Here is a 57671-nt window from a genome sequence, read left to right on the forward strand (position 1 = left end):
CAGAAGTGAAACGCCGTAGCGCCGATGGTAGTGTGGGGTCTCCCCATGTGAGAGTAGGGAACTGCCAGGCATCAATTAAAGAAACCCCGTACCGTAAGGTGCGGGGTTTTTTGCTTTTGCTTTTCTCCCTCTCCCTGTGGGAGAGGGCCGGGGTGAGGGCATCAAACCGCACCATCCCCTCCTTGAAACTTTCTCACCTTCTGCTTGCAGACTCGACATTAAGCCCGTTTCTGGGTATCGTTAGCTGTCTGGATGTCTAAACGTTTATACGTATGCTGTGAGGATTTTAGGTTATGCCGATTCGGGTGCAGGACGAGCTACCAGCCGTCAATTTCTTGCGTGAAGAGAACGTCTTTGTCATGACAACTTCACGTGCTTCTGGTCAGGAAATTCGCCCGCTGAAGGTGTTGATCCTCAATTTGATGCCAAAGAAGATTGAAACGGAGAACCAGTTCCTGCGTTTGCTTTCGAACTCTCCGCTTCAGGTTGATATCCAGCTGCTGCGCATTGATGCACGTGAGTCACGCAACACGCCCGCCGAGCATCTGAATAATTTTTACTGTAATTTTGCGGACATCCGCGATGAGAACTTCGACGGACTGATCGTCACCGGCGCACCGCTGGGTCTGGTGGAATTTAATGACGTTGCCTATTGGCCGCAGATCAGGCAGGTGCTGGAGTGGGCAAAAGATCACGTTACATCAACCTTGTTTGTCTGCTGGGCGGTACAAGCCGCGCTCAATATTCTCTATGGCATCCCTAAGCAAACCCGTAGCGAAAAGCTTTCTGGTGTGTATGAACATCACATCCTTCATCCTCACGCGCTGCTGACGCGCGGCTTTGATGACACTTTCCTTGCGCCTCACTCCCGCTATGCCGATTTCCCGGCACAGCTGATCCGCGATTACACCGATCTGGAAATTCTGGCCGAAACGGAAGATGGCGATGCCTACTTGTTTGCCAGTAAAGACAAACGCATCGCGTTCGTTACCGGCCATCCTGAGTATGATCCCGACACCCTCGCGTCAGAGTATTTCCGGGATGTCGAGGCGGGTCTTAATCCGGATGTCCCGTACAACTATTTCCCGAAAAACGATCCGCAAAACAAACCAGGAGCCACCTGGCGCAGCCACGGAAATCTGCTGTTCACTAACTGGCTCAACTATTACGTCTACCAGATTACGCCGTACGATCTTCGCCACATGAATCCGACGCTGGAGTAATCGTCTGCATTAAACGATCCTAAAGCGTTTCAGCTATTCAGATCAGGCACCTTCGGGTGCCTTTTTTATTTCTGAAATCCTGTTCAACATACCAGGAAACTTTAACTCTATATTAATCATCATGTTGCGTTGTAATTAAAATTAAAATGGAAATTGTTTTTGATTTTGGAAAATTTATAGATAGTCTTAATTCTGCTGAGCGAAAACTACACAACGATCTTTCGTTCGCATTGGGGGCGTGATTTTGGATCTTTGATGAGGAGCAGAACGATGACTCAACAGGCAACCACGGTCGATGAATTGACCTTTACCCAGCCGAATGGTGAGCAAGAACAGCAGGTTTTGACGGCCGAAGCGGTAGAGTTTCTGACTGAACTGGTGACTCGCTTTACGCCGCAGCGCAATAAACTGCTCGCGGCACGCATTCATCAGCAACAGGAAATCGATAACGGCAAGTTGCCAGGCTTTATTTCGGAAACCGCTTCCATTCGTCATAGTGAGTGGAAAATTCGCGGAATTCCTGAAGATTTACAGGATCGTCGCGTGGAGATCACCGGCCCGGTAGAGCGCAAAATGGTGATCAACGCCATGAACGCCAACGTCAAAGTCTTTATGGCCGATTTTGAAGACTCGCTGGCACCGGACTGGCGGAAAGTGATCGACGGGCAGATCAATCTGCGCGACGCCGTCAACGGCACCATCAGCTACACCAACGAAGCCGGGAAAATCTACCAGCTCAAACCGAATCCGGCGGTGCTGATCTGTCGCGTACGCGGTCTGCACCTGCCTGAAAAACACGTCACCTGGCGCGGAGAAGCGATTCCGGGGAGCCTGTTCGACTTTGCGCTCTACTTCTTCCACAACCACAAAAGCCTGCTGGCGAAAGGCAGCGGCCCCTATTTCTATCTGCCGAAAACCCAGTCCTGGCAGGAAGCGGCGTGGTGGAGTGAAGTATTCAGCTACGCAGAAGACCGCTTCAGCCTGCCGCGCGGCACCATTAAAGCAACGCTGCTGATTGAAACCCTGCCTGCCGTATTCCAGATGCATGAGATCCTCCATGCGCTGCGCGACCACATTGTGGGCCTGAACTGCGGCCGCTGGGATTACATCTTCAGCTACATCAAGACGCTGAAAAACCATGCCGACCGGGTATTGCCGGATCGTCAGGTTGTCACCATGGATAAACCGTTCCTCAGCGCCTATTCGCGCCTGCTGATCAAGACCTGCCACAAACGCGGGGCGTTTGCGATGGGCGGCATGGCGGCGTTTATCCCGAGCAAAGACGCAGAGCGAAACAATCAGGTGCTCAACAAGGTGAAAGCCGACAAAGAGCTGGAAGCGCGTAACGGCCACGACGGAACGTGGATCGCGCACCCCGGCCTGGCCGATACGGCGATGGAAGTCTTTAACCGCGTGCTGGGCGACAACAAAAACCAGCTGTTTGTCATGCGCGAGGATGATGCCCCAACGGCTGAAGAACACCTGCTGGCACCGTGTGCGGGTGAACGCACGGAAGAGGGGATGCGCGCTAACATCCGCGTCGCCGTGCAGTACATCGAGGCATGGATCTCAGGCAACGGCTGCGTGCCAATATACGGCCTGATGGAAGATGCTGCCACGGCGGAAATTTCCCGTACCTCTATCTGGCAGTGGATCCACCATCAAAAAACGCTCAGCAACGGCAAACCGGTCACCAAAGCCCTGTTCCGTCAGATGCTGGCCGAAGAGATGCGGGTCATCCAGGACGAACTGGGCGAGCACCGCTTCAGCAGCGGGCGCTTTGACGACGCTGCGCGCCTGATGGAGCAAATCACCACCTCAGATGACTTAATCGACTTCCTGACCCTGCCGGGCTACCGCTTCCTGGCGTAATTCACCACATAACAATATGGAGCATCTGCACATGAAAACCCGTACCCAACAAATCGAAGAATTACAGAAAGAGTGGACTCAACCGCGCTGGGAAGGCATCCGTCGCCCGTACAGCGCAGAGGAAGTGGTGAAGTTACGCGGCTCGGTAAACCCGGAATGTACGCTGGCGCAGAATGGCGCGGCGAAAATGTGGGATCTGCTGCACGGGGGATCTAAAAAAGGCTATATCAACAGCCTCGGTGCACTGACCGGCGGTCAGGCATTGCAGCAGGCGAAGGCCGGCATAGAAGCCATCTACCTTTCCGGCTGGCAGGTCGCGGCGGACGCCAACCTGGCCTCCAGCATGTATCCGGATCAATCTCTTTATCCGGCCAACTCGGTACCGTCGGTGGTGGATCGGATCAACAATACCTTCCGCCGCGCGGATCAGATCCAGTGGGCCGCAGGCATCGAGCCCAACGATCCGCGTTTTATTGATTACTTCCTGCCGATCGTGGCGGATGCGGAAGCGGGTTTCGGCGGCGTGCTTAACGCCTTTGAACTGATGAAATCGATGATTGAGGCCGGTGCAGCGGCCGTTCACTTCGAAGATCAGCTGGCGTCGGTGAAGAAGTGCGGGCATATGGGCGGAAAAGTTCTCGTCCCGACCCAGGAAGCGATTCAGAAGCTGGTTGCCGCGCGTCTGGCTGCTGACGTGCTCGGCGTGCCGACGCTGGTGATTGCCCGTACCGATGCGGATGCGGCGGACCTGATCACCTCTGACTGCGATCCGTACGACAGCGAATTTATTACCGGCGAGCGCACCAGCGAGGGGTTCTATCGCACGCATGCCGGTATCGAACAGGCCATCAGCCGCGGTCTGGCCTATGCCCCTTACGCCGACCTGGTCTGGTGTGAAACCTCCATGCCGGATCTGGCGCTGGCGAAGCGTTTTGCCGATGCGATTCATGCGAAATATCCGGGCAAGCTGCTGGCCTATAACTGTTCGCCGTCCTTCAACTGGCAAAAAAATCTGGACGACACGACCATTGCCAGCTTCCAGCAACAGCTGTCGGATATGGGCTACAAGTACCAGTTCATCACCCTGGCGGGTATCCACAGCATGTGGTTCAACATGTTCGACCTGGCGCACGCCTACGCGCAGGGCGAAGGCATGAAGCACTACGTTGAAAAGGTACAGCAGCCAGAATTTGCGGCAGGAAAAGAGGGCTATACCTTCGTTTCTCACCAGCAGGAAGTGGGAACCGGCTACTTCGACAATGTGACCACGATTATTCAGGGCGGCACTTCCTCCGTCACGGCATTAACGGGTTCAACCGAAGAAGCACAGTTCTAATTTTTTCCCCCTCTCCCCTTTGGGGAGAGGGCCGGGGTGAGGGGGAATCTATGTCGCGTGGTCTGGAATTATTGATTGCCCAAACCATTCTTCAGGGCTTTGACGCCCAGTATGGCCGTTTTCTGGAAGTGACCTCCGGGGCGCAACAGCGTTTTGAGCACGCCGACTGGCATGCGGTTCAGCAGGCCATGAAGCAGCGTATCCATCTTTATGACCACCACGTAGGCCTGGTGGTGGAGCAGCTGCGCTGTATTACCGACGGTAAAAGTCCGGATGCGGCATTTTTACTGCGCGTGAAAGAGTGTTACACCCATCTGTTACCCGACTACCCTCGCTTCGAGATTGCGGAGAGCTTTTTCAACTCCGTCTATTGCCGGTTATTTGACCACCGCTCATTATCTCCTGAGCGGTTATTTATCTTCAGCTCCCAGCCTGAGCGCCGCTTCCGTACCATTCCGCGTCCGCTGGCGAAAGATTTCTTTCCCGATCGCGGGTGGGAAAAGCTCCTGCATCGCATCTTAACGGATTTGCCGCTGCGCCTGCCGTGGGAGAACAAACTCCGGGATATTGACTATATCCATACCCATCTTCGTGAAACCTACGGCGAGGAGGTGCTCAGCCGCAGCCATGTGCAGGTGGCTAACGAGCTGTTCTACCGGAATAAGGCCGCCTGGCTGGTGGGCAAACTGATTACGCCGACGGCCATTGTGCCGTTTCTGCTGCCCATTCACCGTACCGACGACGGCGAACTGTTTGTCGATACCTGCCTGACCACCAGCGCCGAAGCCAGCATCGTTTTTGGTTTCGCCCGCTCCTATTTCATGGTTTATGCTCCGCTGCCGGCCGCCCTGGTGGAGTGGCTGCGCGAGATCCTGCCGGGCAAAACCACCGCCGAGCTGTATATGGCGATTGGCTGTCAGAAGCATGCCAAAACGGAAAGTTATCGGGAGTATCTGCGCTATGTCACCGCGGCGGATGAGCAGTTTATCGAAGCGCCAGGCATCCGCGGCATGGTGATGCTGGTCTTCACGCTGCCGGGCTTCGATCGGGTGTTTAAGGTGATTAAGGATAATTTCGCCCCGCAGAAAGAGATGACCGCCGCCCACGTCCGCGCCTGCTATCAGCTGGTAAAAGAGCACGATCGCGTCGGGCGAATGGCCGATACCCAGGAGTTTGAAAACTTTGTGCTGGATAAGCAGCAGATTGATCCGGCGCTCATGTCGCTGTTAATGCAGGAAGCGCCAACGAAAATCACCGATCTGGGCGATAAAATAGCAATTAGCCATCTCTACATTGAGCGCCGTATGGTGCCGCTCAATATCTGGCTGGAACAGTCAGGGGGCCAGGCTTTGCGTGATGCCATCGAAGAGTACGGCAACGCCATCCGCCAGCTCGCCGCCGCCAATATTTTTCCCGGCGATATGCTGTTTAAAAACTTCGGCGTCACCCGTCACGGGCGGGTGGTGTTCTACGATTACGATGAAATTTGCTACATGACCGAGGTAAACTTCCGCGACATACCGCCGCCGCGCTACCCGGAAGACGAGCTGTCCAGCGAGCCGTGGTACAGCGTTTCGCCGGGCGATGTGTTTCCGGAGGAGTTTCGCCACTGGCTGTGTGCGGACCCACGCATCGGGCCGTTATTTGAAGAGATGCATGAAGATCTGTTCCACGCCAGCTACTGGCGCGGGCTACAAACGCGGATCAAAAACGGACATGTGGAAGATGTGTACGCTTACCGCCGCAAGCAGCGGTTTTGTGTGCGGTTTAACGAATCCCACCATACGCCAGCGTCACCTCTTTCGCGGCCTTAATCACCAGCGCGCCCAGCTCGGTGACGCGATCGTCGGTCATGCGCGAAATCGGCCCGGAAATCGAGATCGCGGCGAACGGCTCGCGGTGCTCGTCGAAAATACAGGACGCGAGGCAGCGCAGCCCAAGGGCGTGTTCTTCGTCATCAAACGAATAGCCGCGCTTGCGGGTCAACGCCAGATCTTCTTTCAGATGCACCGGCGACACCAGCGTGGCGTGGGTGTAGGCGTGCAGCCCTTTACGGTGCAGCAGCCCGGTCACCTGCTCTTCGCTCAGCTGCGACAGAAACGCTTTACCCGCCCCGGAGGCATGCATCGGCAGCTTGCCGCCAATCGGCGCGGACATGCGCATCAGCTGCGTGCACTGCACCTGGTCGATAATAATGGCCTGATGGTCGCTCTGGTCCAGCACCGCCAGGTTGACCGTCTCGCCGGACTCTTCCATCAGCTTGCGCAGGATCGGGTGAACAATTGCCAGCAGGTTGCGGCTTTGCAGAAAACTGCTGCCGACAATAAACGCATGCGCGCCCACCGCCCAGTGTCCCAGCTCGCCCACCTGACGCACAAAACCCAGCTGCTGCATGGTGGTCAGCAGACGGTGCGTTGTGGAGTTCGGCAGGCCAGCCTGCTGGGCCAGCTCTGTCAGGGCCACGCTACCATGCGATTCGGCTATCCATTCCAGCAGCTTCAGGCCGCGCGTCAGAGACTGAACCTGTCCGCCGGGCTGTGCGGCAGGGTTGGCAGCAGGTTTTCTGCCGCGTTTGGCGGGAACGGTCGTAACCATGACGAACTCCTTTTTCTGTATCGTGGAAATCATTTTCGTTTTATTTGGTGAATTTGCAACCGCTTTCCTGACTGATCGGAGGAGTGATGGTGAACATGTCTCATGTTCCCGCCGTGTGGCTTTTCGGCCCTGCGAGATTATGCCAGTATGGAACGCAGCCTTTTGGCCATGTTGAGCGTTGTCGGGAGCAAGTGTGAGCAGCAAAGTAGAGCAACTGCGTGCGCAGTTAAATGAACGAATTCTGGTGCTGGACGGCGGCATGGGCACCATGATCCAGGGCTATCGTCTGAGCGAAGACGATTTCCGTGGCGAGCGCTTTGCCGACTGGCCTTGTGACCTGAAAGGAAACAATGACCTGCTGGTGTTGAGCAAACCGTCCGTCATCCGGGATATCCACAACGCCTACTTTGAAGCGGGTGCGGATATTGTTGAAACCAACACCTTCAACTCGACAACCATCGCCATGGCGGATTACCAGATGGAATCCCTGTCGGCGGAGATCAACTTTGAGGCGGCCAGGCTCGCCCGCGCCTGCGCCGACGAATGGACCGCCCGTACCCCGGATAAACCGCGCTACGTTGCCGGGGTGCTTGGCCCGACGAACCGCACCGCGTCAATTTCACCGGACGTAAACGATCCGGCGTTTCGTAACATCACCTTCGACCAGCTGGTGGCCGCCTATCGTGAGTCTACTAAAGCGCTGGTGGAAGGCGGTTCCGACCTAATCCTGATTGAAACCGTATTCGACACCCTCAATGCCAAAGCCGCGATTTACGCGGTGAAAGAGGAGTTCGAGGCGCTGGGCGTTGACCTGCCGATCATGATTTCCGGCACCATCACCGACGCCTCGGGGCGCACGCTTTCCGGCCAGACCACCGAAGCCTTCTATAACTCGCTGCGCCACGCTGAAGCCCTCTCCTTCGGCCTGAACTGCGCGCTGGGGCCGGACGAGCTGCGCCAGTACGTGCAGGAGCTTTCGCGCATCGCAGAATGCTATGTCACCGCCCACCCGAACGCCGGTCTGCCGAACGCGTTTGGCGAATACGATCTGGATGCCGACACCATGGCGGCGCAAATCCGCGAGTGGGCCGAGTCTGGCTTCCTGAACATCGTTGGCGGCTGCTGCGGCACCACGCCGGAGCACATCGCGGCCATGAGCCGCGCCGTGGACCGGCTGCCGCCGCGCAAGCTGCCCGAGCTTCCGGTTGCCTGTCGCCTTTCCGGCCTTGAGCCGTTGACCATCGGCGACGACAGCCTGTTTGTGAACGTGGGTGAACGTACCAACGTTACCGGTTCCGCAAAATTCAAGCGCCTGATCAAAGAAGAGAAGTACAGCGAAGCGCTGGACGTCGCCCGCCAGCAGGTCGAGAGCGGCGCGCAGATTATTGATATCAACATGGACGAGGGGATGCTCGACGCCGAAGCGGCGATGGTGCGTTTTCTCAACCTGATTGCTGGTGAGCCGGACATTGCCCGCGTGCCAATCATGATTGACTCCTCCAAATGGGACGTCATCGAAAAAGGGCTGAAATGCATTCAGGGTAAAGGCATCGTCAACTCCATTTCGATGAAGGAAGGGGTCGATACTTTTATTCACCACGCGAAGCTGGTGCGCCGCTACGGGGCCGCCGTGGTGGTGATGGCCTTCGATGAAGTGGGCCAGGCCGATACCCGCGAGCGCAAAATTGAGATATGCCGCCGCGCGTACAAGATTTTGACCGAAGAGGTGGGCTTCCCGGCGGAAGACATCATTTTCGACCCGAACATCTTCGCCGTCGCGACCGGCATTGAAGAGCACAACAATTACGCCCAGGACTTTATCGGCGCGTGTGAAGACATTAAACGCGAGCTGCCGCATGCGCTGATCTCCGGCGGCGTGTCGAACGTCTCGTTCTCGTTCCGTGGTAACGACCCGGTGCGTGAGGCGATCCACGCCGTGTTCCTCTACTACGCCATCCGCAACGGGATGGACATGGGGATCGTTAACGCGGGCCAGCTGGCGATTTACGACGACCTGCCGGCGGAGCTGCGCGACGCCGTCGAGGACGTGATCCTCAACCGTCGCGACGATGCCACCGAGCGCATGCTCGACCTGGCGGAAAAATACCGCGGCAGCAAGTCGGATGAATCAGCCACCGTTCAGCAGGCCGAGTGGCGCGCCTGGGACGTGAAAAAGCGTCTGGAATACTCGCTGGTGAAAGGGATTACCGAGTTCATCGAGCAGGATACCGAGGAAGCGCGTCAGCAGGCAGCCCGCCCGATTGAGGTGATCGAAGGGCCGCTGATGGACGGCATGAACGTGGTCGGCGATCTGTTCGGCGAGGGCAAGATGTTCCTGCCGCAGGTGGTGAAATCCGCCCGCGTCATGAAGCAGGCTGTGGCTTATCTGGAACCCTTTATCGAAGCCAGCAAAGAGAAGGGCTCCAGCAACGGTAAAATGGTTATCGCCACCGTGAAGGGTGACGTGCACGACATCGGCAAAAACATTGTTGGCGTGGTGTTGCAGTGTAATAACTACGAGATTATTGACCTCGGCGTGATGGTTCCGGCGGATAAAATCCTCAAGACCGCACGCGAAGTCAATGCTGACCTGATTGGTCTTTCAGGGCTGATCACGCCGTCGCTGGACGAGATGGTCAACGTGGCGAAAGAGATGGAGCGTCAGGGCTTCACCATTCCGCTGCTGATTGGCGGGGCCACCACCTCGAAAGCCCACACGGCGGTGAAAATCGAGCAAAACTACAGTGGGCCGACGGTGTATGTCCAAAATGCCTCGCGCACCGTGGGAGTGGTCTCCGCGCTGCTTTCCGATACCCAGCGCGATGAGTTTGTCGCCCGCACCCGCAAAGAGTACGAAACCGTCCGCATTCAGCACGGCCGTAAGAAACCGCGTACGCCGCCGGTGACGCTCGCCGCCGCGCGCGATAACGACCTGGCCTTCGATTGGGCAAGCTATACGCCGCCGGTCGCGCACCGTCTGGGCGTGCAGGAGGTGGTCGCCAGCATCGAAACGCTGCGCAACTACATCGACTGGACGCCGTTCTTTATGACCTGGTCGCTGGCGGGCAAATATCCGCGCATCCTGGAAGACGAGGTGGTAGGCGAAGAGGCGAAACGCCTGTTTAAAGATGCCAACGACATGCTCGACAGGCTGAGCGCAGAGAAAGCCCTCAATCCGCGCGGCGTGCTGGGCCTGTTCCCGGCAAACCGCGTGGGCGACGACGTGGAAATCTATCGCGATGAAACCCGCACCCACGTGCTGGCCGTGAGCCATCACCTGCGCCAGCAAACGGAGAAAGTGGGCTTTGCCAACTACTGCCTGGCGGATTTTGTTGCGCCGAAGCTGAGTGGGAAAGCCGACTATATCGGCGCGTTTGCCGTCACCGGGGGTCTGGAAGAAGATGCGCTGGCGGATGCGTTCGACGCACAGCATGATGATTACAACAAAATCATGGTGAAAGCGATTGCCGACCGTCTGGCGGAAGCCTTTGCTGAATACCTGCACGAACGCGTACGTAAGGTGCACTGGGGCTACGCGGCGAATGAGAACCTTAGCAACGAGGAGCTGATCCGCGAAAACTACCAGGGCATTCGTCCGGCACCGGGGTATCCGGCCTGTCCGGAACATACCGAAAAGGGCACTATCTGGAAACTTTTGGACGTAGAAGCGCATACGGGCATGAAGCTCACCGAGTCATTTGCCATGTGGCCGGGCGCGTCCGTTTCCGGATGGTACTTCAGCCACCCGGATAGCAAGTACTTCGCCGTGGCGCAGCTTCAGCGCGATCAGATTGAAGATTACGCCCAGCGTAAAGGCATGAGCGTGTCAGAGGTAGAACGCTGGCTGGCGCCGAATTTAGGCTACGACGCAGACTAACGTCACTTTTCCTTACAACAAACAGGGCACCTCCAGGGTGCCCTGTCTCTTTCTTACGTTTAAACCCTTATACTGGAAGAAGGTTCTTACCACATTGCCCGGTGGCGCTGCGCTGACCGGGCCTACGCGTAGGCCGGATAAGGCGTAGCCGCCATCCGGCAAGACAACGCGCAACAAACCTCAGGAAAACAGATAACGATAAGGAGGAAAACCAACCGTGTTGACGTTGTTACACCTGCTCTCCGCAGTCGCACTGCTGGTATGGGGCACCCATATCGTTCGTACCGGCGTAATGCGCGTGTTTGGCGCACGTTTACGTACCGTTCTCAGCGGCAGCGTTGAGAAGAAGCCGCTCGCCTTCTGCGCGGGTATTGGCGTCACGGCGCTGGTGCAAAGCAGTAATGCTACCACCATGCTCGTCACTTCGTTTGTGGCGCAGGATCTGGTCGCCCTCGCTCCGGCGCTGGTGATCGTTCTCGGCGCTGATGTGGGGACCGCGCTGATGGCGCGTATCCTGACCTTCGATCTCTCCTGGCTGTCGCCGCTGCTGATTTTTATCGGCGTCATTTTCTTCCTCAGCCGTAAGCAAAGTCGTGCCGGGCAGCTCGGACGCGTCGGCATCGGCCTCGGGCTGATCCTGCTGGCGCTGGAGCTGATTGTGCAGGCGGTTACGCCGATCACCCAGGCCAACGGCGTGCAGGTCATCTTCGCCTCGTTAACCGGCGATATTATGCTGGATGCGCTGATCGGTGCGGTGTTTGCCATCGTCAGCTACTCCAGCCTGGCAGCCGTTCTGCTGACGGCGACGCTCACCGCTGCGGGGGCCATCTCTTTCCCGGTGGCGCTGTGCCTGGTGATCGGCGCCAACCTCGGTTCTGGCCTGCTGGCGATGCTCAACAACAGCGCCGCCAATGCTGCCGCCCGCCGCGTGGCGCTGGGAAGTTTACTGTTTAAGCTGGTGGGCAGCCTGATCATTCTGCCGTTTGTGCATCCGCTGGCCAACCTGATGGATAACATCTCTCTGCCGAAAGCGGAGCTGGTGATCTACTTCCACGTCTTCTATAACCTGGTGCGCTGCCTGGCGATGGTGCCGTTTGCCGCCCCAATGGCCCGCTTCTGCGAACGCCTGATTCGTGATGAACCGGAGCTGGACGCACGCCTCAAGCCGAAGCATCTGGATACCTCGGTGCTGGACACCCCCGCGCTGGCTATCGCCAACGCCGCCCGCGAAACGCTGCGCATGGGCGACGCGATGGAAACCATGCTCGAAGGGCTGAAAAAGGTGATGCACGGCGAGCCGCGCGAGGAGAAGGAGCTGCGCAGGCTGGCGGACGATATCAATGTGCTGTACACCGCCATCAAGCTCTATCTGGCGCGCATCCCCCAGGACGAGCTGGCGGAAGAGGAGTCCCGCCGCTGGGCGGAAATCATTGAGATGTCGCTTAACCTGGAGCAGGCCTCGGACATCGTCGAGCGTATGGGCAGCGAAATCGCGGACAAATCCCTGGCCGCGCGTCGGGCCTTCTCCGTGGAAGGGCTGAAGGAGCTGGAAGCGCTGCACGAAAAGCTGGTGAGCAACCTGAAGCTGGCGATGTCGGTGTTCTTCTCCAGCGACGTGCCGAGCGCGCGCCGCCTGCGCCGCAACAAGCATCGCTTCCGCATTCTCAACCGCCGATACTCGCACGCCCACGTTGAGCGTCTGCACCAGCAGAACGTTCAGAGCATCGAGACCAGCTCCCTGCACCTGGGGCTGCTGGGGGATATGAAGCGTCTTAACTCGCTGTTCTGCGCGGTGGCGTATAGCGTGATGGAACAACCGGATGAAGACGACGAGCGGGATGAGTATTAATCTCTGAAAGCGCCTCGCAAAACCCATTTGCGAGGCGTGACACTCTATAAAGAGCATTTTACTCTTCAGACCTTACATTTATAAGGGAATAGAAAATGCTCGTTTATTACGCTACACTTCGCCAATTCATGCGCATTCCAATGGGGGTTATCATGCGCACTACTAACGGCATAAAAAAATCCGTCAATGTTTCGTTAGCACCTGACATTCTTGAAGAAGCGCGACGTCTCAAACTTAATCTCTCTGCTGTACTCACTGCCGCCCTACAGGAACAGTTTCGTGCGCACCAGCGCGCAGAGTGGTTAGCAGAAAATAAAGCGTCTATAGAGGCCATCAACCAGTGGGTTGATGAAAACGGCTCTTTCAGCGACTTTCAGAGGTCATTCTGATGGTGCAATATTTTGCTTATGAGAATGCAGGGAATGGGAAAAATGCCTATCCATGGCTTATCAATATGCAGCACCCTGTTGCTAATGTGATGAAACATGTACTGGTTGCTCCCGCTGTAGAATTAAGCCAGCTGGGCGGCATTCGTCCGCCTGCGAAAGTGTGCCCTGTCGTTGAAATCGCGGGTAAGCCCTGCGTGGTCATGATGCATATGCTGTCAGGCATCTCTTCAAAAGAGTTAGGTGAACGCGTTTCCGATCTCACTGACAGCAGTGCTTCATTGCGTGATGCACTCGATTTTCTGATCAACGGTTACTAGGTCTTTTTTGTCAGCCGCAAGGTAAGGTATATTTCGCCCTTCACAGGAGAAACTATGCTGCCAACTCAATCAACCCGATTAAACAAATACATTAGCGAGAGCGGGATCTGCTCACGTCGCGAGGCTGACCGTTACATTGAACAGGGTAACGTGTTTCTCAACGGCAAACGCGCCACCATCGGCGATCAGGTGGTGCCTGGCGATGTGGTTAAAGTGAATGGTCAGGTCATCGAACCCCGTGATGCCGAAGACCTGGTGTTTATCGCGTTGAACAAACCGGTTGGGATTGTCAGCACCACGGAAGATGGCGAGCGGGACAACATCGTTGATTTCGTTAACCACAGCAGCCGTATCTTCCCGATTGGTCGCCTGGATAAAGACTCTCAGGGGCTGATTTTCCTTACCAACCACGGCGACCTGGTGAACAAAATTCTGCGTGCCGGTAACGACCACGAGAAAGAGTACATCGTGACGGTGAACAAGCCGGTGACGGACGAGTTCATTCGCGGGATGGGCGCAGGCGTGCCGATTCTGGGCACCGTCACGAAGAAGTGCAAGGTCAAAAAAGAAGCGCCGTTTGCCTTCCGCATTACCCTGGTGCAGGGCTTAAACCGCCAGATCCGCCGCATGTGCGAGTATTTTGGTTATGAAGTGACGAAGCTGGAACGCACGCGCATCATGAACGTCAGCCTGTCCGGGATCCCGCTGGGCGAGTGGCGCGACCTGACGGACGACGAGCTGATCGAGCTGTTCAAGCTTATCGAAAACTCCTCGTCCGAAGCGAAGCCGAAAGCCAAAGCCAAACCGAAAACGCAGGCGATTAAACGTCCGGTGGTTAAGGCACCGCAGGCGGAAGAGAAAGGGCGAGGCAAGCCGGGTAACGGAAAACGCTTTACCCAGCCGGGGCGTAAAAAGAAAGGGCGCTGATTAGCGCCTTCCACGGGTTGATGTGCTGGCGGACCAGGAAAAGGTTGCCTCTGCATCCGGTTTATAAGCCTGCTCTTTTTTCAGCTTGCGGGCTTTTTTCGCCGCAGCCTCACGTTGTGCCATCAGCTTGTCGATGTACTCTTTTTTAACCTGATTGGTTTCGGCATTCGTCAGCGTGCGGCCATGCGCGATGCGGGCGCGGTCGAGAAGCGTTTTCAGTTCGCGCTGCTCGGCTTCCGTCATGTCTTTCTGGGTCAATCGTGGTGTCGCCATTGCTGAAGCCTCCTGATGGGGAAGCTCCAGTGTAAAGCAAGCCGGGTTAATTAACCCTGTTTCAGCGCATCTTTTTTCGGTTGTTCATCAATCGGCTTACCGGACCAGTAGCCCGCCAGCAGCGAACCAGACAGGTTGTGCCAGACGGAGAACAGCGCGCCCGGCAGGGCTGCAAGCGGCGAGAAGTAAATTTTTCCGAGCGCCGCCGCCAGGCCGGAGTTCTGCATTCCCACTTCGATCGCCAGCGTGCGGCAGGTGGATTCGTCAAAGCCAAACAGCTTCCCGCCCCAGTATCCGCCCAGCAGGCCGATGGTGTTGTGCAGCACCACCGCGACGATCACCACAAAGCCCACCGAGGCAATGTGCGAGGCGGAACCGGCTACCACGGCGCTGATGATCGCCAGAATGCAGACCATCGAAAACGCGGGCAGGTACGGCTCAACCGCTTTCACCACGCGTGGGAACAGATGGTGGATAATCAGCCCCAGCGCAATCGGGATCACCACGATTTGCAAAATGCTGAGCAGCATGCCCATCACGTCCACCTGAATATGCGCGTCCACGTACAGGCGGGTTAATAGCGGTGTGGCAATCACGCCCACCAGCGTGGAAACGGACGAGATGGTGACGGACAGCGCCACGTCGCCTTTCGCCAGGAAGATCATCACGTTAGATGCCGTACCGCTGGCAACGCTGCCCACCAGCACCATCCCGGCGGAAAGGTCCGGTGGCATTTTGAAGGCCATCGCCAGCAGCCACGCCGCGAGCGGCATCACCAGGTAGTGCAGGAAAATACCCGCGGCAACCGGCGCCGGGCGAGACAGCACGCGTTTAAAATCGTCGATTTTCAGGTGTACGCCCATGCCGAGCATAATCAGCATCAGCAGCGTGGTGACCCACGGACCAATGCCCGTGAACGTGCTAGGGGTGTAATACGCGAGTATGGAGAGCAGCAGCGCCCATAGCGGGAACAGCCGGGTGATAGCGGATAACATAGTGAATTCCTTGCAGTATTGTCGTGTTGTTTTGTAATAAAAAAGCCGGGTCTGTGCCCGGCTTATTGGTATTGTTTATCGTGCTAACGAATTTTATTCAAACAAATTCTGATGAAGTTTCTGCACGACCTGCTCGGCCTGATCGGCAGGGACCAGGAAGCAGAGGTTATAGCTGGAGGCGCCGTAGCAAATCATGCGGATGCTGAACGGGTCGAGCACGCCGAAGACCTCTTTGCCCACGCCGCAGGCGCGCGACAGCTTGTTACCGATGATGGCAACCAGCGCCAGATCTTCTTCCACTTCCACGCGGCACAGTTCGGACAGCTCAATCAGCAGCGATTGCGTCAGCAGGGTATCGCCGGTAGAGGTGGAGCCGGTGGTGTCGAGCGTCAGTGCGATGCTCACTTCCGAGGTGGTGATCAGATCCACGGAGATATTATGGCGCGCCAGGATACCAAACACTTCTGCCAGGAAGCCGCGGGAGTGCAGCATATTATGGCTGTGCAGGGTAACCAGCGTCTGCTTGCGGCGCAGGGCCAGCGCGCGGAACAGCGGTGGGTTCTCGGTTTTCTTGCAGACCAGCGTCCCGCCCGCCTTTGGATCTTTACTGGAACCAACGAAAACCGGAATGTCGCTGCGCACGGCAGGCAGCAGCGTGGCCGGATGCAGCACTTTCGCGCCGAAGGTGGCCATTTCCGCCGCTTCTTCAAAGGCGATCACGTCAATACGTTTTGCCGCAGACACCACGCGCGGGTCGGTAGTGTAAATACCCGGCACGTCCGTCCAGATATCCACGCGGGTCGCGTGCAGGGCTTCGCCCAGCAGGGCGGCAGTGTAGTCGCTACCGCCGCGGCCCAGCGTGGTGGTGCGTCCTTTGGCTTCGCTACCGATAAAGCCCTGGGTGATCACAATGCCTTCATCAAGGCGCGGGGCAAGCTGCTGGCTGGTCAGCTCGGCCAGCGCTTCCACGTCCGGCTCGGCGCGGCCAAAGCGGTCGCTGGTGCGCATCACTTTGCGCACGTCAAACCACTGCGCCTGAATATTGCGCTCGCGCATGATCTCAACGAACAGCAGGGTGGACATCAGCTCGCCGTGGCTGACCAGCTCGTCGGTCAGCGCGGTTGAGGTGGCCAGCGACGCGGCTTCTGCCAGGGTGGTAATATTTTCCAGCAGGCGTTCCACTTCCTCACGAATGACGTTCGGGTTTTGCAGACGCTCAAGGATGTCGAACTGAATTTTGCGTAGCGCATCCAGCTTCACGAAACGCTCGGTCGCCTCCAGTCCTTCAGACAGCGAAACCAGCAGGTTCGTCACGCCGGCTGAGGCGGACAGCACCACCAGGCGGGTATTCGGATCGGCCAGCACCACATCGGCGCTGCGGTTCATGGCAGCGTAGTCTGCCACACTGGTGCCGCCAAACTTGGCGACCACAAAACTCGTCATAACAACCTCGTGTCAGGGAATGAATAGAGCGACCTTGGCACAAGAGTGAAGCGAGGACAGGTGCAGGCGCAAAATACGGCCCTATAAATAAAATGCGGGGGAGGTCCTGTCAATGCTGGGATTATGCGGATTTTTCATGGGGGGGTACCCCTCAGAAACAGGACTTATAACAGGCCCATATTTTATGCTCCTTTTTACCCCCTTTTGACCGACATTTCGCCACGCCGGAAGGGCGCGACAGCAGCTATACTTTTCGGGTCTTTTCACCTGCGTTTGATGCAGACCAGGGCAATGGCATAAAAACCATCACAATTTTTATTTGCAGGCGCTACAATCGACCGCAGTCACAATTCTCAAATCAGAAGAGTATTGCTATGAAAAACATCAACCCAACGCAGACCGCTGCATGGCAGGCACTACAGAAACATTTTGATGAAATGAAAGACGTCACCATCGCGGATCTGTTCGCGAAAGATGCCGATCGTTTCAGCAAGTTCTCCGCCACCTTCGATGACCTGATGCTGGTGGATTTCTCCAAGAACCGTATCACCGAAGAGACGCTGGCGAAGCTGCAAGATCTGGCGAAAGAGACCGAGCTGGCTGATGCCATCAAATCCATGTTCTCTGGTGAGAAGATCAACCGCACCGAAGATCGTGCCGTACTGCACGTGGCGCTGCGTAACCGTAGCAATACTCCAATCATCGTTGACGGCAAAGATGTGATGCCGGAAGTGAACGCGGTGCTGGAAAAGATGAAAACCTTCTCTGAAGCGATCATCTCCGGCAGCTGGAAAGGCTACACCGGCAAAGCAATCACCGACGTGGTGAACATCGGTATCGGCGGCTCTGACCTCGGCCCGTTCATGGTGACCGAGGCGCTGCGCCCTTACAAAAACCACCTCAACATGCACTTCGTCTCTAACGTCGATGGGACTCACATCGCTGAAGTGCTGAAAAAAGTGAACCCGGAAACCACCCTGTTCCTGGTGGCGTCCAAAACCTTCACCACCCAGGAAACCATGACCAACGCCCACAGCGCGCGCGACTGGTTCCTGAAAACCGCGGGTGACGAAAAGCACGTGGCGAAACACTTTGCGGCGCTCTCCACCAACGGTAAAGCGGTAGGCGAGTTCGGCATTGATACGGCGAACATGTTCGAGTTCTGGGACTGGGTTGGCGGCCGCTACTCTCTGTGGTCTGCAATCGGCCTGTCCATCATTCTGTCCGTCGGCTTCGACAACTTCGTTGAGCTGCTCTCCGGTGCGCACGCGATGGACAAACACTTCTCCACCACCGCGCCTGAGAAAAACCTGCCGGTGCTGCTGGCGCTGATCGGTATCTGGTACAACAACTTCTTCGGCGCTGAAACCGAAGCGATCCTGCCGTACGACCAGTACATGCACCGCTTTGCGGCCTACTTCCAGCAGGGCAACATGGAATCCAACGGTAAGTACGTTGACCGTAACGGCAACGCGGTGGATTACCAGACTGGCCCAATCATCTGGGGCGAGCCGGGCACCAACGGCCAGCATGCGTTCTACCAGCTGATCCACCAGGGTACCAAAATGGTACCGTGCGATTTCATCGCCCCGGCGATTACGCACAACCCGCTGTCCGACCACCATCAGAAGCTGCTGTCTAACTTCTTCGCCCAGACCGAAGCGCTGGCGTTCGGCAAATCCCGCGAGGTAGTTGAGCAGGAGTATCGTGACCAGGGTAAAGATCCGGCCACGCTGGACCACGTTGTGCCGTTCAAGGTGTTCGAAGGCAACCGTCCAACTAACTCCATCCTGCTGCGCGAAATCACCCCGTTCAGCCTGGGCGCGCTGATTGCGCTGTACGAGCACAAGATCTTCACCCAGGGCGCTATCCTCAATATCTTCACCTTTGACCAGTGGGGCGTTGAGCTGGGTAAACAGCTGGCAAACCGCATTCTGCCGGAGCTGGGCGACGATAAAGCAATCGACAGCCACGACAGCTCCACCAACGGTTTGATTAACCGCTATAAAGCATGGCGTGGGTAATAAATATGTCATGAAAAATGCCGGCGATATGCCGGCATTTTTTTATCGGATAATTCCTGATGTCTGTTAGTTAACTCAAATTTCGGGTCTGAGTTTAATCCGAAAAACGCGGCTAACCCGTTAATTACTGCGGTTTATTTTAAGAAAATACGCAGAAATACTTTAGCGTGTCTATATTATAACTAGCTGATTTATATTGGTTATATATTTTATCTATTCTTCTTTCGTTTCATTTTTATCCATTAGTCCGAAAACCCTTTCCCTATTTCCCCGTACGGTAAACCCTCAGTGTTAGTTGTGTATACTCGAATCCGCCTGAATTTCTTTCGGGCAAATCTCCATTCATTCATTGAAGGGAAATTGTTATGAAGAAAGTACTGTATGGCATTTTTGCCATATCTGCACTTGCGGCGACGTCTGTCTATGCAGCTCCGGTCCAGGTCGGGGAAGCAGCAGGGTCGGCAGCGACGTCTGCGTCTGCGGGAAGTTCTACCGCAGCCAGCACCAGCGCCGTAAGTTCAGCCGTGGGTGTCGCGCTGGCGGCAACCGGTGGCGGTGATGGCTCCAATACCGGAACCACGACCACTACGACGACCAGCACCCAGTAATACCGGGTGTTTTAATCATAACCACACTTCGGTGTGGTTATTTCGCCCCTTCGGAGAAGAGTCGTGAAGCGACCTGCAATCATCCTGATTTGCCTGCTGTTGCAGGCGTGCTCAGCTACCACTAAAGGGCTGGGCAACTCACTGTGGGACAGCATGTTCGGCACGCCGGGCGTGCATCTGACCGATGACGAACTTCAGAACATGCCGTATGCCAGCCAGTACATGCAGCTAAACGATGGTCCGCAACTGTTTGTGGTGCTCGCTTTCGATGAAAACGGGCAGCAGAAATGGGTGACGCAGGATCAGGCCACCATCGTCACGCAGCATGCCCGAATCGTGAAAACGTTGCTCGGCGGCGACAACCTGATCGAGGTGAACAACCTGGCTGAAGATCCGCTCATTAAGCCGAATCAGATTGTCGATGGCGCAAGCTGGACGCGCACGATGGGCTGGACCGAACACAAACAGGTGCGTTATGCCACGGCCCGCTCCACTTTCCGCTGGGACGGTACGGACAGCGTAAAGGTGGGCAGCGACGAAACGCAGGTTCGCGTGCTGGAGGAAGAGGTGACAACCGACCAGGCCACCTGGCATAACCGCTTCTGGGTGGACGAAGAGGGGCAAATCCGCCAGTCCTTGCAGTATCTCGGTGCCGGTTTCTTCCCGGTGAAGACCACCCTGATCAAGGCGGCGAAATCATGAAAACGTTCATCCACGTTGCGCTTCTCGCCAGCCTTGCCTCGCCGCTGGCGTGGTCTGCGGGAACGGTACAGGTCTACACCCCGGACAGCGAAAAACCCAAAACCTTAACCAATGCCGGGCATCTGCTCGATCTGGTGGGTCAGCCGAGACTGGCGAAAAGCTGGTGGACCGGGGGCGTTATCAGCGAGCGTCAGGCGACGATTGTCGCGGAACAAAGACATCAGGCGCTGCTCGCCAGATTATCCGGGCTGGCACAGCAGGAAGACGCCGACGATGCCGCGGCCATCAACAGCCTGCGCCAGCAGCTTCAGGCCCTGAAGGTGACGGGCCGGCAGAAGGTGAATCTCGACCCGGATGAGGTGCGCGTCGCGGAAAACGGCAATCCGTCGCTGGAGGGGGATTATACCCTGTGGCTTCCGGCTCAGCCTTCCACCGTCACCGTGATGGGGCTCATCAGCAGCCCTGGCATTAAGCCGTTTACGCCGGGCCGGGACGTCGCGAGCTATCTTGACGAACAAAGCCTGCTCAGCGGTGCCGATAACAGCTATGCCTGGGTGGTCTATCCGGACGGGCATACGCAGAAAGCGCCGGTGGCTTACTGGAATAAACGCCATATCGAACCCATGCCGGGCAGCATTATTTTTGTCGGTTTTGCCGACCATTTCTGGACGAAAGCGTATGACGGGCTTAATGCCGATATCCTTCGCTCCCTGATACAGCGGATACCGGAATAATGAAAAAAACCTATCTCTACAGCATGCTTGCACTGTGCGTGAGTGCCGCCTGTCATGCAGAAACGTATCCGGCACCGATTGGCCCGTCGCAGTCCGATTTTGGCGGCGTGGGCTTACTGCAAACCCCGACCGCGCGGATGGCACGCGAGGGGGAAATCAGCCTTAACTATCGCGATAACGATCAGTACCGCTACTATTCTGCGTCCGTGCAGCTGTTCCCCTGGCTGGAGACCACGCTGCGCTACACCGACGTGCGAACGAAACAGTACAGCAGCGTCGACGCCTTCTCCGGCGATCAGACCTATAAAGACAAAGCCTTCGACGTGAAGCTGCGCCTGTGGGAAGAGAGCTACTGGATGCCGCAGGTCTCCGTCGGTGCGAAGGATATCGGCGGTACCGGCCTGTTTGATGCGGAATACATCGTTGCCAGTAAAGCCTGGGGGCCGTTTGATTTCTCGCTGGGTCTCGGCTGGGGCTATCTTGGGACCAGCGGCAACGTAACCAATCCGTTCTGCTCCTACAGCGACAAATATTGCTACCGCGATAACAGCTACAAAAAAGCGGGCTCCATCAACGGCGACCAGATGTTCCACGGCCCGGCCTCGCTATTTGGCGGCGTAGAGTATCAAACGCCCTGGCAGCCGCTGCGCCTGAAGCTGGAGTATGAAGGCAATAACTACAGCGAAGATTTTGCCGGCAAGATTGAGCAGAAGAGCAAGTTTAACGTCGGCGCCATTTACCGCGTGACCGACTGGGCCGACGTTAACCTCAGCTACGAGCGCGGCAATACCCTGATGTTTGGCTTCACGCTGCGCACCAACTTTAACGATATGCGTCCGCGCTACAATGACAACCCGAGGCCTAAATACCAGCCGGAGCCGCAGGATGCGATCATTCAGCACTCCGTGGTGGCGAATCAGCTGACGCTGCTGAAATATAACGCGGGGCTGGCGGATCCGAAGATCCAGACCAAAGGCGATACGCTGTACGTCACCGGCGAGCAGGTGAAATACCGTGATTCCCGCGAAGGGATCGAGCGCGCCAACCGGATCGTTATGAACGATCTGCCGGAGGGGATCCGCACGATCCGCGTGACGGAGAACCGTCTCAACATGCCGCAGGTCACAACCGAAACCGACGTTGCCAGCCTTAAGCGTCATCTTGAAGGTGAGCCGCTGGGACATGAAACCGAGCTGGTGCAAAAACGCGTTGAGCCGGTGGTGCCAGAGAGTACCGAGCAGGGCTGGTATATCGATAAGCCCCGCTTCGATTTCCATATCGATCCGGTGCTGAACCAGTCCGTCGGCGGGCCGGAAAACTTCTACATGTATCAGCTGGGCGCGATGGCGACGGCCGATCTGTGGGTGACCGACCACCTGTTGACCACCGGTAGCCTGTTCGGCAACCTTGCCAACAACTACGACAAATTTAACTACACCAACCCGCCGAACGATTCAAAACTGCCGCGCGTGCGTACCCGCGTGCGTGAATACGTGCAGAACGATATCTACGTGAATAACCTCCAGGCCAACTACTTCCAGTACTTCGGCAACGGTTTCTACGGCCAGGTTTACGGTGGCTATCTGGAAACCATGTTTGGCGGCGCGGGGGCGGAAGTGTTGTATCGTCCTGTCGACAGCAACTGGGCCTTCGGGATTGACGCCAACTACGTGAAACAGCGTGACTGGCGTAGCGCGCAGGACATGATGAAGTTCACCGACTACAGCGTCAAAACCGGTCACCTGACCGCCTACTGGACGCCGTCGTTCGCGCAGGACGTGCTGGTGAAAGCCAGTGTCGGGCAGTATCTGGCGGGCGATAAGGGCGGCACGCTGGATATCTCCAAACACTTCGACAGCGGCGTCGTGGTGGGCGGCTATGCCACTATTACCAACGTTTCGCCGGACGAGTACGGGGAAGGGGACTTCACCAAAGGGGTGTACGTGTCGATTCCGCTGGATCTGTTCTCATCCGGTCCGACCCGCAGCCGTGCGGCAGTGGGCTGGACGCCGCTGACGCGTGACGGTGGTCAGCAGCTTGGACGTAAGTTCCAGCTGTATGACATGACCAGCGATAAGAACATTAACTTCCGCTGATGCTTGTTTGCCCGGCCTACGGTTTTTGTAGGCCCGGTAAGCGCAGCGCCACCGGGCGAATGCGCCAAACATAAACAAAAAATATAGATCCCCGTCACATTTTTGCGTTATACAGGAACCTCGCCCTGGAGAATGAGGTGCTGTATGACATCCCTGACTCGCCCGCGCGTTGAGTTCATCTCAACGATACTCCAGACCGTGCTGAACCTCGGTCTGCTGAGCCTTGGCCTGATCCTGGTCGTCTTTCTCGGCAAAGAGACGGTGCATCTGGCTGATGTGCTATTTGCCCCTGAGCAAACCAGCAAATATGCGCTGGTGGAAGGGCTGGTGGTCTACTTTCTCTACTTCGAGTTTATTGCCCTGATTGTGAAGTACTTCCAGTCCGGCTTTCACTTCCCGCTGCGCTATTTCATCTACATCGGCATCACCGCGATTGTGCGGCTGATCATCGTCGATCATAAATCCCCGCTCGACGTGCTGATCTACTCGGCGGCGATCCTGCTGCTGGTGATCACCCTCTGGCTGTGCAACTCGAAGCGGCTGAAACGCGAATAAAAAAAGGGCGCTCCGAAGAGCGCCTAACAACAGTCACAAGTTGGTTCAATACAATACGTCTAAAGTTGAGGGTTGCAGTGGCATAACAGATGAAACTTAACCTTTCACACCGCCCGCCGTCAGGCCGTTGACCAGCCAGCGCTGGGCCAGCAGGAACACTACGGTAATCGGGATGGCAGAGAGTACCGCCGCCGCGGCAAAGTCGCCCCACAGGTAGTTTTGCGGGTTGAGGTATTGCTGCATGCCAACGGCCAGGGTGTAGCTGTTCACATCGCGCAGCAACAGTGAGGCAACCGGTACTTCGGTGATCGCCGCGATAAACGACAGGATAAACACCACCGCCAGAATCGGCACCGACAGCGGCAGCAGCACCAGACGGAACGCCTGCCATGGGGTGGCGCCATCCAGCGCGGCGGCTTCTTCCAGCGAACCGTCGATGGTTTCGAAATACCCTTTAATGGTCCACACATGCAGGGCGATACCGCCAAGATAGGCGAAGATCACGCCGCCGTGGGTGTTCAGACCGATAAACGGCACATACTGACCCAGACGGTCAAACAGGGCGTACAGCGCCACCAGCGACAGCACCGCCGGGAACATCTGGAAAATCAGCATCCCTTTCAGCAGCGTCGCTTTGCCCGGGAATCGCATGCGGGCGAAAGCGTAAGCGCAGGTGGTGGAGAGCGTGACGATGCCGATCGCGGTGATGGTCGCCACTTTCACCGAGTTCCACAGCCACAGCAGCACCGGGAACGGTGGCGGCGTGACGCGGCCATCGGCGTGCTCAACGCTGAAGCCCAGCGCGAGCTTCCAGTGCTCCCAGGAGATTTCATCCGGGATCAGGCTCCCGGTCGCAAAGTTACCCGAGCGCAGTGAGATAGCGATAACCATCAGCAGCGGGAACATGATGGCCGCGATGAACATCAGCAGGCCTAAGTGCGTCGCGAGGAGGCGCAGCTTCTGAGATTTGGGTTGTACCATAGCCATGATCGATGCCCTCCTTAGTCAAATTTCATACGTGTGGCTTTCAGGTTCACAATCGCCAGAGCGCCAACCAGCAGGAAGATCAGGGTGGCAATGGCCGCTGCCAGACCGAAATCCTGGCCGCCGCCGCCTTCAAAGGCGATACGGTAGGTGTAGCTCACGAGCAGGTCGGTATAACCCGCCGGCGTGGTGGTGCCGAGACGGTCCGGGCCACCGTTGGTCAACAGCTGAATCAGCACGAAGTTGTTAAAGTTAAAGGCGAAGCTGGCGATCATCAGCGGCGTCAGCGGCTTAATGAGCAGCGGCAGCGTGATCTTGAAGAAGTTCTGGAACGGGCCCGCGCCGTCCATTGCCGAGGCTTCGTACAAGTCGTCCGGAATCGCCTTCAGCAGCCCCATGCACAGGATCATCATGTACGGATAACCCAGCCAGGTGTTCACGATGATAATCATCGAACGGGCGGTGGTCGGGTCGCTGAACCAGGCCGGTTTGATGCCGAACAGCGCGCTCAGCATCATGTTGATTTCACCGAAGCTCTGGTTAAACAGCCCTTTGAAAATCAGAATCGAGATAAACGACGGTACGGCGTACGGCAGAATCAGCAGCACGCGGTAAATCGCTTTCCCTTTCAGGGATTCCCACTGCACGAGGCAGGCCAGCACCATACCCACGGCAACGGTCAGGATCACGGTCAGGATGGAGAAGACTACCGTCCAGACGAAGATGGCGAAGAACGGCTTCTGGATGCCTTCGTCGGTAAACACGCGGGTAAAGTTATCCCAGCCGATGGTGACGGTATAGCCCGGGCTGAGCTTGTCGTCTCCCCAGCTGCCGTCGGCATTCACAGACTGATAAAAACCGATATCGTTGTTCGGACGATACTTCACGCCGCTCTGGTTGTTGGTCAGCGTGCCGTCATCCGCCAGGGTGTAAAGCGGCTGCGTACCGGAGAACTGGCGCAGCGAGCTCATGGTTACTTTGCTGTCATCGGGCAGCACGGCGGTGAGTTGCGTCAGCGCCTGGCGATTCTGGGTAATGATACGCAGGTTCGCGCGTTCGCCTTCCGGCAGGGCTTCGGCCTCTTTTAAGACCAGCTCTTGCTCGCCGCCAAATTTGAACGCGTCGGAAAGATAGTTTTTGCCGCTCTCACCGTCAGTGAGCGCTAACTTCCACTCATCTCCCTCAGGATACAGACCGAAGTTAAAGGTCTTACCGGCCTGATAAGAACGGTCCAGAAGCACCTGGGTGGCGCGCTCTTGCGCGAGCTGGTTGGTGCTGCTGTAGTTGGTAAAGGCAATGGCGATGGTGCAGATCAGCGGAAAGAGGACAAACAGCCCCATCCCGGCCACGCCAGGGTAAACATAGCGCCACGCGTACGCTTTACGGTTGGCGAAAATATACAGGCCAACCGAGCTTAAAATCAGCGTCATGATGGCAAAAAGGTATTCCCCTTGCACGTACATTAAAACAACAAGGTAACCCACCAGCAGACACAGCAGACCTATCGCTGACCACTTCAGTGCGTCGCTTTGCCACCAGCGTTTCTTTTTAATGACATCCATGGGGTTCTTCCTCTACAACGGTGGAAACTTTTCGTCAGGTGGCGCTGCGCTTACCTGACCTACGGATCGTGCCGTAGTTGTAGGGCGGGCAGCGTACGCGCCACCCGCCGTTCTTCTGCTTACTTGGTAATACGACCCTGAGCATCTTTCAGCGCGGCATCAACAGTCTGGCGACCGCTGGCAGCATTGATGACGGCGGTACGGGTGGCGTACCAGAACGCGGCCATCTGTGGGATGTTCGGCATGATTTCGCCTTTCTGGGCGTTATCCATGGTGGCCGCAATGCGCGGATCTTTCGCTAACTGATCCTGGAAGGATTTCAGCGCCACGGCGCCCAGCGGTTTGTCCTTGTTCACATCACCCAGACCTTCATCGGTCAGCAGATAGTTTTCCAGGAACTCTTTCGCCAGCTCTTTGTTCGGGCTGGCGGCGTTGATACCCGCGCTCAGCACGCCAACGAACGGTTTAGACGGCTTGCCGTTGAAGGTTGGCAGCAGGGTCACGCCGTAGTTGATTTTGCTCTTGTCGATGTTGGTCCAGGCCCACGGACCGTTGATGGTCATCGCGGTTTCGCCTTTGTTGAACGCCGCTTCCGCGATGGAGTAGTCGGTATCCGCGTTCATGTGTTTGTTCTTGATCAGGTCAACCAGGAAGGTCAGGCCTGCTTTCGCGCCCGCGTTGTCCACGCCCACGTCCTTCACGTCATATTTGCCGTTTTCAAACTTGAACGCGTAGCCGCCGTCGGCAGCAATCAGCGGCCAGGTGAAGTACGGCTCTTGCAGGTTGAACATCAGGGCGGATTTACCTTTCGCCTTCAGCTCTTTATCCAGGGCAGGGATCTCTTCCCAGGTTTTCGGTGGGTTTGGCACCAGGTCTTTGTTGTAAATCAGTGACAGGGCTTCAACCGCGATTGGGTAAGCGATCAGCTTGCCGTTATAGCGTACGGCGTCCCAGGTGAACGGGAACAGTTTGTCCTGGAAGGCTTTATCTGGCGTGACTTCAGCCAGCAGGCCAGACTGCGCGTAGCCCCCGAAACGGTCATGCGCCCAGAAGATAATGTCCGGACCGTCGCCCGTGGCCGCAACCTGCGGGAACTTCTCTTCCAGCTTGTCCGGGTGCTCTACGGTCACTTTGATACCGGTGTCTTTCTCGAATTTTTTGCCCACTTCGGCCAGGCCGTTATAGCCCTTGTCGCCGTTAATCCAGATAACCAGCTTACCCTCTTCAATTTTGGCGAGAGCCGGTGCGGAAATCATCATTGCTGCGAGGGCGGACAATGCGAAAACGCCTGCGCCAGTCTTGATCTTCATATCTGCCATCCTTTATTGGTGATGTGCTCGTGGATACATAAGGTGGTTCAACGTGACTCAGTCTCCTTATTTGACATCCTCTTTCCATCCTCCCAGTCCCTACGCCCCACCCCCCGTTTGTGTGATCCCTGTAACATAAATTTAAGTTATGAGTGCTGGCGCACATAAAAACCCACTGAATTTTGCAGGCCGCTTCACGATTTTCGCCTCAGCCCCTCCGCTGCGGTCGCAGAGCCTGCTCTCTCATCCTCCCGCCTCCTCCCCCACAAAAAAGCCGGGGGGTGGAGGATTCACGAAAGTAATGGAACACGCATAGTGAACTTATCTTGAATGTTTCTGTCGGTGACAGGTTGTAACGAAGGGAGAAGGGCATGGCGAGCGTACAGCTGCGTAATGTAACGAAAGCCTGGGGCGACGTAGTGGTGTCAAAAGACATCAATCTGGACATCCACGAAGGTGAGTTTGTGGTGTTCGTGGGTCCATCAGGCTGTGGTAAATCGACTCTGCTGCGTATGATTGCCGGTCTTGAAACCATCACCAGTGGCGATCTGTTTATTGGTGATACCCGAATGAACGACATCCCGCCTGCCGAACGTGGCGTAGGCATGGTGTTCCAGTCTTATGCGCTTTATCCGCATCTTTCCGTTGCCGAGAACATGTCCTTTGGCCTGAAGCTGGCCGGCGCGAAAAAAGAGATTATTAACCAGCGCGTCACTCAGGTGGCGGAAGTGCTCCAGCTGGCGCACCTGCTGGAGCGTAAGCCGAAAGCGCTTTCCGGCGGTCAGCGTCAGCGCGTGGCGATTGGCCGTACGCTGGTGGCCGAGCCGCGCGTCTTCCTGCTCGATGAACCTCTCTCTAACCTGGATGCTGCCCTGCGCGTCCAGATGCGTATCGAAATCTCCCGTCTGCACAAGCGCCTTGGCCGCACGATGATTTACGTCACCCACGATCAGGTCGAAGCGATGACGCTGGCCGACAAAATCGTGGTGCTGGACGCCGGTCGCGTGGCGCAGGTGGGTAAACCGCTGGAGCTGTATCACTACCCGGCAGACCGCTTTGTAGCGGGCTTCATTGGCTCGCCAAAGATGAACTTCCTGCCCGTCAAAGTGACCGCGACGGCGATTGAACAGGTACAGGTGGAGCTGCCAAACCGTCAGCAGGTCTGGCTGCCGGTCGACAGCGCCAACGTACAGGTGGGGGCCAATATGTCCCTCGGTATCCGTCCTGAGCATCTACTGCCAAGCCACATTGCGGATGTGACGCTGGAAGGTGAAGTTCAGGTCGTCGAACAGCTTGGTCACGAAACACAGATTCATATCCAGATCCCCGCCATCCGTCAGAACCTGGTCTACCGCCAGAATGACGTGGTGTTGGTAGAAGAGGGTGCCACATTCGCTATCGGTTTGCCGCCAGAGCGTTGCCATCTGTTCCGTGAGGATGGCACAGCATGTCGTCGGCTGCACAAAGAGCCAGGCGTTTAAGCATTCCAATTACAAAGAAAAGCAATGATCTCAGGAGATAGAATAATGATTACTCTGCGCAAAGTCCCTCTGGCTGTCGCCATTGCGGCAGGCATCCTGTCTGCCCAGGCGGGCGCCGTAGACTTTAAAGGTTATGCTCGTTCCGGCATCGGCTGGACCGGAAGTGGCGGTGAACAACAATGTTTCCAGGCAACAGGTGCACAAAGTAAATACCGTCTCGGTAACGAATGTGAAACCTACGCCGAGCTGAAGCTGGGCCAGGAAGTGTGGAAAGAAGGCGACAAGAGCTTCTATTTCGACACCAACGTAGCGTACTCCGTTTCTCAGCAGAACGACTGGGAATCCACCAGCCCGGCTTTCCGTGAAGCTAACGTGCAGGGTAAAAACCTGATTGAATGGCTCCCAGGTTCAACCATCTGGGCCGGTAAGCGCTTCTATCAGCGTCATGACGTACACATGATCGACTTCTACTACTGGGATATCTCTGGTCCTGGTGCCGGTATTGAAAACATCGATCTGGGCTTTGGTAAGCTCTCTCTGGCCGCCACCCGTTCTTCTGAGTCCGGCGGTTCTGCAACCTTCGCCGATCGTGACGCGAACGGTGACCGTATTTATGACAACGTGGTACCAAACGACGTCTTCGACGTTCGTCTGGCCGGTCTGGAGACCAACCCGGGCGGTACGCTGGAGCTGGGCGTTGACTACGGTCACACCAACATTCCTGACGACTACTATCTGCAACCTGGTGCCTCTAAAGATGGCTGGCTGTTCACCGCTGAACACACCCAGAGCATGATGAAAGGCTTCAACAAGTTCGTGCTGCAATACGGTACGGACTCCATGACCTCTAACGGTAAAGGTATTCCGCAGGGCGGCAGCATCGATAACGACGGCTCTATGTGGCGCGTGCTGGACCACGGTGCAATCACCCTGGCAGACCGTTGGGACCTGATGTATGTCGGTATGTACCAGAACATCGATCGTGATAACAACAACGGTACCGAGTGGTGGACCGTGGGCGTTCGTCCAATGTTCAAATGGACGCCGATCATGAGCACCCTGCTGGAAGTGGGCTACGACAACGTTAAGTCTCAGAAAACTGACGACAAAAACAGCCAGTACAAAATCACCCTGGCACAGCAGTGGCAGGCAGGCGACAGCATTTGGTCCCGTCCGGCTATCCGCGTCTTCGCAACCTACGCGAAGTGGGATGAGAAATGGGGCTACGCGAACAACGACTCAGGTGCAGGTTACACCTCTGGCGTAGCGTATAGCGACACGTCCGCGAAAACCTTCAGCCGTGGCGACAACGATGAGTGGACCTTCGGCGCCCAGATGGAAATCTGGTGGTAATTCGTCAAGCCTGACGTAATAACCTGAAAAGAGGGGCGTAAGCCCCTCTCTCCTTAGGGTGCTGCGCGCTATTGCCTGGCCACCGCAGCGCTCACGCTATCAGAGGTAATAACAATGAAAATGAAGAAAAGTCTCGTCGCGCTGTGCCTCTCTGCGGGGCTGCTGGCCTGTACGCCTGCGGTCACCTTTGCAGATGTGAATTTTGTTCCTCAAAATACCAGCGCTGCGCCAGCGATTCCGGCGGCGGCGCTTCAGCAACTGGTGTGGACACCAGTCGATCAATCAAAAACGCAAACCACTCAGCTTGCTGCGGGCGGCCAGTCGCTGAAAGTTCCCGGCATCAGCGGCCCGGTTGCGGCGTTCAGCGTGCCCGCTAACATCGGCGAGCTGACCCTGACGTTGACCAGCGAAGTGAATAAACAGACCAGCGTCTTTGCGCCTAACGTGCTGATCCTCGATCAGAACATGACGCCATCGGCCTTCTTCCCGAGCACCTACTTTAGCTATCAGGAGCCGGGTGTAATGAGCGCTGACCGGCTGGAAGGCGTTATGCGCCTGACGCCAGCCCTGGGCCAGCAGAAGATCCACGTTCTGGTGTTCACAACCGAAAAAGATTTGCAGCAAACCACGAAGCTGGTCGATCCGGCAAAAGCCTATGCGAAAGGCACCGGTAACGCCGTCCCGGATATTCCGGACCCGCATGCCCGTCATACCACCGATGGCCTGATTAAGCTGAAAGTCTCTACCAACAGCGCCTCCAGCGTACTCGTAGGCCCGCTGTTTGGTTCATCTGGCCCGGGCCCAGTAACGGTGGGCAATACTGCCGCGCCTGTTTATGCCGCACCAGCCGCAGCGCCTGCCGTAGCCCCGGCTCCGACGAAAAAAGCCGAGCCGGTGCTTAACGATACTGAAACGTACTTTAACAACGCCATCAAGCAGGCGGTCAAAAACGGCGATGTCGACAAAGCGCTGAAGCTGCTTGATGAAGCCGAGCGTTTAGGTTCAACCACTGCCCGTTCCACCTTTATCAGCAGTGTAAAAGGCAAGGGGTAACCGTCTCCCCACAGTGCTGATTTTGTCAGTAGTTTAGTGCGCCTTAACGGGCGCACTTTTTTTGGCTTAGTTGCATCATTGTTGCGATAGTGATCGCTAAATTTGGTTTGCTCGTCCTCATTTCGCCAATCTGCGATACAATGCCTTTACGTTATGTATCGGAGAGTCTGGCATGTCACACCCCGCGCTAACGCAGCTGCGTGCGCTACGCTATTTCGACCAAATACCCGCGCTTGACCCGGAGCAGCTTGACTGGCTGCTGCTGGAAGATTCCATGACAAAACGTTTTGAGCAACAGGGTAAAACGGTCACGGTGACGATGATCCAGGAAGGATTTGTCTCGCCTGAGGAGATTGCCAGCGAGTTGCCGCTCCTGCCGCAAGAAGAACGCTACTGGCTGCGTGAAATTTTACTGTGTGCGGATGGCGAGCCGTGGCTTGCCGGGCGAACGGTGGTTCCCGAGTCTACACTTTCCGGGCCGGAGCTGGCACTGCAACGCCTCGGCAAAACGCCGCTTGGGCGATATCTGTTCACCTCGTCTGAACTGACCCGTGATTTTATTGAAATTGGTTGCGATGCCGATTTATGGGGGCGCCGTTCCCGCCTTCGTTTGAGTGGCAAGCCGTTAATACTGACGGAACTCTTTTTGCCTGCATCGCCGTTGTACTAAGAGGGAGAGAAAATGGAGTGGAGTCTGACGCAGAATAAGCTGCTGGCCTATCACCGCTTAATGCGTACCGATAAACCGATTGGCGCGCTGCTGCTGCTGTGGCCGACCTTATGGGCGCTGTGGGTTGCCACGCCGGGTATACCGCCGCTGTGGATCCTGGCGGTGTTTGTGGCGGGCGTCTGGCTGATGCGCGCTGCGGGCTGCGTGGTAAACGACTATGCTGACCGAAAATTTGATGGGCATGTTAAGCGCACCGCGAATCGTCCTCTGCCGAGCGGCCAGGTGACCGGGAAAGAGGCGCGCATCCTGTTTGTCGTGCTGGTGCTTCTCTCTTTCATGCTGGTGTTAACGCTTAACACCATGACTATTCTGCTGTCCGTTGCGGCTCTGGCGTTGGCCTGGGTCTACCCGTTTATGAAGCGATACACCCATCTGCCGCAGGTGGTATTGGGTGCGGCATTTGGCTGGTCGATCCCCATGGCATTCGCTGCGGTCAGCGAGTCTGTTCCGCTCAGCTGCTGGCTGATGTTCCTGGCAAATATTCTGTGGGCCGTTGCGTACGACACCCAGTACGCGATGGTCGATCGCGATGACGATCTCAAGATTGGCGTTAAATCGACGGCGATCCTGTTTGGCCGTCACGACAAACTGATCATCGGCATATTGCAGGTGGCGGTGCTGGCGCTGATGGTGGCGATTGGTCGCCTGAACGGGCTGAACTGGGAGTTTTACTGGTCCGTGCTGGTGGCGGGGCTGCTGTTTGCGTATCAGCAGAAGCTGATCGCGAAGCGCGAGCGTGAAGCCTGCTTTAAAGCGTTTCTGAATAACAACTACGTCGGGCTGGTGCTGTTTATGGGGCTGGCGATGAGTTACTGGTCATAAAAAAGCCGGGTGGCGGCTTCGCCTTACCCGGCCTACGATTTAGCAGAACATGTAGGCCGGGTAAGCGTTAGCGCCACCCGGCTTTAACATCATTCGCCCTGCGTCGAACTCTCAATCGTCAGACGCACATCCGAGGTAATCAGCTCTGCCAGCATCTGGTAAACCTTTATCGTCTCTTCCGGCTCGGCATCGCCCGTATCGCTAATATACCCTTCGTCGCGCAGCGTCAGCACCAGGGAGCTGAATACCGCTTTGTCGAAGAATTCCGGGGCGTTAATGCCGTGCAGAACGGAAAGGCGCTGAGCCAGCGTCCGGCTCTCTTTTTCCAGCGTACCGCGGTTGATTGACGGATTTGCACTCAACAACCAGAAGGTGATGGCGTAGCGCTGCAACGTCTCACGCGCGCCGGATGCCAGTAGCTGCAAGGTACGAGAACGTGACGGATTGATATGCAGTTCATCATCACTGATGGTAATCAACCCCTGACGATGCATTTCTGCGGTCATTTTATCGAGCTCTGCCGCCAGCTCATCTTCACTCCAGCGCAGGAACAGCTCCGCTTTCAGCATCGGATAGATGGTCTGAATATGGCGCAGCAACTCCTGACGCGAAATACGGCGGTGCTGGGTAATGATGGCGGCCATCAGCGACGGCAACATCAGCATATGCGTGATGTTGTTACGGTAGTAGGTCATCAGCACGGCCTGCTCGCGCGGCAGAATGATGATGTCACCGATGGTATCTTTCTCCACTTCGAACTTGTTCATCTGCAACGCGTGATCGATAAGCTCACTGGCGGTAGCAGACGGCACGGTCGAATCCACGGAGTACGGCACGTTACGCATGATGTCGAGGTAGCAATCAATCTGCTCGGTCAGCTGCTCGCGGGTCAGTGAACGCTGGCGAGAAGCCAGAAGCGCGGTACAGCACAGGTTCATGGCATTCGCCGCACCGGCATTGTTGATGCGTACCATCAGTTCGGATGCGATGCCGTTGACCGTCGGCGTCAGCCAGGCCGGACGCACCGCTTCGATAGGATCGATAGATTCGCGCCACTCCGGAACATGATGGTTCAGATACGTCATCAGCGGCAGGGGCTCGCCAAAGTTCACGTAGCCCTGACCGAGGTTGCGCAATTTGCTCAGCCCACGCAGCATCTGCGGCAGACTCTCTTTCTCTTTGGTCGCACCGCGCAGCTCTTTCGCATAGGTACCCACTTCCATCACGTGTTCATAGCCGATGTAGATAGGCACCAGCGTGATAGGACGCGTACCGCCACGCAGCATCGCCTGAATGGTCATCGACAGCGTGCCGGTCTTCGGATCGAGCAGGCGGCCCGTACGGGAGCGCCCGCCCTCCACGAAGTACTCAACGGAATAGCCGCGGCTAAACAGTTCGCCAAGGTATTCACGGAACACGGTGGAGTAGAGCTTGTTGCCCTTGAAGGTACGACGAATGAAGAACGCCCCCAGACGGCGGAAAATCGGGCCTGCTGGCCAGAAGTTCAGGTTGATACCGGCGGCAATGTGTGGCGGCACCAGACCCTGGTGATAGAGCACGTAAGAGAGCAGCAGGTAGTCCATGTGGCTGCGGTGGCAGGGCACGTAGACAATCTCGTGGCCGTCGTGCGCGAGCTGACGCACGCGCTCGGCGTTGTGGACGTTAATCCCCTGATAGAGGCGGTTCCACGTGAAGCCGAGGATACGGTCTGAGAGACGAATCATCTCGTAGGAGAAGTTCGCGGCGATCTCTTCCATCAAAGCGATCGCGTTCTGCTGCGCTTTCTCGTGTGAAATTTTCTTGCTGCGCGCTTCGTCTTCTACGGCACGGGCAATCGCTTTGGAAGCGAGCAGCTTGTTGAACAGATCCTGACGCGCCGGGAGACGTGGCCCAACGGCCGCCAGACGCTGACGTGCAAAGTGCATACGCGCAACGCGCGCCAGCTTTTGCGCAATGATCTTATCGGTGCCGTGTTCATCCGCCATGCGGCGCAGTGAAACGGAAGGCGAGAAGCGGACAAAACTGTCGCGTCCCAGCCAGGAGACGGCGAAGAACTTCTGAATGCCGTTGAGCATACGCAGCGGCGGGTTCTCTTCCCCTTTTTCGCGCCCCGGACGACGACCAAACATCACCGACACCGGCACCATCTGAACGTCCAGGTCGGGGTTGCTGCGGTGCAGATCGAGGTAATCATGGAACAGCTTAATGGACTCTTCTTTCGGCGTGTAATAGGTGAACACGCGCGGCCCGCCATGGATGAACACGTAGCGCGGCAGCAGCGTACCGTCGACTTCCAGGGGTTCAAGCGGGTCAGGTAAATCGTGCGCCAGACATTGAGCGCGAAGCGTAAGCAGGTCTGCCTTCGAGTTATAAGGCAAAACGTACATAATAGGGCGTGACGTATCGAGCCCTAATTCCAGCGCGGGTTCTGCTGGGATAGACTTACTTTTTACCAGTACGCTTAATGGTAAATTAAGTAATTTGTAGTAAATTCGTGGCCAGCCGGACATAAACGATGTAAAGCCTCTGGTTAATAATGCAATTGCGGCGCAAGGATAACAGAAAGCGCGCAAAATTTCTGTTGTTACCCGTCATACTTCAGGTTGCAGCAAAACGCGCTGAAGCTTTAGTTACTGACGCTATTTCTCATAAAAGGTTCTTTAGATGGCCAATAATACCACTGGGTTAACCCGAATCATTAAAGCTGCCGGTTATTCATGGAAAGGCTTTCGCGCCGCATGGGTTAATGAAGCCGCCTTCCGCCAGGAAGCGGTTGCCGCGATCGTTGCAGTTATCATCGCCTGCTTCCTTGATGTTGATGCTATCACCCGCGTGCTTCTCATCGGTTCTGTCCTTCTGGTGATGATAGTGGAAATTCTTAATAGCGCTATTGAGGCCGTTGTTGACCGGATAGGGTCGGAATTCCATGAACTGTCTGGCCGGGCGAAAGACATGGGTTCCGCTGCTGTACTGCTGTCGATTATCACCGCGGCGATCACCTGGGTCACGCTGCTTTGGTCACATTTCCGATGAGCCTCGAGGAATAATTAAGTCCCTGGTTTTTTGTGCAGTTTTTGGTTCCAAAATCGCCTTTGACTGTATATACTCACAGCATAACTGTATATACACCCAGGGGGCGGTATGAAAGCGTTAACGACCAGGCAGCAAGAGGTGTTTGATCTCATTCGGGATCATATCGGCCAGACGGGTATGCCACCCACGCGTGCAGAAATTGCACAGCGTCTGGGCTTCCGTTCTCCTAATGCTGCCGAAGAGCACCTTAAAGCGCTGGCGCGTAAGGGCGTGATTGAGATTGTTTCCGGTGCCTCACGCGGTATTCGTCTGTTGGTGGAAGAAGAGACCGGTATTCCGCTGGTGGGCCGTGTCGCCGCAGGTGAACCCCTGCTGGCACAGCAGCATATTGAAGGGCACTATCAGGTTGACCCAGGCATGTTCAAGCCGAGCGCCGATTTCCTGCTGCGCGTTAGCGGAATGTCCATGAAAGATATCGGCATTCTGGATGGCGATCTGCTTGCGGTACACAAAACGCAGGACGTGCGTAACGGGCAAGTCGTGGTAGCGCGCATTGACGACGAAGTGACGGTTAAGCGCCTGAAAAAACAAGGTAATACCGTTCAGCTTCTGCCAGAAAACAACGAATTTTCCCCAATTGTGGTGGATCTCCGCGAGCAGAGCTTCTCCATTGAAGGCCTGGCGGTAGGCGTTATCCGCAACGGTGAATGGCTGTAATCTCTTCCTGACAGGCTGTAGCTCCTCTACAGCCTGGCCTATTTTCTGATTCCGGTAATTTCCATGGCATTGCTAACTTCTGCCGATAAGGCGTTGTGGCGTCTTGCGCTACCGATGATTTTTTCCAATATTACCGTTCCCCTGCTGGGGCTGGTGGATACGGCGGTAATCGGGCATCTGGATTCGCCGATTTATCTGGGCGGCGTCGCGATCGGCGCAACGGCGACCAGCTTCCTCTTTATGCTGCTGCTCTTTTTGCGCATGAGTACAACAGGCCTGACGGCCCAGGCGTATGGTGCAAAAGATCCCCTGCGTCTGGCGCGTGCGCTGGTTCAGCCGCTCATGCTGGCGTTCGGTGCCGGCGCGTTAATCGTCCTGTTGCGTACGCCGCTCATTGATCTGGCGCTCCATATTGTGGGCGGCAGTGATGCCGTGCTGGAGCAGGCCCGGCGCTTCCTCGAAATTCGCTGGCTCAGCGCGCCCGCTTCCCTGGCAAACCTGGTCCTCCTGGGCTGGTTACTGGGTGTGCAGTACGCCCGCGCGCCGGTGATCCTGCTGGTGGTGGGCAACCTGCTTAACATTGTGCTCGATCTCTGGCTGGTAATGGGACTGCACATGAACGTTCGCGGCGCGGCGCTGGCCACGGCGATTGCTGAGTACGGTACGTTGCTGATCGGTTTGTGGATGGTCTGGCGCGTGCTGACGATGCGCGGCATCACCCTCGATCTTCTGAAAACGGCCTGGCGCGGCAATATGCGTAAGCTGCTGGCGCTTAATCGCGACATCATGCTGCGCTCGCTCCTGCTGCAACTCTGCTTTGGTGCGTTAACCGTTTTTGGTGCGCGGCTTGGGCCAGAAATCGTCGCGGTCAACGCAGTGCTCATGACCTTACTGACCTTTACCGCTTACGCGCTGGATGGTTTTGCTTACGCCGTGGAGGCGCATTCCGGGCAGGCATACGGCGCGCGTGAAAGCGGCCAGCTACGCGAGGTGTGGCGGGCTGCCTGCCGTCAGGCGGGTCTGGTGGCGCTGATCTTTGCCATGGTTTACGCCTGTTTTGGTGGGCATATTGTCGCGCTACTTACCTCGCTGCCCGCGCTTCAGGCGCTTGCCGATCGCTACATCCTCTGGCAGGTGGTATTACCGGTGGTGGGCGTGTGGTGCTATCTACTGGACGGCATGTTTATTGGTGCCACGCGAGGGGCGGAGATGCGCAACAGCATGGCCGTCGCGGCGGCGGGCTTCGGCCTTACGCTGCTGACCGTGCCGTATCTTGGCAATCATGGCCTGTGGCTGGCGCTGGCGGTTTTTCTCTCATTGCGTGGCCTTTCGTTGGCCGTTATCTGGCATCGTCACTGGCGAAACAATACCTGGTTTCCTGCCCGACCTGATATGTCGTAGCGGTTAAAGATTCCGAATATAAAAATAACTTCCGAATCCTTAACTACAATAATAATCACGTCCAGCAGAAAAGAACGAAGCGGACGATACTCATAGACGCTTAACACGAGGACACGATTATGAATAAAGACGAAATCGGCGGCAACTGGAAGCAATTCAAAGGTAAAGCGAAAGAACAGTGGGGTAAGCTGACGGATGACGATATGACCGTCATTGAAGGTAAGCGCGATCAGCTGGTGGGTAAAATCCAGGAGCGCTACGGTTACGAAAAAGATCAGGCGGAAAACGAAGTCAAAGACTGGGAAACCCGTAACGACTACCGCTGGTAACCGGCACTATCCCCAAGGGCGGCCATGAGCCGCCTTTTCTTTGGCCTTAACGCGGCTTTTTCTTCACCAGAATCGAGTGATCGTGCTGACAGGCATCCTGATGGCGGCATGACTCCACCTCTACGCAGGCAGAACATAAACCGTGTGCTTCGATTACGTTATGGCGCAGGGCAAAGCCCATTCTGGCCGCAAGCGTATGCATAATATCTTCTACCCCTTCCGCACACTCCTCCTTCACCACGCCACAGCGATCGCAGATAAACATGGCGGACGTGTGGGTCGGCTGGTCAAAGAGATGGCACAGCACATAGCTGTTTGTTGACTCCACCTTATGCACAAACCCTTGTTCCAGCAGAAAATCCAGCGCCCGATAGACGGTTGGCGGTTTTGCCTGCGGCTCGCTTTCACGTAACAGATCGAGCAGATCGTAGGCGCTGATGGCACCCTGTTGCAGGCTCATCAGACGCAGGACCTCAAGGCGCTGTGGGGTCAGGCGCACATTGCGTTGCGCGCACAGCTTTTCAGCTTGCGCTAACAGCTCTTTTGTGGACTTGTCCATCGGGCACCTCGGATGTGATAAGGGTTCAAACCCTCACTTTATCATGTTCTGGTAAAAACACCGAGATCCGCCAGGCTGTGCTATACCTGACGCATCGCAAACCGGGAGATCGCGCAATGAAAAGACCTGACTGTATTCGGCACTGGCGGGACGTGGAAGGTGCCGATGACGCCACTTATCCTGACAGCAACGAACGTTTCTCAATTGGCGCGCCGCTGGCCCGCAAGCTGGGTCTCGGCCGCATTGGTATTCACCATGAACGGCTGCCGCCCGGACGCCGCACGTCTTATCCGCATGCGGAAAGTGATGAAGAAGAGTTTGTATACGTTCTGGAGGGTTATCCTGAGGCCTGGATCAATGGCTATCTGTGGAAACTCGAACCTGGCGACAGCGTCGGGTTTCCTGCCGGCACGGGTGTGTGTCATACCTTTATCAACAATACCGAGGAAGAGGTGCGCTTACTGGTGGTGGGCGAGGCCAATAAAAAGCACAACCGCATCTACTATCCACTTAATCCGGTTTATGCCGCAACGCGCGAAGACCGCTGGGTAGACCATCCGCCTCAGTTTTTTGGGCCGCACGATGGAAAACCTGGGCGAAAATAATTTCCTCTTCTATAAATATTGATGGTCGTCACACATTAGAACAGGCCGGGATGGAATTTAACTTAGGGAAATAGCGGGTCTTTTTGTACTTATTCACAGCAATAGTTCGTTCCTGTTTGGGTGATAACAGACAGGGTTAACTAATAACAAACTATTTACGAGCACACTGTGAAAAAACATTTTAAATTTTCGATGGTTAGCATCGCTGTCTCCTTTTTTATGGCAAATCAGGCGGGAGCAGCCAATACCTGGACGGAAGCGCGTAGCGACGCAATGGGTGGCACGGGCGTAGCGGCCGGAAGTTATGGCAGCGGCGCCTTGATCAACCCGGCGCTGCTGGCAAAGTCAAAACCTGAGGATGACGTGACGGTTATTTTGCCGTCCGTCGGCGTGCAGGTGACCGATGAGGACAATCTTCAGGACGAGATTGATACCATCAATGACAAAATCAATCGCTATCAGGACGTGGTGGATAGCCTGACGCCGATTGAAATCATCACCAACCCGTTAGGCTCAATCAACCAGTTCCAGGGCGCAGCGAAAGATCTCGCGGATGAGCTGGACTACCTGAAAGGCAAAACCGCGCACGCCACCGCAGGGGCGGGGATTGCCGTCAGCATTCCTAACGACGTGCTTTCCGTGGCCTTTATGGCGAAAGGCTATGCCCACGGGCGCGTGAGCACTTCTATCGATCAGCAGGACATTGATTATCTGCGTGGCATCCAGCGAAGCGACGCGGTGGCGGCCGGTGTGGCGCTTGACGCTGCGCTAAACGGTACCGATCAAATCACCAAAAACCTCAACTCGACGGCCTCTGGCCGGGCGGCGATTGTGTCCGACTACGGTATTGCGGTGGCCCGCCAGTTCGATCTTGGCGGCGTACCGGTTTCCGTTGGTGTTACGCCAAAGCTGCAAAAAACCTGGCTCTATAACTACACCACCTCAATCTACGATTACGACAGTAATAAGTGGAACGACAGCCGCTACCGTACCGACGACACCGGCTTCAACGTCGATGCCGGTATTGCCGCTGATTTCGGTGAAAACTGGACGGTCGGCGTGAGCGGGCAAAACCTGATGTCCCGCGATATCGATACCAAAGATATCCGCATCCGCAACGGGCGCACGGGAGAGGTGGTGAGTTATAAAGACACCTACCAGATCCGTCCGCTGGTGACCGCCGGAGCGGCCTGGCATAACGATCTGGTGACCCTGACCGCAGACGGCGACCTGACCGAGACCAAAGGCTTCAAAAGCGAAGATACGTCCCAGTACGCTGGCATTGGTGCAGAAGTCACACCGCTGAGCTGGCTGGCGGTGCGCGCCGGTTATCGTGCGGACATGAAAGGTAACGACAGCAACGTCTTTACCGGCGGCCTCGGTTTTGCGCCGTTCAGCTCCGTTCATGTTGACCTGATGGGGCTTTATGGCGAAGACGAGACCTGGGGTGCAGGGGCACAGTTGAGTATGACGTTCTAAAGTACACCGGAGGCGCTGCGCCTCCGGCTTTTCTTTGTGCTATAGTAGCGCCCCTTTTCCACCAGATGCTTAAAAGTTCGCCATGTCGTCAGAATTCCAGACTGCTTTCCCTGCACACCGTTTCTCCATCGCGCCGATGCTCGACTGGACGGACAGACACTGCCGCTATTTCCTGCGTCAGCTCTCACGCCATACGCTGCTCTACACCGAAATGGTCACTACCGGCGCAATTATTCACGGCAAGGGAGACTATCTGGCGTACAGCGAAGAAGAGCATCCGGTTGCGCTGCAACTCGGTGGCAGCGATCCGGCTGCGCTGGCGCAGTGTGCTAAGCTGGCTGAAGCGCGCGGCTATGACGAGATTAACCTCAACGTCGGCTGCCCGTCCGACCGTGTGCAAAACGGTATGTTCGGCGCGTGCCTGATGGGTAATGCAAACCTGGTGGCGGACTGCATCAAAGCGATGCGCGACGTCGTCTCTATTCCGGTCACGGTCAAAACCCGTATCGGCATCGACGACCAGGACAGCTACGAATTTCTGTGTGATTTCATCAACACGGTGTCCGGGAAGGGCGAGTGCGAGATGTTTATCATCCACGCCCGTAAAGCCTGGCTCTCTGGCCTTAGCCCGAAAGAGAACCGCGAGATCCCGCCGCTGGACTACCCGCGCGTGTATCAGCTGAAGCGCGACTTCCCGCACCTGACTATGTCGATCAACGGCGGCATTACCTCGCTGGACGAGGCCAAAGCGCATCTTGAACATATGGATGGCGTGATGGTCGGACGCGAGGCGTATCAGAATCCGGGCATTCTGGCGACGGTCGACCGGGAAATTTTCGGCATTGAAGGTGCCGATACCGATCCGGTGGCCGTGGTGCGCGCTATGTATCCGTACATTGAGCGCGAGCTGAGTAAGGGTACGTACCTGGGCCATATTACCCGCCATATGCTTGGCCTGTTCCAGGGCATTCCTGGCGCGCGCCAGTGGCGTCGTTACCTCAGCGAGAACGCGCATAAAGCCGGTGCGGACATTGAGGTTCTGGAACACGCGCTGTGTCTGGTTGCGGATAAACGTTAAATTTCGCTAAAAGATGGTCAATTACACCACGCCCTGCAAGAGATTGCGGGGCGTTTTGCTTTTAGAACAACGACTTATTTTTGGCACGTTTCTTGTAATGATCGCAGCATCATTCGGGAACTCGTGGGAGAGCACCATGCTGGAACTACTTTTTGTGATTGGCTTTTTTATCATGCTGATGGTCACGGGCGTGTCGCTGCTCGGTATTCTGGCCGCGCTCGTTGTGGCCACGGTGGTAATGTTTGTCGGCGGCTTATTTGCCCTGACGATTAAGCTCCTGCCGTGGTTACTTCTGGCGATTGCGGTGGTATGGGCGATACGGGCGATTAAATCACCAAAACTGCCCACTTATCAGCGTAATAACCGCTTCCGTTACTAAGGTATTGAGGGGTTCGTCACATACCTGCAACTTTTCCGGCAGCAATCCTTAGAACAGAATAGGATTTACTTATCGAATCTGTCACTATGGCTGCCGCTAAAGAATTCATCGAGCTGTACCCTACATACAGCCGAACTAAAAAAAGAAAGGGCTTCCCACGGGAAGCCCAATTTCTTTTTATGGCTCAGGGAATTAACAGACTTGACCCCTGCGTTGCCCGGCTCTCCAGCACTTCATGCGCGCGTTGTGCATCGGTTAGCGCGAATTTCTGCGCGTCCGCCACGTCTACTTTGATGACGCCGCTGGCAATCAGCGAGAACAGCTCATTGCTGGCTTCCTCAAGTTCTTCCCGGTTGGTGATATAACCTTGCAGGGAAGGGCGCGTGACGTACAGCGACCCTTTCTGATTCAGAATGCCGAGATTGACGCCGGTGACAGCGCCAGAGGCGTTACCGAAGCTCACCATCAGCCCGCGACGTTGCAGACAGTCCAGCGAAGACTCCCACGTGTCTTTCCCCACCGAGTCATACACGACGCGCACCTTTTTGCCGCCGGTGATCTCTTTTAGCCGCTCAACGATGCTCTCTTCCCGGTAGTTGATCACCTGCCAGGCGCCCGCGTCCAGCGCACGCTGCGCTTTTTGCGCGCTGCCCACGGTGCCGATCAGCTTCGCGCCCAGTGCTTTCGCCCACTGGCAGGCAATCAAGCCCACGCCACCAGCGGCAGCATGGAACAGAAACTGCTCATCGGGCTTAATTTCATAGGTTTTGCGCAGCAAATAATAGACCGTCAGCCCTTTCAGGAATGAGGCTGCGGCCTGCTCGAAGCCGATCGCATTCGGCAGAAGCGCCGCTTTCTCGGCCGGAACGTTGTGGACGGAGCTGTAAGCGCCCAGCGCAGACTGCGCGTACACCACGCGATCGCCTTCTTTTATGTGCTTGACCCCGCTACCCACTTTGCTGACGATACCGGCCGCCTCGGTGCCCAGCCCGCTCGGCATCGACGGAGGCGGATAGAGGCCGCCGCGAATATAGGTATCGATGTAGTTAATGCCAATCGCTTTGTTTTCAACCTGGATTTCATTTTCACCAGGCGCGGCGGGGGTGAACTCCACCGCGTTGAGTACGTCAGGGCCACCATGCTTGTGAAATTCAATACGTGTTGCCATGCTTCCTCCAGAATGTGGTAATCTTTCGACCCACTCTTTATCTCGGTAACTCCATTCACTATGGCAGGAAACAAACCCTTCAACAAACAGACTGAACCCCGTGAACGTGATTATCAGGTCGCCGGGTTAAAAGTCCCGCCGCACTCGATTGAAGCGGAACAGTCGGTGTTGGGCGGTTTAATGCTGGATAACGAACGCTGGGACGACGTTGCCGAGCGCGTCGTCGCAGAAGATTTCTATACCCGTCCGCACCGTCATATCTTCACGGAAATGGCGCGTTTGCAGGAGTCGGGCAGCCCGATTGACCTGATTACGCTCGCAGAATCGCTGGAGCGCCTGGGGCAGCTGGACAGCGTCGGCGGCTTTGCCTATCTGGCAGAACTGTCAAAAAACACGCCAAGCGCCGCGAACATTAGCGCTTATGCTGACATCGTCCGCGAACGCGCCGTTGTCCGCGAGATGATTTCGGTGGCGAACGAGATCGCCGAGGCCGGTTTCGACCCGCAGGGCCGCACCAGCGAAGACCTGCTCGACCTGGCGGAATCCCGCGTCTTTAAAATCGCCGAAAGCCGAGCCAACAAAGACGAAGGCCCGAAAAATATCGCCGACGTGCTCGACGCCACCGTTGCGCGTATAGAGCAGCTTTTCCAGCAGCCGCACGATGGCGTGACGGGGGTAAACACCGGCTATGACGATCTCAACAAAAAAACGGCGGGTCTTCAGCCGTCGGATTTGATTATCGTCGCGGCGCGTCCGTCGATGGGTAAAACGACATTTGCGATGAACCTCGTCGAAAACGCGGCGATGTTGCAGGATAAGCCGGTGCTTATCTTCAGTCTCGAAATGCCCTCGGAACAGATTATGATGCGTTCTCTGGCATCCCTGTCGCGCGTGGATCAGACCCGCATCCGTACCGGCCAGCTGGACGACGAGGACTGGGCGCGTATCTCCGGCACCATGGGCATTTTGCTGGAAAAACGGAACATCTACATTGATGACTCCTCCGGCCTGACGCCGACGGAAGTGCGCTCCCGCGCGCGCCGCATCGCCCGTGAACACGGCGGCATCGGCCTTATCATGATCGACTACCTTCAGCTGATGCGCGTCCCGTCGCTCTCCGACAACCGTACGCTGGAGATCGCCGAGATTTCCCGCTCGCTCAAGGCGTTAGCTAAAGAGCTGCACGTTCCGGTGGTGGCGCTGTCGCAGCTTAACCGCTCCCTGGAACAGCGTGCAGACAAACGCCCGGTCAACTCCGACCTGCGTGAATCCGGCTCCATTGAGCAGGATGCTGACTTAATCATGTTCATCTACCGTGATGAGGTCTATCACGAGAACAGCGACCTGAAAGGGATCGCCGAAATTATTATTGGTAAGCAACGTAACGGCCCCATCGGTACGGTGCGTCTGACCTTTAACGGCCAGTGGTCGCGTTTCGACAACTATGCCGGTCCTCAATATGATGATGAGTAATTTCTAAGGAATTCAAATGCAAGCGGCAACTGTTGTGATTAACCGCCGCGCTCTGCGACACAACCTGCAACATCTGCGAGAACTGGCGCCCGCCAGCAAGCTCGTTGCAGTCGTGAAAGCGAACGCTTACGGACACGGTCTTCTTGAGACCGCGCGAACGCTCCCCGATGCCGACGCCTTTGGTGTCGCCCGTCTCGAAGAAGCCCTCCGCCTGCGCGAAGGCGGCATTACGCAACCGATTCTGCTTCTCGAAGGCTTTTTTGAAGCCTCGGATCTGCCGACCATTGCAGACCAGCAGCTGCACACGGCGGTCCATAACGAAGAACAGCTGGCAGCGCTGGAAACGGCTGAACTGAGCGAGCCGGTCACCGTCTGGATGAAGCTCGATACGGGCATGCACCGTCTGGGCGTGCGCCCGGAAAACGCGGAGGCGTTTTATCAGCGTTTGTGCCAGTGCAAAAATGTGCGTCAGCCGGTGAACATCGTTAGCCATTTTGCCCGTGCCGACGAGCCCGAGTGCGGGGCAACCGAACAGCAGCTCGATATCTTCAACACCTTCTGCGAAGGCAAGCCGGGGATGCGCTCGATTGCAGCGTCCGGCGGCATTCTGCTGTGGCCGCAGTCCCACTTCGACTGGGCGCGTCCGGGCATTATCCTGTATGGCGTTTCTCCGCTTGAGAACAAACCCTGGGGACCGGACTTCGGCTTTAAGCCGGTGATGTCGCTGGTTTCAAAGCTGATTGCCGTGCGTGAGCACAAAGCAGGCGAGCCGGTAGGTTACGGCGGCACCTGGACCAGCGAGCGCGACACGCGGCTTGGCGTGGTGGCGATGGGCTACGGCGACGGCTATCCCCGCGCCGCACCAACCGGCACGCCGGTGCTGGTTAATGGACGCGAAGTGAAGATTGTCGGCCGCGTGGCGATGGACATGATTTGTGTCGATCTGGGATCCGACGCGCAGGAGAAAGCGGGCGACGATGCGGTGATGTGGGGCGAAGGGCTGCCCGTCGAGCGCATTGCTGAGATTACAAAAGTGAGTGCTTACGAACTTATTACGCGTTTGACGTCGCGGGTGGCGATGAAATACATCGACTGAGCTTTAACGGGATGCGATGCATCCCGCTTCTGTTAACATCCCCTCGATCTTCTCCTGCTTCCGGTTTATTGTTGAAAACCCTGCCTCATAATAATCCGGAGAACATCGCGTGTTTCAGAAAGTAGACGCCTACGCCGGCGACCCTATTCTCTCCTTGATGGAGCGTTTCAAAGAAGATCCTCGCAGCGATAAAGTGAACCTCAGCATTGGTCTTTATTACAACGAGGACGGCATCATTCCTCAACTGAAAGCCGTTGCCGAAGCCGAAGCGCGTCTTAACGCAACCCCGCACGGGGCTTCGCTTTATTTGCCGATGGAAGGGTTAAATACCTACCGTAATACCATTGCGCCGCTGCTGTTTGGTGCGGACCACGCGGTGCTCGCGCAAAAGCGCGTGGCGACTATCCAGACGCTGGGTGGCTCGGGTGCGCTGAAGGTAGGCGCAGATTTCCTGAAAAAATATTTCCCGGACTCCGGCGTGTGGGTCAGCGACCCGACGTGGGAAAACCACGTGGCCATCTTTGAAGGCGCGGGCTTTAAGGTTGCGACCTATCCGTGGTTTGACAGCGAAACTAACGGCGTGCGCGTTGACGCGCTGCTGGAAAAACTGAACACCCTGCCGGCGCGCAGCATCGTGCTGCTGCACCCGTGCTGCCATAACCCGACCGGAGCCGATCTCACCAATCCACAGTGGGATGCCGTAATTGAGGTACTGAAGTCGCGTGACCTGATCCCGTTCCTCGACATCGCCTATCAGGGCTTTGGCGCGGGCATGGAGGAGGACGCCTACGCCATTCGCGCGATTGCCAGCGCGGGTCTGCCTGCGCTGGTCAGCAACTCTTTCTCAAAAATCTTCTCCCTTTACGGCGAGCGCGTCGGCGGTCTGTCCGTAGTGTGTGAAGACGCCGAAGCCGCGGGGCGCGTACTCGGCCAGCTGAAAGCGACGGTCCGCCGTATCTACTCCAGCCCGCCGAACTTTGGTGCGCAGGTGGTGGCGACCGTTCTGGGCGACGAACAGCTGAAAGCCACCTGGCTTGCGGAAGTGGAAGCGATGCGCAAGCGCATTCTGTCGATGCGTCAGGAGCTGGTTAACGTGCTGAAAGAGGCGGTGCCGGGGCAGAACTTCGACTATCTGCTTAAGCAGCGCGGGATGTTTAGCTACACCGGACTGAGCGCTGCACAGGTCGATCGCCTGCGTGACGAGTTCGGCGTCTACCTGATCGCCAGCGGACGTATGTGCGTGGCGGGGCTAAATGCTGGCAACGTCCAGCGCGTGGCGCAGGCCTTTGCATCCGTAATGTAAGTATTCACCTACTTGCATGCTATATGTAGGCCGGGTAAGGCGCAGCCGCCACCCGGCTTTTTTGTTCGCGCCGGTGCCAGTCATGTCCCGTCCACGCTTTGTGATCGTCTTCTTTTTATTCAGCTTCATAACTAAAAACTCCTTTCCTTCCCCTCCCGCTGGGGTTATGGTCGGATAGTTTTTTGACCATCCGCTCAAAATAAAATGATAACAAACTGAATATTCAGGGGAAAATATGCGCAAGATCACACTGGCGCTCAGCGCCGCCTGCTTATTGTTCTCGCTTAATAGTACCGTTGTTGCGCGGGCTTCTGCCCCGACGCCGCTTTACACCGGAACCACCGCCGCCATTCTTGCCGAACAGGCGCCCATTCACTGGGTTTCCGTGGCACAAATCGAAAACAGCCTGACGGGCCGCCCGCCCATGGCCGTGGGCTTCGACATTGACGATACCGTGCTCTTCTCCAGCCCCGGTTTCTGGCGCGGCAAAAAAACCTACTCGCCGGACAGCGAAGCCTATCTGAAAAACCCGGAATTCTGGGAAAAGATGAACAACGGCTGGGATGAGTTCAGTATCCCGAAAGAGGTTGCCCGCGCGCTGATCGCCATGCATGTAAAGCGCGGCGACAGCATTTACTTCGTGACCGGACGTAGCCAGACCAAAACGGAAACCGTCTCGAAAACGCTCCAGGATGATTTCCTGATCCCGGCCTCCAGCATGAACCCGGTCATTTTTGCCGGCGATCGTGAAGGGCAAAACACCAAAACCCAGTGGCTGGAAAAGAAAAACATCAAAGTGTTCTACGGGGATTCCGATAATGACATCACGGCGGCGCACGACGTGGGGGCCAGAGGCATCAGGGTGTTACGCGCCTCGAACTCTACCTACCGGCCGCTGCCGATGGCCGGAAAATTTGGCGAAGAGGTGATCGTTAACTCCGAATACTGATGCGTTAACGGCGGGATGGGTGCTTTTTTAAGCAAATCTCGCCGCGCGGGTTTTACCTTTCGCTTTCTTGCTGCACACTTAGAAAGATTCACCTTTCATAATGGAGCAGCACATGTGGTATCAACAGACCCTGACCTTAAGCGCAAAATCACGCGGTTTTCACCTGGTGACGGACGAAGTCATCGGGCAAATCCGCGACCTGTCGCGCGTCAAAACGGGTTTGCTGCATCTGCTGCTCCAGCACACGTCTGCTTCTCTCACGCTCAATGAAAATTGCGATCCCACCGTCCGGTCTGACATGGAGCGGCATTTTCTGAAAGCCGTCCCGGATAACGCCCCGTATGAGCATGATTACGAAGGGGCGGATGATATGCCTTCGCATATCAAATCCTCTTTGCTGGGCGTCTCGCTGACGCTGCCGGTTCACAACGGGCGGTTACTGCTGGGCACGTGGCAAGGGATCTGGCTGGGAGAACATCGCATTCACGGTGGTTCGCGTAAAATTATCGCAACGCTACAAGGGGAATAAAGATGACAATTTCGGAGATACTTCAGTACTGCATGAGCAAGCCGGGCGCGGAACAAAGCGTTCACAGCGACTGGAAAGCCACGCAGATCAAAGTGGGTGATGTTCTGTTTGCGATGGTGAAAGAGGTAGAGGCGCGGCCTGCGGCATCACTGAAAACCAGTCCGGAACTGGCCGATTTACTGCGCCAGCAGCACGATGATGTCAGGCCAAGTAAGCATCTTAACAAAGCGCACTGGAGTACAGTGTTTCTCGACGGCTCGCTGCCAGATTCGCAAATTTACTACCTGGTGGATGCGTCGTATCAACAGGCGGTGGAACTGCTGCCGGAAACGATCCGACAGCAGCTCTCCGTGTGACGATTACAGCAACGGTTTAAGGAAGCGCGCGGTGTGCGAGGCTTCGCACTCTGCAACGGTCTCTGGCGTACCGGAGACGAGGATTTCACCGCCGCCGCTGCCGCCTTCCGGGCCGAGATCGACAATCCAGTCCGCGGTTTTAATCACGTCCAGATTGTGCTCAATCACCACGATGGTGTTGCCCTGATCCCGCAACTGGTGCAGCACGTCCAGCAGCTGCTGGATATCCGCAAAGTGCAGGCCGGTGGTCGGTTCATCCAGAATGTATAGCGTCTGGCCGGTACCGCGTTTGGACAGCTCACGCGCCAGCTTCACGCGTTGCGCCTCACCGCCGGACAGGGTTGTTGCTGACTGCCCCAGGCGAATGTAGGTCAGGCCCACGTCCATCAGGGTTTGCAGCTTACGCGCCAGCGCAGGGACGGCGTCAAAGAACTCGCGCGCCTCTTCGATGGTCATATCCAGCACTTCGTGGATGGTCTTGCCTTTGTATTTAATCTCCAGCGTTTCGCGGTTATAGCGCTTGCCTTTGCACTGGTCGCACGGCACGTAGATATCCGGCAGGAAGTGCATCTCAACCTTGATCACGCCGTCGCCCTGACACGCTTCACAGCGGCCGCCGCGCACGTTAAAGCTGAAGCGTCCTGGGGTATACCCGCGCGAACGCGCTTCCGGTACGCCGGCGAAGAGTTCACGTACGGGCGTGAAGACGCCGGTATAGGTCGCCGGGTTGGAACGCGGGGTGCGGCCAATCGGGCTCTGGTCGATGTCGATAACCTTGTCGAAATGCTCCAGCCCCTGAATGTCGCGGTACGGTGCAGGTTCAGCCAGCGTCGCGCCGTTCAGCGCCGTCTGCGCAATCGGGAACAGCGTGTCGTTAATCAGCGTCGATTTACCGGAACCGGACACGCCGGTAATGCAGGTAAACAGCCCGACAGGCAGCGTCAGGGTGACGTCCTTCAGGTTGTTGCCGCGCGCCCCGGTCAGCTTCAGCACTTTTTCCGGGTTCGCCGCGACGCGCTGTTTTGGCACTTCAATCTTGCGCTTGCCGCTCATGTACTGGCCGGTCAGCGACTCGGGCACCGCCATAATGTCCTTCAGCGTCCCTTCCGCCACCACCTGACCGCCGTGCACGCCCGCGCCCGGGCCGATGTCGATCACGTGATCTGCCGCGCGAATGGCGTCTTCGTCGTGTTCCACCACGATCACCGTGTTGCCGAGGTTGCGCAGGTGTACCAGCGTGCCGAGCAGACGCTCGTTGTCGCGCTGGTGCAGGCCGATAGAGGGCTCATCGAGCACGTACATCACGCCCACAAGACCGGCGCCAATCTGGCTCGCCAGACGGATACGCTGGGCTTCACCGCCGGAGAGCGTTTCCGCCGAGCGGGAAAGCGTCAGGTAGTTCAGGCCGACGTTCACGAGGAACTTGAGGCGGTCGCCGATCTCTTTCAGCACTTTTTCGGCAATTTTCGCGCGCTGACCGGAAAGCTTCAGGTTGTTGAAGAAGTCCATCGCGTGGCCGATGCTCATGTCTGAGATGGTCGGCAGCGCCGTATTTTCAACAAACACGTGGCGCGCTTCGCGACGCAGACGCGTGCCCTCACAGGTGGCGCAGGAGCGATTGCTGATGAACTTCGCCAGCTCCTCGCGCACCGCGCTGGATTCGGTCTCTTTGTAGCGGCGCTCCATGTTGTGCAGCACCCCTTCGAACGGGTGGCGACGCACGGAGGTATCGCCGCGATCGTTCATGTATTTGAACTCAATGTTCTCTTTGCCGGAACCGAACAGGATCACTTTGTGCACGTTCGCGCTCAGGCTGGCCCACGGGGCTTCAACGTCGAACTTATAGTGCTCTGCCAGCGATTTCAGCATCTGGAAGTAGTAAAAGTTACGCTTATCCCAGCCGCGAATCGCTCCGCCCGCCAGCGACAGCTCCGGGTTCTGGATCACGCGGTCCGGGTCGAAATACTGCTGAACGCCCAGGCCGTCACAGGTCGGACACGCGCCTGCCGGGTTGTTGAATGAGAACAGACGCGGTTCCAGCTCGCGCATGCTGTAGCCGCAAATCGGGCAGGCAAAGTTGGCGGAGAAGAGCAGCTCTTCCGCTTTGGCGTCGTCCATATCGGAGACCACCGCCGTGCCGCCGGAGAGCTCCAGCGCCGTTTCAAAGGATTCCGCCAGACGCGTCGCCAGATCTTCACGCACCTTAAAGCGGTCAATCACCACTTCAATGGTGTGTTTCTTTTGCAGCTCCAGCTTTGGTGGATCCGACAGGTCACACACTTCACCGTCGATACGGGCGCGGATATAGCCCTGGCTTGCCAGGTTTTCCAGCGTTTTGGTGTGCTCACCCTTACGCTCTTTAATGATTGGCGCCAGCAGCATCAGGCGCTTGCCTTCCGGCTGCGACAGCACGTTATCCACCATCTGGCTGACGGTCTGGGCCGCCAGCGGGACGTCGTGGTCCGGGCAGCGCGGCTCGCCTACGCGCGCATACAGCAGGCGCAGGTAGTCGTGAATTTCGGTAATGGTACCGACCGTGGAACGCGGGTTATGCGACGTGGATTTCTGCTCAATGGAGATAGCAGGGGATAACCCTTCAATGTGGTCGACATCCGGTTTTTCCATCAGCGACAGGAACTGACGCGCGTACGCCGAGAGCGATTCAACGTAACGACGCTGTCCTTCGGCATACAAGGTGTCGAAAGCCAGTGAGGATTTGCCAGACCCCGAAAGCCCGGTCACGACGATGAGTTTGTCGCGAGGGATTATGAGGTTGATATTCTTGAGATTGTGGGTGCGGGCGCCCCGAACTTCGATCTTATCCATTCACCTTTCCCGGTTGGAACACGGATTGCCTGATTTGTTTGAAGGACAAACGGCTGTCAGAAACGGCTAATTATGACACAAAATGACCTGTTTGAATATACAGTATTGGAATGCATTTTCCGATTCACTGTGTAACAATGTCGAGTCCGCGAGAGAACTCTGGAACATGCTACGCAACTATCAAAGTGTCGCATGGAAATGGTACACTCGCGCGTTTACACTATTAAGAAACGTATTCAGGAGACACGAACATGGCCAGCAGAGGCGTAAACAAGGTGATTCTCGTCGGTAATCTGGGCCAGGACCCGGAAGTACGCTACATGCCGAGTGGTGGCGCAGTTGCCAACATTACGCTGGCTACTTCCGAATCCTGGCGTGATAAAGCGACCGGTGAAATGAAAGAGCAGACCGAATGGCACCGCGTTGTGCTGTTTGGCAAACTGGCCGAAGTGGCCGGTGAGTATCTGCGTAAAGGCTCTCAGGTTTACATTGAAGGCCAGCTGCGTACCCGCAAATGGACTGACCAATCCGGTCAGGAAAAATACACCACGGAAGTGGTGGTGAACGTGGGCGGCACCATGCAGATGCTGGGTGGCCGTCAGGGCGGTGGCGCACCGGCAGGTGGCGGTCAGAACCAGCAGCAGGGTGGTTGGGGTCAGCCTCAGCAGCCTCAGGGCGGCAACCAGTTCAGCGGCGGCGCGCAGTCTCGTCCACAACAGCAGTCTGCTCCGGCACCGTCTAACGAACCGCCAATGGATTTCGACGACGATATCCCGTTCTGATATCCAGACGCGTAAAGCACAAAAAAACCCAGACACCAGTCTGGGTTTTTTATTAACAGGCTATCAGGTAATCACCATCGGCCAGTCTGGTGGGGTATGGCTCATGGCTTCAACCATCACTACTTTGATGTTTTCCCAGACGGCGGCCATATCCACCAGCGTAATGCCGAGCAGACCTGTCGCGAACCAGCATGCGGCGCCCAATCCCAACAGGGTGCTAATTACAGCAAGACCTGCATAGTCGGACTTTCGGAACTGAATGTTTAACGTGCTGGCCAGGAACATCAAAACCGCGCTCAACAACGGCCAGCGCAGGAGCACCATGCTGGTGGTAATGGTTGCCATATAACCCATCCTCGACAAAACAGACGAACTGAAATGAAACAATGTTTCTCGTTACATAAGATGTGTGAACTATATCACATTTGCTGTTTTATTCGCCAGTGTCTGCGTGGAGTAAAAGTGGTTTTATAACTCAGGAAAATATATCGTCGACGCTCACTTCAGCGTCTGCGGTGAATTTTTATATTTAATTCATTCAGATAGCAAAACCTTTGCAATACACGATCGGCTGTAAAGGGTTTACAGCAGTCAGTCTATCGATTAATGACCTGTGAAAGATAAAGGCGCGAGATGACTAACGACAGCATGCTGGCCGTGGTGAAGCTGACGTCGCAACGCAACGTGCCCTGGGGCAAGCCCCTCCTGAGTCAGCGTTGAGTCCGCTGACGAGCCGCGCATGGCTGAAGTGTGTCAGGGGCAACGGGATACTTCAGCCATACTGATGCGTGCCGATAAACCATTATATGACGCCAGGCGTACGGGAAGAGGAAAATCGATTCTGGCATCTGATTATTTATAAATCAGCAGAAGAAAAAATAGCAGGCTATTTCAGTTAGGGAACTTTAATGCCCATCGCGAAGAATTATTCTTCTTATCGAAAACGAAACCAATACTTTTAGTTTGGCTTACGGGAGAATATTATCGGCATCACGAATTTTAGGATTTTTAATAGCAAAAGTCAGTTGCTAACTTCCTGTGATTCATGCAACGTAATCGCCTGTTTATCAAAGCAGCCGGCCTTCATTGCTACAGGCGTACATCATGCAGGGATACAGAGCGGGAAATGAATCGTAGCGCGCAGCGCAAGATGCTCAAAGTGGCAGGGATTATCATGGTAGTTATGCTGCCGGTGATGCTTGCGCTATGGTTTGCCCAGCTAAGAGCCGAGTCGGAAATCAGCTCCCAGCTGCGCACGTTCGCTGAACTGGCTTTAAACAAAACTGAACGGGTTATTCAACAGGTTGATCTGGCCCGGGAAGACGCGGAAAAATATCAGGGCAAAGTTTGTACGCCAGCGCATCGTCAATATATGTTGAACGTTTCCCGCGGTCGTCTTTTTGTTGCTGATTTAATATATGCTGAAGGCCAGAATTTTCTCTGTTCAACCATTTATACACCGGACCACCCTTACACCATCCCCGCGGCCAATTACACACGGAAACCTGATGTTTCCATCTATTATTTTCGCGATACGCCATTTTTCAATGGCTATAAAATGATATATGTGCAGCGCGGAAATTATGTCGTCGTGGTCAATCCGCTATCGTACAGTGAGGTGATGTCAGACGATCGTTCCCTGTCGTGGGGAGTATATGACACCGTCAGCAATGCATTCTTTTCCGTTAGCCAGAAAGCCAATATCCCTTTATTGCATTCGTTGATTCGGCATGAGGAAACGACTTTTCAGCAGGATAACCGTTTTTATACGATCGTGAAATCCGGGCAGCGGCCCATTGCGGCCATCGTTTCAACGTCCAGTGCCCGTTTTTATGAAACGTTTTATCACCAGGCTACCCTGACGCTACCGTTGGGGATGATTTGCAGCATAATTATTCTGCTGGTGTGGTCGCGTACACACCGCGAATTCAATTCGCCTGGCCGTCTTCTGCACCGGGCGCTGAATAATCGCCAGCTGTGCGTACATTATCAGCCCATTATTGATATTAAAAATAATCAGTGCGTCGGGGCGGAGGCGCTATTGCGCTGGCCTGGATTTAACGGGCAGGTCATGAGCCCGGCTGAATTTATTCCGCTGGCAGAAAAAGAGGGCATGATCGCGCGCATTACCGATTACGTTGTGGAGGAGGTGTTCAGCGATCTTGGGTATTTTCTTGCCGCTCATCCCGAGCTGTATGTCTCGATTAACCTGTCGGCTTCGGATTTCCACTCTTCGCGTCTTATCGCCCTGATCTCAGATAAAGCCCGCTTTTACTCGGTTCGCGCCCAGCAGATCAAAATAGAGGTGACGGAGCGGGGGTTTATCGACGTGCCAAAAACCACGCCGGTTATCCAGGCGTTTCGCCAGGCGGGCTATGAGGTGGCAATCGATGACTTCGGAACCGGCTACTCAAACCTGCATAATCTCTATTCCCTGAACGTCGATATTCTGAAAATCGATAAATCTTTTATCGATACCTTAGCCACTAACAGCACCAGCCACCTTATTGCTGAGCACATCATTGAGATGGCGCAAAGCCTGCGGTTGAAAACCATAGCGGAAGGGGTGGAGACCGCCGAGCAGGTTAGCTGGCTGCTGAAGCGAGGCGTGCAGTATTGTCAGGGATGGCACTTCGCGAAAGCGATGCCGCCCCAGGCATTTATGGCCTGGCAGCAGCAATCCTCGCGTTAACGCGCATTAATTAAGCTGGTGGCGGTAGTCGCTCGGCGTCCGGTCAAACTCGCGGCGGAAGACGCGGGAAAAGGTCTGCTGCGACACATAGCCCAGATCCATTGCGATATCAAAAATGGGCCGCTGCGTTGAGCGTAACGCCTGCGCCGCCAGCAGTAGCCTGCGCTGGCGAATGTAGTCACCCAGCGTTTGATGCATCACGGTGCGGAACATTCTCTGTAAATACCATTTCGAATAGCCCGACTTCTTAGCGACCACATCAATGTTTAACGGCTGGTCGATATGTTCATCAATCCATTCAATAAGCGTCTGAATAATTTGCTGATGCGACATAAGGTTGCCCCTCTGTAGATACAACTTTCTCGGTTGATTCGTCGTTTTCTCTGCGGGGGAGTATAATTCCTCAAGTTAACTTGAGGTAAAGAGGTTTTATGGAAAAGAGATTACCGCGCATCAAAGCGCTGTTAACCCCCGGTGAAGTGGCGAAGCGAAGCGGCGTGGCGGTGTCGGCGCTCCACTTCTATGAAAGCAAAGGGTTAATAAAAAGTATCCGTAACGCCGGAAACCAGCGGCGCTACACCCGCGACGTGCTCCGCTACGTGGCGATTATCAAAATTGCGCAACGTATCGGTATCCCCCTGGCCACCATCGGCGACGCGTTCGGCGTATTGCCGGAAGGACACTCGCTGAGCGCGAAAGAGTGGAAGCAGCTGTCGTCCCAGTGGCGTGAAGAGCTTGATCGTCGTATTCACACGCTGGTGGCCCTGCGCGATGAACTGGACGGCTGCATTGGCTGCGGGTGTTTATCACGTAGCGACTGCCCACTGCGTAACCCGGGCGACAGGCTGGGCGAGCAGGGAACGGGGGCGCGTCTGCTGGAGGAGGATTGATATTCTGCGGCCCCTTCGCCGAGTGGCGCTGCGCCACCCGGCAACAAGCATAAAGAACTAAAGCGCCACTAAGGGCGCTTTAGTTTTTTCCGGTCTTTGTCTTTCTCTCTATCCCGCTGGTTCACGGGAGGGTTTCCCCCGACATCAGTACCCCTCGTGTCGAGCTTGTGGAGGAGGTTCCGGTTTGTACTGACACTTTAATTTTATGCCTGGCCGCCGTTTTTGCCACCGCAGACGATAGGATTTTAGCCGAATTTTTTTCGTGAAGTTGTTCAGTTTTCTATAGTTAAAAAGTAGCAATCACCGGAGAACATCATGCTAACGGTCCACCACCTTAACCAGTCTCGTTCCCATCGCGTCCTCTGGGCGCTGGAGGAGCTGGGTCTGACGTACGACATCGTGCGCTACCAGCGCGAAAAAACCATGCTCGCGCCAGACTCGCTCAAAAAAGTGCATCCGCTGGGAAAATCCCCGGTACTCGAAGATAACGGACTGGTTCTGGCCGAATCAGGGGCGATTCTGGAATATCTTCAGGAAACGTACGATCCGGAGTCACGATTCAAACCGTTAGATCCCGCCAGCAAGGTGCAGTACCGTTTCTGGCTGCATTACGCCGAAGGATCACTGATGCCGCTGCTGTTAATGAAGCTGGTGTTTAACAGCCTCGGCAAGCCTCCGGTACCGTTTGGCCTGCGCACGCTGGGCAAAGCGCTGGGGCAGGGAGTGCAGAAAGCATATCTCAACCGCCAGCTGGAAACGCACGCGCGCTTTATTGACGCGCATCTTGCCGAAAACCCCTGGTTTGCCGGCGACGCGCTGTCCATGGCGGATATCCAGATGAGTTTTCCGATCTTCGCCCTGCTGGCGCGGGGCGGTATCGACAATCTCAGTCACATAGCGGCATGGAAACAGAACGT

The 57671-nt window shown here is 56.1% G+C and carries 51 protein-coding genes (1 of these 51 running past the window's edge); 38 read left to right on the top strand and 13 right to left on the bottom strand.

The window, feature by feature from the left end:
* The first annotated feature begins 293 nt into the window (after positions 1–293).
* From metA to aceK, 4 genes are all read left to right on the top strand, one after another.
* Positions 294–1223 carry a homoserine O-succinyltransferase gene (gene metA, locus IM300_RS18575; RefSeq protein ID WP_063865536.1) on the top strand — a complete coding sequence of 310 codons (930 nt, stop codon included), beginning with the start codon at positions 294–296 and terminating at the stop codon, positions 1221–1223.
* A 270-nt stretch (positions 1224–1493) separates the two neighbouring features.
* Positions 1494–3095: a malate synthase A gene (gene aceB, locus IM300_RS18580; RefSeq protein ID WP_193037747.1), complete on the top strand. Its 1602-nt coding sequence runs from the start codon at positions 1494–1496 to the stop codon at positions 3093–3095.
* A gap of 31 nt (positions 3096–3126) precedes the next feature.
* A complete protein-coding gene (gene aceA, locus IM300_RS18585; RefSeq protein WP_193037749.1) occupies positions 3127–4431 on the top strand; it encodes an isocitrate lyase in 1305 nt (434 codons plus the stop codon).
* A gap of 50 nt (positions 4432–4481) precedes the next feature.
* Positions 4482–6245 (top strand): bifunctional isocitrate dehydrogenase kinase/phosphatase, encoded by a 1764-nt coding sequence (gene aceK / locus IM300_RS18590; protein ID WP_193037751.1) that lies wholly within the window; start codon positions 4482–4484, stop codon positions 6243–6245.
* On the opposite strand, the gene iclR is transcribed toward aceK, so the two are convergent.
* Positions 6199–7026, bottom strand: coding sequence for a glyoxylate bypass operon transcriptional repressor IclR (gene iclR / locus IM300_RS18595; RefSeq protein ID WP_000258962.1), 828 nt, complete (start codon positions 7024–7026; stop codon positions 6199–6201). The genes aceK and iclR overlap by 47 nt on opposite strands.
* 193 nt (positions 7027–7219) lie before the next feature.
* On the opposite strand from iclR, the gene metH reads away from it, so the two are divergent.
* The 5 genes from metH (at position 7220) to rluF (ending at position 14385) form a co-directional block, all read left to right on the top strand.
* Positions 7220–10903, top strand: coding sequence for a methionine synthase (gene metH, locus IM300_RS18600; RefSeq protein WP_193037753.1), 3684 nt, complete (start codon positions 7220–7222; stop codon positions 10901–10903).
* A gap of 217 nt (positions 10904–11120) precedes the next feature.
* A complete protein-coding gene (locus IM300_RS18605; RefSeq protein ID WP_102751035.1) occupies positions 11121–12752 on the top strand; it encodes a Na/Pi cotransporter family protein in 1632 nt (543 codons plus the stop codon).
* A 95-nt stretch (positions 12753–12847) separates the two neighbouring features.
* Complete coding sequence (locus IM300_RS18610; RefSeq protein ID WP_063865532.1) at positions 12848–13141, top strand: type II toxin-antitoxin system CcdA family antitoxin; 294 nt, start codon at positions 12848–12850, stop codon at positions 13139–13141.
* On the top strand, positions 13141–13458 hold the full coding sequence (locus IM300_RS18615; RefSeq protein WP_193037755.1) for a CcdB family protein: 318 nt from the start codon (positions 13141–13143) through the stop codon (positions 13456–13458). Before IM300_RS18610 ends, IM300_RS18615 begins: the two co-directional genes overlap by 1 nt.
* Positions 13459–13512: 54 nt before the next feature.
* A complete protein-coding gene (gene rluF, locus IM300_RS18620) occupies positions 13513–14385 on the top strand; it encodes a 23S rRNA pseudouridine(2604) synthase RluF (protein ID WP_022646725.1) in 873 nt (290 codons plus the stop codon).
* On the opposite strand, the gene IM300_RS18625 is transcribed toward rluF, so the two are convergent.
* The 3 genes from IM300_RS18625 to lysC all read right to left on the bottom strand — a co-directional run bounded on the left by IM300_RS18625 (position 14386) and on the right by lysC (position 17096).
* Entirely contained in the window at positions 14386–14658 is a 273-nt protein-coding gene (locus tag IM300_RS18625; protein WP_047354151.1) for a DUF3811 domain-containing protein, read from the bottom strand.
* Between the two features lie 50 nt (positions 14659–14708).
* Positions 14709–15653, bottom strand: coding sequence for a ketopantoate/pantoate/pantothenate transporter PanS (gene panS / locus IM300_RS18630; protein WP_107534462.1), 945 nt, complete (start codon positions 15651–15653; stop codon positions 14709–14711).
* A gap of 93 nt (positions 15654–15746) precedes the next feature.
* A complete protein-coding gene (gene lysC, locus IM300_RS18635; protein WP_063449878.1) occupies positions 15747–17096 on the bottom strand; it encodes a lysine-sensitive aspartokinase 3 in 1350 nt (449 codons plus the stop codon).
* Between the two features lie 374 nt (positions 17097–17470).
* Here lysC and pgi point away from each other — a divergent pair, with 374 nt between their 5' ends.
* The 6 genes from pgi to psiE all read left to right on the top strand — a co-directional run bounded on the left by pgi (position 17471) and on the right by psiE (position 23815).
* Positions 17471–19120 carry a glucose-6-phosphate isomerase gene (pgi, locus tag IM300_RS18640; RefSeq protein WP_063449877.1) on the top strand — a complete coding sequence of 550 codons (1650 nt, stop codon included), beginning with the start codon at positions 17471–17473 and terminating at the stop codon, positions 19118–19120.
* Between the two features lie 365 nt (positions 19121–19485).
* On the top strand, positions 19486–19728 hold the full coding sequence (yjbE, locus tag IM300_RS18645) for an exopolysaccharide production protein YjbE (protein WP_003860341.1): 243 nt from the start codon (positions 19486–19488) through the stop codon (positions 19726–19728).
* 63 nt (positions 19729–19791) lie between these two features.
* Positions 19792–20430, top strand: a complete 639-nt coding sequence (locus IM300_RS18650; RefSeq protein WP_064910192.1) for a YjbF family lipoprotein — start codon at positions 19792–19794, stop codon at positions 20428–20430.
* Positions 20427–21164, top strand: a complete 738-nt coding sequence (locus tag IM300_RS18655; RefSeq protein ID WP_064910190.1) for a capsule biosynthesis GfcC D2 domain-containing protein — start codon at positions 20427–20429, stop codon at positions 21162–21164. The genes IM300_RS18650 and IM300_RS18655 overlap by 4 nt, the downstream gene beginning before the upstream one ends.
* Positions 21164–23260 (top strand): YjbH domain-containing protein, encoded by a 2097-nt coding sequence (locus tag IM300_RS18660; RefSeq protein WP_063449874.1) that lies wholly within the window; start codon positions 21164–21166, stop codon positions 23258–23260. Before IM300_RS18655 ends, IM300_RS18660 begins: the two co-directional genes overlap by 1 nt.
* Before the next feature lie 144 nt (positions 23261–23404).
* The gene (psiE, locus tag IM300_RS18665; RefSeq protein ID WP_063449873.1) at positions 23405–23815 is read left to right on the top strand and encodes a phosphate-starvation-inducible protein PsiE; all 411 of its coding nucleotides are present in this window, start codon (positions 23405–23407) and stop codon (positions 23813–23815) included.
* A gap of 96 nt (positions 23816–23911) precedes the next feature.
* On the opposite strand, the gene malG is transcribed toward psiE, so the two are convergent.
* From malG to malE, 3 genes are all read right to left on the bottom strand, one after another.
* The gene (malG, locus tag IM300_RS18670) at positions 23912–24802 is read right to left on the bottom strand and encodes a maltose ABC transporter permease MalG (protein WP_063865511.1); all 891 of its coding nucleotides are present in this window, start codon (positions 24800–24802) and stop codon (positions 23912–23914) included.
* Positions 24803–24816: 14 nt separating this feature from the next.
* The gene (gene malF, locus IM300_RS18675; protein WP_193037757.1) at positions 24817–26361 is read right to left on the bottom strand and encodes a maltose ABC transporter permease MalF; all 1545 of its coding nucleotides are present in this window, start codon (positions 26359–26361) and stop codon (positions 24817–24819) included.
* 119 nt (positions 26362–26480) lie between these two features.
* The gene (gene malE, locus IM300_RS18680; protein WP_193037759.1) at positions 26481–27671 is read right to left on the bottom strand and encodes a maltose/maltodextrin ABC transporter substrate-binding protein MalE; all 1191 of its coding nucleotides are present in this window, start codon (positions 27669–27671) and stop codon (positions 26481–26483) included.
* Between the two features lie 371 nt (positions 27672–28042).
* Here malE and malK point away from each other — a divergent pair, with 371 nt between their 5' ends.
* From malK to ubiA, 5 genes are all read left to right on the top strand, one after another.
* On the top strand, positions 28043–29152 hold the full coding sequence (malK, locus tag IM300_RS18685; RefSeq protein ID WP_063449869.1) for a maltose/maltodextrin ABC transporter ATP-binding protein MalK: 1110 nt from the start codon (positions 28043–28045) through the stop codon (positions 29150–29152).
* 42 nt (positions 29153–29194) lie between these two features.
* Entirely contained in the window at positions 29195–30505 is a 1311-nt protein-coding gene (locus IM300_RS18690; RefSeq protein WP_026080558.1) for a maltoporin, read from the top strand.
* A gap of 114 nt (positions 30506–30619) precedes the next feature.
* Positions 30620–31558 (top strand): maltose operon protein MalM, encoded by a 939-nt coding sequence (gene malM / locus IM300_RS18695; RefSeq protein ID WP_193037761.1) that lies wholly within the window; start codon positions 30620–30622, stop codon positions 31556–31558.
* A 172-nt stretch (positions 31559–31730) separates the two neighbouring features.
* Positions 31731–32228, top strand: coding sequence for a chorismate lyase (ubiC, locus tag IM300_RS18700; protein ID WP_063449867.1), 498 nt, complete (start codon positions 31731–31733; stop codon positions 32226–32228).
* Positions 32229–32240: 12 nt separating this feature from the next.
* On the top strand, positions 32241–33110 hold the full coding sequence (gene ubiA, locus IM300_RS18705) for a 4-hydroxybenzoate octaprenyltransferase (protein ID WP_107534467.1): 870 nt from the start codon (positions 32241–32243) through the stop codon (positions 33108–33110).
* An 89-nt stretch (positions 33111–33199) separates the two neighbouring features.
* Here ubiA and plsB read toward each other — a convergent pair whose 3' ends face one another.
* Positions 33200–35620, bottom strand: a complete 2421-nt coding sequence (gene plsB / locus IM300_RS18710) for a glycerol-3-phosphate 1-O-acyltransferase PlsB (protein ID WP_063865506.1) — start codon at positions 35618–35620, stop codon at positions 33200–33202.
* Positions 35621–35774: 154 nt separating this feature from the next.
* Here plsB and IM300_RS18715 point away from each other — a divergent pair, with 154 nt between their 5' ends.
* The 4 genes from IM300_RS18715 to IM300_RS18730 all read left to right on the top strand — a co-directional run bounded on the left by IM300_RS18715 (position 35775) and on the right by IM300_RS18730 (position 38590).
* The gene (locus tag IM300_RS18715) at positions 35775–36143 is read left to right on the top strand and encodes a diacylglycerol kinase (RefSeq protein WP_063449864.1); all 369 of its coding nucleotides are present in this window, start codon (positions 35775–35777) and stop codon (positions 36141–36143) included.
* A gap of 108 nt (positions 36144–36251) precedes the next feature.
* Positions 36252–36860, top strand: a complete 609-nt coding sequence (gene lexA / locus IM300_RS18720) for a transcriptional repressor LexA (RefSeq protein WP_006810486.1) — start codon at positions 36252–36254, stop codon at positions 36858–36860.
* A gap of 63 nt (positions 36861–36923) precedes the next feature.
* Positions 36924–38261, top strand: a complete 1338-nt coding sequence (dinF, locus tag IM300_RS18725) for an MATE family efflux transporter DinF (RefSeq protein ID WP_193037763.1) — start codon at positions 36924–36926, stop codon at positions 38259–38261.
* Between the two features lie 119 nt (positions 38262–38380).
* Positions 38381–38590: a CsbD family protein gene (locus IM300_RS18730; RefSeq protein WP_003860314.1), complete on the top strand. Its 210-nt coding sequence runs from the start codon at positions 38381–38383 to the stop codon at positions 38588–38590.
* A gap of 46 nt (positions 38591–38636) precedes the next feature.
* Here IM300_RS18730 and zur read toward each other — a convergent pair whose 3' ends face one another.
* On the bottom strand, positions 38637–39149 hold the full coding sequence (zur, locus tag IM300_RS18735; RefSeq protein ID WP_006810484.1) for a zinc uptake transcriptional repressor Zur: 513 nt from the start codon (positions 39147–39149) through the stop codon (positions 38637–38639).
* Positions 39150–39265: 116 nt separating this feature from the next.
* On the opposite strand from zur, the gene IM300_RS18740 reads away from it, so the two are divergent.
* From IM300_RS18740 to pspG, 4 genes are all read left to right on the top strand, one after another.
* Entirely contained in the window at positions 39266–39754 is a 489-nt protein-coding gene (locus tag IM300_RS18740; protein ID WP_063449861.1) for a cupin domain-containing protein, read from the top strand.
* A 192-nt stretch (positions 39755–39946) separates the two neighbouring features.
* Entirely contained in the window at positions 39947–41233 is a 1287-nt protein-coding gene (traF, locus tag IM300_RS18745) for a conjugal transfer protein TraF (RefSeq protein ID WP_226842367.1), read from the top strand.
* A gap of 82 nt (positions 41234–41315) precedes the next feature.
* On the top strand, positions 41316–42311 hold the full coding sequence (dusA, locus tag IM300_RS18750) for a tRNA dihydrouridine(20/20a) synthase DusA (RefSeq protein WP_193037766.1): 996 nt from the start codon (positions 41316–41318) through the stop codon (positions 42309–42311).
* 136 nt (positions 42312–42447) lie between these two features.
* The gene (gene pspG, locus IM300_RS18755) at positions 42448–42690 is read left to right on the top strand and encodes an envelope stress response protein PspG (protein ID WP_017382623.1); all 243 of its coding nucleotides are present in this window, start codon (positions 42448–42450) and stop codon (positions 42688–42690) included.
* 184 nt (positions 42691–42874) lie between these two features.
* Here pspG and IM300_RS18760 read toward each other — a convergent pair whose 3' ends face one another.
* The gene (locus tag IM300_RS18760; protein ID WP_063865502.1) at positions 42875–43858 is read right to left on the bottom strand and encodes a quinone oxidoreductase; all 984 of its coding nucleotides are present in this window, start codon (positions 43856–43858) and stop codon (positions 42875–42877) included.
* 60 nt (positions 43859–43918) lie between these two features.
* Between IM300_RS18760 and dnaB the strand changes: the two genes are divergently transcribed.
* The 6 genes from dnaB (at position 43919) to IM300_RS18790 (ending at position 49564) form a co-directional block, all read left to right on the top strand.
* On the top strand, positions 43919–45331 hold the full coding sequence (gene dnaB / locus IM300_RS18765) for a replicative DNA helicase (protein ID WP_003860298.1): 1413 nt from the start codon (positions 43919–43921) through the stop codon (positions 45329–45331).
* A 16-nt stretch (positions 45332–45347) separates the two neighbouring features.
* The gene (alr, locus tag IM300_RS18770; protein ID WP_193037768.1) at positions 45348–46427 is read left to right on the top strand and encodes an alanine racemase; all 1080 of its coding nucleotides are present in this window, start codon (positions 45348–45350) and stop codon (positions 46425–46427) included.
* 109 nt (positions 46428–46536) lie between these two features.
* Complete coding sequence (gene tyrB, locus IM300_RS18775) at positions 46537–47730, top strand: aromatic amino acid transaminase (RefSeq protein WP_107534471.1); 1194 nt, start codon at positions 46537–46539, stop codon at positions 47728–47730.
* Between the two features lie 235 nt (positions 47731–47965).
* Complete coding sequence (aphA, locus tag IM300_RS18780) at positions 47966–48679, top strand: acid phosphatase AphA (RefSeq protein WP_107534472.1); 714 nt, start codon at positions 47966–47968, stop codon at positions 48677–48679.
* Positions 48680–48791: 112 nt separating this feature from the next.
* Positions 48792–49208, top strand: coding sequence for a secondary thiamine-phosphate synthase enzyme YjbQ (locus IM300_RS18785; protein ID WP_063865498.1), 417 nt, complete (start codon positions 48792–48794; stop codon positions 49206–49208).
* 2 nt (positions 49209–49210) lie between these two features.
* Positions 49211–49564, top strand: coding sequence for an MmcQ/YjbR family DNA-binding protein (locus tag IM300_RS18790; protein ID WP_063449853.1), 354 nt, complete (start codon positions 49211–49213; stop codon positions 49562–49564).
* 3 nt (positions 49565–49567) lie between these two features.
* On the opposite strand, the gene uvrA is transcribed toward IM300_RS18790, so the two are convergent.
* Positions 49568–52390, bottom strand: a complete 2823-nt coding sequence (gene uvrA, locus IM300_RS18795; protein ID WP_003860287.1) for an excinuclease ABC subunit UvrA — start codon at positions 52388–52390, stop codon at positions 49568–49570.
* 251 nt (positions 52391–52641) lie between these two features.
* On the opposite strand from uvrA, the gene ssb1 reads away from it, so the two are divergent.
* Positions 52642–53172: a single-stranded DNA-binding protein SSB1 gene (ssb1, locus tag IM300_RS18800; RefSeq protein WP_006810470.1), complete on the top strand. Its 531-nt coding sequence runs from the start codon at positions 52642–52644 to the stop codon at positions 53170–53172.
* A 63-nt stretch (positions 53173–53235) separates the two neighbouring features.
* Here ssb1 and IM300_RS18805 read toward each other — a convergent pair whose 3' ends face one another.
* Positions 53236–53517: a YjcB family protein gene (locus IM300_RS18805; RefSeq protein WP_022646751.1), complete on the bottom strand. Its 282-nt coding sequence runs from the start codon at positions 53515–53517 to the stop codon at positions 53236–53238.
* 781 nt (positions 53518–54298) lie between these two features.
* Here IM300_RS18805 and IM300_RS18810 point away from each other — a divergent pair.
* Positions 54299–55864, top strand: a complete 1566-nt coding sequence (locus tag IM300_RS18810) for an EAL domain-containing protein (RefSeq protein WP_193037770.1) — start codon at positions 54299–54301, stop codon at positions 55862–55864.
* A gap of 6 nt (positions 55865–55870) precedes the next feature.
* Here the strand turns inward: IM300_RS18810 and soxS are convergent, their stop codons facing one another.
* The gene (soxS, locus tag IM300_RS18815; RefSeq protein WP_003860277.1) at positions 55871–56197 is read right to left on the bottom strand and encodes a superoxide response transcriptional regulator SoxS; all 327 of its coding nucleotides are present in this window, start codon (positions 56195–56197) and stop codon (positions 55871–55873) included.
* A 98-nt stretch (positions 56198–56295) separates the two neighbouring features.
* Between soxS and soxR the strand changes: the two genes are divergently transcribed.
* Complete coding sequence (gene soxR, locus IM300_RS18820; RefSeq protein WP_003860275.1) at positions 56296–56754, top strand: redox-sensitive transcriptional activator SoxR; 459 nt, start codon at positions 56296–56298, stop codon at positions 56752–56754.
* A 315-nt stretch (positions 56755–57069) separates the two neighbouring features.
* Positions 57070–57671, top strand: partial view of a glutathione S-transferase family protein gene (locus IM300_RS18825; protein WP_063449849.1) — the 5' portion only. Its footprint extends 70 nt past the window's final position; the window shows 602 of its 672 coding nt (coding positions 1–602); its start codon is at positions 57070–57072; its stop codon lies beyond the right edge, outside the window.

The organism is Enterobacter cloacae complex sp. I2 (assembly GCF_014896205.1).
Taxonomy (GTDB): Bacteria; Pseudomonadota; Gammaproteobacteria; order Enterobacterales; family Enterobacteriaceae; genus Enterobacter; species Enterobacter quasihormaechei.

Bases quoted from the DNA above. Each gene is read 5' to 3' on its own strand.
- metA (WP_063865536.1), top strand. From the start codon at position 294: ATGCCGATTCGGGTGCAGGACGAGCTACCAGCCGTCAATTTCTTGCGT.
- aceB (WP_193037747.1), top strand. From the start codon at position 1,494: ATGACTCAACAGGCAACCACGGTCGATGAATTGACCTTTACCCAGCCG.
- aceA (WP_193037749.1), top strand. From the start codon at position 3,127: ATGAAAACCCGTACCCAACAAATCGAAGAATTACAGAAAGAGTGGACT.
- aceK (WP_193037751.1), top strand. From the start codon at position 4,482: ATGTCGCGTGGTCTGGAATTATTGATTGCCCAAACCATTCTTCAGGGC.
- iclR (WP_000258962.1), bottom strand. From the start codon at position 7,026: ATGGTTACGACCGTTCCCGCCAAACGCGGCAGAAAACCTGCTGCCAAC.
- IM300_RS18610 (WP_063865532.1), top strand. From the start codon at position 12,848: ATGCTCGTTTATTACGCTACACTTCGCCAATTCATGCGCATTCCAATG.
- IM300_RS18615 (WP_193037755.1), top strand. From the start codon at position 13,141: ATGGTGCAATATTTTGCTTATGAGAATGCAGGGAATGGGAAAAATGCC.
- rluF (WP_022646725.1), top strand. From the start codon at position 13,513: ATGCTGCCAACTCAATCAACCCGATTAAACAAATACATTAGCGAGAGC.
- IM300_RS18625 (WP_047354151.1), bottom strand. From the start codon at position 14,658: ATGGCGACACCACGATTGACCCAGAAAGACATGACGGAAGCCGAGCAG.
- panS (WP_107534462.1), bottom strand. From the start codon at position 15,653: ATGTTATCCGCTATCACCCGGCTGTTCCCGCTATGGGCGCTGCTGCTC.
- lysC (WP_063449878.1), bottom strand. From the start codon at position 17,096: ATGACGAGTTTTGTGGTCGCCAAGTTTGGCGGCACCAGTGTGGCAGAC.
- pgi (WP_063449877.1), top strand. From the start codon at position 17,471: ATGAAAAACATCAACCCAACGCAGACCGCTGCATGGCAGGCACTACAG.
- yjbE (WP_003860341.1), top strand. From the start codon at position 19,486: ATGAAGAAAGTACTGTATGGCATTTTTGCCATATCTGCACTTGCGGCG.
- IM300_RS18655 (WP_064910190.1), top strand. From the start codon at position 20,427: ATGAAAACGTTCATCCACGTTGCGCTTCTCGCCAGCCTTGCCTCGCCG.
- IM300_RS18660 (WP_063449874.1), top strand. From the start codon at position 21,164: ATGAAAAAAACCTATCTCTACAGCATGCTTGCACTGTGCGTGAGTGCC.
- psiE (WP_063449873.1), top strand. From the start codon at position 23,405: ATGACATCCCTGACTCGCCCGCGCGTTGAGTTCATCTCAACGATACTC.
- malG (WP_063865511.1), bottom strand. From the start codon at position 24,802: ATGGCTATGGTACAACCCAAATCTCAGAAGCTGCGCCTCCTCGCGACG.
- malF (WP_193037757.1), bottom strand. From the start codon at position 26,361: ATGGATGTCATTAAAAAGAAACGCTGGTGGCAAAGCGACGCACTGAAG.
- malE (WP_193037759.1), bottom strand. From the start codon at position 27,671: ATGAAGATCAAGACTGGCGCAGGCGTTTTCGCATTGTCCGCCCTCGCA.
- malK (WP_063449869.1), top strand. From the start codon at position 28,043: ATGGCGAGCGTACAGCTGCGTAATGTAACGAAAGCCTGGGGCGACGTA.
- malM (WP_193037761.1), top strand. From the start codon at position 30,620: ATGAAAATGAAGAAAAGTCTCGTCGCGCTGTGCCTCTCTGCGGGGCTG.
- ubiC (WP_063449867.1), top strand. From the start codon at position 31,731: ATGTCACACCCCGCGCTAACGCAGCTGCGTGCGCTACGCTATTTCGAC.
- ubiA (WP_107534467.1), top strand. From the start codon at position 32,241: ATGGAGTGGAGTCTGACGCAGAATAAGCTGCTGGCCTATCACCGCTTA.
- plsB (WP_063865506.1), bottom strand. From the start codon at position 35,620: ATGTCCGGCTGGCCACGAATTTACTACAAATTACTTAATTTACCATTA.
- IM300_RS18715 (WP_063449864.1), top strand. From the start codon at position 35,775: ATGGCCAATAATACCACTGGGTTAACCCGAATCATTAAAGCTGCCGGT.
- lexA (WP_006810486.1), top strand. From the start codon at position 36,252: ATGAAAGCGTTAACGACCAGGCAGCAAGAGGTGTTTGATCTCATTCGG.
- dinF (WP_193037763.1), top strand. From the start codon at position 36,924: ATGGCATTGCTAACTTCTGCCGATAAGGCGTTGTGGCGTCTTGCGCTA.
- IM300_RS18730 (WP_003860314.1), top strand. From the start codon at position 38,381: ATGAATAAAGACGAAATCGGCGGCAACTGGAAGCAATTCAAAGGTAAA.
- zur (WP_006810484.1), bottom strand. From the start codon at position 39,149: ATGGACAAGTCCACAAAAGAGCTGTTAGCGCAAGCTGAAAAGCTGTGC.
- IM300_RS18740 (WP_063449861.1), top strand. From the start codon at position 39,266: ATGAAAAGACCTGACTGTATTCGGCACTGGCGGGACGTGGAAGGTGCC.
- traF (WP_226842367.1), top strand. From the start codon at position 39,947: ATGGTTAGCATCGCTGTCTCCTTTTTTATGGCAAATCAGGCGGGAGCA.
- dusA (WP_193037766.1), top strand. From the start codon at position 41,316: ATGTCGTCAGAATTCCAGACTGCTTTCCCTGCACACCGTTTCTCCATC.
- pspG (WP_017382623.1), top strand. From the start codon at position 42,448: ATGCTGGAACTACTTTTTGTGATTGGCTTTTTTATCATGCTGATGGTC.
- IM300_RS18760 (WP_063865502.1), bottom strand. From the start codon at position 43,858: ATGGCAACACGTATTGAATTTCACAAGCATGGTGGCCCTGACGTACTC.
- dnaB (WP_003860298.1), top strand. From the start codon at position 43,919: ATGGCAGGAAACAAACCCTTCAACAAACAGACTGAACCCCGTGAACGT.
- alr (WP_193037768.1), top strand. From the start codon at position 45,348: ATGCAAGCGGCAACTGTTGTGATTAACCGCCGCGCTCTGCGACACAAC.
- aphA (WP_107534472.1), top strand. From the start codon at position 47,966: ATGCGCAAGATCACACTGGCGCTCAGCGCCGCCTGCTTATTGTTCTCG.
- IM300_RS18785 (WP_063865498.1), top strand. From the start codon at position 48,792: ATGTGGTATCAACAGACCCTGACCTTAAGCGCAAAATCACGCGGTTTT.
- IM300_RS18790 (WP_063449853.1), top strand. From the start codon at position 49,211: ATGACAATTTCGGAGATACTTCAGTACTGCATGAGCAAGCCGGGCGCG.
- uvrA (WP_003860287.1), bottom strand. From the start codon at position 52,390: ATGGATAAGATCGAAGTTCGGGGCGCCCGCACCCACAATCTCAAGAAT.
- ssb1 (WP_006810470.1), top strand. From the start codon at position 52,642: ATGGCCAGCAGAGGCGTAAACAAGGTGATTCTCGTCGGTAATCTGGGC.
- IM300_RS18805 (WP_022646751.1), bottom strand. From the start codon at position 53,517: ATGGCAACCATTACCACCAGCATGGTGCTCCTGCGCTGGCCGTTGTTG.
- IM300_RS18810 (WP_193037770.1), top strand. From the start codon at position 54,299: ATGAATCGTAGCGCGCAGCGCAAGATGCTCAAAGTGGCAGGGATTATC.
- soxS (WP_003860277.1), bottom strand. From the start codon at position 56,197: ATGTCGCATCAGCAAATTATTCAGACGCTTATTGAATGGATTGATGAA.
- soxR (WP_003860275.1), top strand. From the start codon at position 56,296: ATGGAAAAGAGATTACCGCGCATCAAAGCGCTGTTAACCCCCGGTGAA.